This window comes from Syntrophales bacterium (assembly GCA_023229765.1).
In the GTDB taxonomy this organism is placed as follows: domain Bacteria; phylum Desulfobacterota; class Syntrophia; order Syntrophales; family UBA5619; genus DYTH01.
Genome location: JALNYO010000034.1, coordinates 1 through 43,178, shown reverse-complemented (window position 1 = coordinate 43,178; position 43,178 = coordinate 1). Strand labels below are relative to the sequence as shown.

The window sequence follows — 43,178 nt, the reverse complement described above, 5'->3', positions numbered from 1 at the left end:
GATTTTGAGGAACCATTTTCACAGGGACGCAGGCCCTTTACCTGGCCGAAACTCCCCGGTCTGAAGTAAACGGAAAAAGCACCTGGAGCGCCCAGTTTTTTCCGGGCGCTCCAGAAAAATTACAGAATTGAGGTTCCAGAATATGAAATTTTTGCTTCGTTTCTCCGGCGGAATAGATACCATAAGTCGAAAGGTGGGTGTCGTCTGCAGCTATCTGATTGTCCCGTTGACACTGGTGGTTGTCTATGAGGTGCTGTCCCGATTCTTCAATCACCCCACGATCTGGAGTTTTGAGCTGAGCAACTTCTTCTACGGGACTTATTTCATGCTCGTAGCAGCCTACGGCCTCCTCTACAAATCACACGTGGCAATCGATCTTGTTTCCAGTCATTTTAAGAAGAAAACACAGGCGGTGCTTTCGCTGATCTGCTATCTTTTCATGTACTTTCCCTTCATCGCCGTCTTTCTCTACTTTGGGGTTTCCTACGCGGCCAACTCCTGGCAGATGATGGAAAAATCATGGAGCATCTGGGGTCCACCCATCTACCCGTTCAAGACAGTTATCCCGATCACCGCCTTTATGCTTCTGCTTCAAGGTATTTCAGAGGTGATCAAGACTCTCGCAGTTCTTATTCCGGAAGGGGGGGAATCCCATGAGTCCTGAATTAGCCGCTATCGGTATGTTCGTCGCGCTGATTATCTTTTTTTTCATGGGACATCCCCTGGCATTTGTTCTGGGCGGAGTGGGCGTTCTGTTCGGTTTCTTTTTCATCGGTCCGCAGTTCTTCGGAATTTTCATGGAGCGCATCTACGGCACGATGGACAACTTTGTCCTGGTGGCGATCCCGCTGTTTATCCTGATGGGTAATTTTCTGACGATATCGGGCGTGGCTGATGGACTCTTCAAAGCCCTCCGCATCCTCCTCGGCCCTATCAGGGGTGGCGTAGGACTTGCGGTGATCGCCGTCTCCATCGTTTTCGCGGCCTGTACCGGGATTATCGGCGCATCGGTGGTCACAATGGGCCTTCTTGCCGGGCCGATGCTGATCCGCTACGGCTACCAGAAAGAGATATCCATGGGGATGATTGCCGCGGGCGGCAGTCTCGGCATTCTCATCCCTCCTTCCATCATGCTCGTCATGATGGCTGACCAGGCGGCTCTTTCCGCGGGGAAACTGCTCATGGCCGGGGTCATCCCGGGATTGACGCTCGGTGTCCTTTACATGATCTATATCGCCGTCCGCTGCTGGCTTAATCCGGAAATAGGGCCTCCCGTGCCGGCTGATGAGCTGGCGCTGATTCCAATGTATAAAAGAATCAGGGACACCGTTGTTTTTGCAGTCCCCCCGCTGATCCTGATCTTCCTGGTTCTCGGGACTATCTTCTTCGGGATCGCGACGCCGACGGAGGCGGCCGGTGTCGGGGCCTTTGCAGCGTTCATCATGGCCATGGCCTACGGGAAGCTCACCTGGCATAATTTTGCCGATACCCTCCACCAGACGGCCCGTACCGTAACTATGGTGATCATCATTATCGTCGGGGCAACCTGTTTCACCGGCGTCTTTCTGGGACTCGGCGGCGGCGCCGCCCTGGTCAACGCGATTCTGGGACTCGGCCTGGGAAAATGGGGAACCTACATCCTGATCATGATCATCTACGTCATCCTTGGGTGTTTTATCGACTGGATCGGAATCGTGATGATCACCTTCCCGATATTTTTGCCCGTGGCCCAGCATCTTGGGTTCGACATGCTCTGGTTCGTCTCCATGCTCGCGATCAATCTCCAGTTGTCGTTCCTGACGCCCCCCTTCGGCTACGCGCTGTTCTACCTCTCGGGTCTCGGCATTGAAGGAGTGCGGCTGAGCCATATCTACCGGGGGGTAATACCTTTTCTGATTCTCCAGGCAATCGGGGTGACAATCTGCACAATCTTTCCGGAAATAGTGGTCTGGCTGCCCAACATCATGCTCGGCAAATAGCGGGTGGAATAATTCATGAATGAAATGCAAATTCAGGCAATTGGAATTCTGGGAACCGGTACGATCGGGTCAAGCTGGGCGACCTTCTTCGCTGCACAGGGGATGAAGGTCCGCATGCACGATGTCGATCCGGTTATTGTGGAGCGGGGCATTGGCAAGGCTTACGAAAACCTGGAGGCGCTTGTCCGATACGGACTCCTGGAAAAGGAGCGCCTCGCCGCCATCCGGGGGAACATCGCCTCGGCAGAAGACATGGAGGCGTTCCTGGATGGGGTTGATTACGTTCAGGAGTCGGTGGCGGAGACCTACGAGGTTAAGGGAAAGGTGTATGCCGAAATGGACCGCATAGCCTCGCCGCGGACGATCCTCGCAAGCTCTTCGTCGGGGCTTCTGATGTCGGAAATCCAGAAACACGTCGCCCGTCCCGAACGCTGCCTTATCGCCCATCCCTTCAACCCGCCGCATTTGGTGCCGCTGGTCGAGCTCGTACCCGGCCAGGAAACTGATCCGGCCATCGTGGAGCGGGTCAAACGGTTTTTTGAGGAGCTGGGCAAGATCCCCGTTGTTCTGAAACTGGAGGTCCCGGGCCATATCGCAAATCGCCTGGCGGCGGCCCTCTGGCGGGAGGCGATCGATCTGGTCATCCGGGGCGTTGCCTCCGTGGAGGACGTGGACAAAGCCCTTTACGCCGGTCCCGGCATCCGCTGGGCGCTCATGGGACAGCACATGATCTACCATCTGGGCGGCGGCGATGGGGGATACGGCTATTTCATCGACCATATCGGCAAGGCGTTCGGGGCATACTGGCGGGAGATGGCCTCCTGGAGCGAGATATCGCCGGAATCGCGGGAGCGTCTCGTGGATGGGGTACAGGAATCGATGGGTGAAAGGAACGCAGCGGAGATCTCCCGCTGGCGGGATGAAAAGATCGTCGGCCTGCTAAAGGTGATCTACGGGAAACAGGAACCCAATCCCGGCAATGGGAAACCCGGAGTTGATCCTGCTTGACGAACCGGTAGAGGGACTGGCGCCGCTGGTCGTCCGGGATTTCGCGGAGAAGCTCCTCAAACTGAAGGAACTCGGGGTCACCATCCTCTTTTCCGAACAGAACATCCGTTTTTCCCTCGCCATTGCCGACCGCGCCTATGTCATAAACAAAGGCAGAATAGAATTCGAGGGAACTATCGACGCTCTAAGTGCAAATGAAGAGATAAAGCAGAAATATCTGATGATTTAAAAGTGGAAGAATTAAAGAGCCCCACTCCATTCCGGAGCGAGGCTCTTTAATTCCCATAATAATTCCAATAATCAGCGCGAGATCAACCGCGCAGAAACTTGTCTATGTCCGCCGCCGCCCGTTTGCCGGCGCCCATGGCGCTGATGACCGTGGCGGAGCCGGTGACCACGTCGCCGCCCGCCCAGACTCCCGCCTTCACCGTCTTGCCTGTGGACTCATCCGCCACGACAGTACCGTGTTTGGTCGTCTCCAGTCCAGCCGTGGTCTGGGCTATCAGGGGGTTGGGGGTAGTTCCCAGAGCCACTATCGCTACATCAACAGCAATTTTGAACTCGCTTCCTTCCTTAACCATCGGACGCCGTCTGCCGCTTGAGTCAGGCTCGCCGAGCTCCATCTGATAGCACTCCATCGCTACCAGGTTGTTGCTTTCATCGCCGATAAACTGCTTGGGGTTGGTGAGAAAACGGAAATCAATGCCCTCTTCCTGGGCATTTTCCACCTCTTCATGCCGCGCCGGCAGCTCCACCTCGGAGCGCCGATATATAATATAGACCTTCTCAGCGCCGAGCCTCAGGGCGCAACGGGCGCTGTCCATTGCCACGTTGCCGCCGCCAATAACGGCAACTCTTTTCCCGATTCTCACCGGGGTATCATACTCGGGGAAACGATACGCCTTCATGAGGTTCACCCTGGTCAGAAATTCGTTAGCCGAATAGATGCCGTTGAGGTTCTCGCCAGGACAATTCAGAAATATGGGCAAGCCTGCGCCGGTGCCCAGAAAAACAGCGGAATAGCCATTTTGCAAGAGCTCATCAACCGTGTTGAGTTTGCCGACAATGGAGTTTATCTTGATCTCAACCCCCAGTGATTTCACATACTCAACCTCACCCTGAACTATTGCCTTGGGCAGCCTGAACTCAGGAATGCCATACATCAGCACGCCGCCGGCTACATGCAGGGCTTCGAAGATTACGACCTCATGCCCCATTTTGGTTAAATCTGCCGCCGCCGTGAGACTGGCCGGGCCGGATCCGACCACTGCCACTTTCTTGCCGGTAGCCGTCGCCAGCTCTATCTTGCGCTCAACCGGCGCGATATTCTCCCGCTCCCAGTCGGCCACATATCGTTCCAGCCGCCCGATGGCGACAGGCGCTCCCTTTTTCCCCAGGGTGCATACTGCTTCACACTGCACCTCCTGGGGGCAGACCCGCCCGCAGATGCCGGGCAGGGCATTCTTGCCCTTCAGCGCCCGAACCGCCTCCGGCATGTTGTCCTCGGTAACAGCCTTGATAAACTCGGGGATATCGACCATAACGGGACATCCCTCCGTACAGGGGCGCTTGGCGCACTGAATGCAGCGGCCAGCTTCCTCTTTTGCCATCTCCCTTGTATATCCCAGGGCAACTTCGTTGAAATTTTTACCCCGCTTGATTGCATCCTGCCGGGGCATTTCCATCCGATTCAAATTCAGTTTGGCCATAATGCTCCCTCTATCTCCTCTCAGCTTATTTCTGTTCGCCGCACTGACAGCGCCACTGCTCCAGAGACTGTTTCTCCTCTGCCGTGTAAGTGCGCTGGCGCGCCGCCAGCAAATTCCAATCCACCTGGTGCCCGTCAAAATCAGGACCTTCCACACAGGCAAATTTGGTAACACCGCCCACTGCCACCCGACAACAGCCGCACATGCCGGTGCCGTCAACCATTATCGGATTCAGGCTGACAATAGTTTTAACGCCGAAAGGTTTGCTCGTCACCGCGCAGAACTTCATCATTATGCTGGGACCAATGGCAATTATCCGATCAATCTTTTCTCCGCCCTCCAGAAGTTCCTTCAGCGGTTCCGTCACCAGAGCCTTGCGGCCATACGAGCCATCATCGGTAGTCACTATCAGTTTGTCGCTGGCATCCCTTAGCCTGTCTTCCCAAAAAAGCAGGTTCTTGCTCCGGGCGCCCATGATCGTTATTACTTTATTGCCGGACTGCTTTAAGGCGCGGGCGATCGGCACAATCGGCGCCACGCCAACCCCGCCCGCCACACAGAGCACTGTGCCGAATTTCTCGACATGAGTGGGCACGCCCAGAGGACCAACAAAATCGGCGATATAATCGCCGGCCTTCATTCTTGCCAGGCGGTGGGTAGTGGTGCCAACTTCCATAAAGATGATGGTAACCGTGCCCTCTTGCGCATCCCAGTCAGCAAAAGTGAGTGGAATCCGCTCGCCCGTTTCATCAAGCCGGACGACTACAAATTGTCCGGCTTGCGCCTTTTTCGCTACTTCCGGCGCCTCAACCTTAAAAAGATGGATGCTGGGCACCAGTTGCTCAATGTGTAAAATCTTATACAAGCGTTCTTACCTCCTCAGTTTTTCTGGATTCCCGCGGCGGTCACATCCACCTTCTGACAGCGCACTGCACAAAACGCTTCGCTTCACCGCAGGTGAATTCTTGCTCAAAACCAAGTCCTACTTCCCTGAAATTTCCGATGCATTTCCCGACCGTGAGCTATTTCGTACAGGCAGGCCCATAGTTCCCTGAAGTTACGTTTTCAGCCGTCTCTACCCTGCTTCCGCCCACAATGTCCGCACCTCCTTAGCGGCGGGAGTTTATGGCGGCAGTTTATGCTTGTCAAGGAATATTTACATCTGAACAGTCAATTGCGCGCTCCCTACCCTTCTGCCTCCGGTTGTTACGACACATCCATCACGGAAACGATAACACCTTTTTCCGTCACAATTTTCTGCGCGGGGATGTCATAAGCATCGGCATTGACCGCGGGAACGATCTGGCAGGAAAAAACCATGCCGATCCTTGCGGCGCGGGGAACCTTTGGCAAAAAACGGTCATAGTAGCCGCCGCCATAACCAACTCTCCGTCCCTGACGATCGAAGGCAACCGCAGGGATGAGAACCACGTCGATCTCTTCGGGCGGCACGACAAGCGAGCAGGCCGCTTTTGGCTCCCGGATTCCGTAATGACCTGTTTCGAGGTCGCTGAAATCATTTATGACACACGGCGCCATCTCTCTGGTTTCCGGGCAGCAGAGCGGCGCAACAATCCGTTTTCCCTTTTCCCATCCCCAGGAGATCAGATCATCGGTCTGAACCTCGCTGCCAAAGTTCAGAAAAACCATGATGGTGGCAGCCTGGCGAATATCTTGCAACTCCGTCAGTCTGTTTGTTATCGCCGCGCTCTTAACCGCCCTTTCCTCGGGCGGCAGTGCGTTTCTGATTTTAAGAATCCTTTTGCGCAGCTCTTTTTTATCGGCAATATCGTCCATTTTTCCAATCCTGTCCCTTAAGCTCGCCGCCCTTCACCCGCGAAAGGCGTGGCGTCAACAATTATTCCGGCTATACTTTGCCACCCATTTGTGAACATTAATCTACGATTTATGAACATTAATCTGCGATTTGTGAACATTAATCTGCGATTTCCAGCATCAGCTTCGTCAAGTCGCGAATCTGGTCGCGCAGAGCCGCCGCCTTCTCGAATTCCAGCTCTTTTGCCGCCGTCTTCATCTCCTCCTTCAGCTTGCGAATCACAACGGAAATCTCCTTTTCCGACCCATAGGCCGCCGCCTCTTCCGAAACGGTCTCCACCGTAACATAATCTGACTCGTAAACGGAACCAAGAATGCGACGGATATCCGTCTTGATGCTTTCCGGGGTAATCCCGTGTTCCCGGTTGAATCTTTCCTGGATAATCCGCCGTCGCTTCGTTTCGTCAAGACATTTGCGGATCGAATTGGTTATCACCTCGGCATACATGATCACCACGCCGGCGACATTCCGGGCCGCCCGCCCACTTGTCTGCATCAGCGAACGCTCCGAACGGAGGAACCCTTCCTTGTCCGCATCGAGAATCGCCACCAGCGAAACCTCCGGGATGTCGAGCCCCTCTCTGAGCAGGTTCACTCCGACCAGGCAGTCAAATTCGCCGGTTCGCAGATCCCGGATGATCTCCACCCGCTCCAGCGTGTGGATGTCGGAGTGGAGGTACTTCACCCGCACGCCGAGCCCCTCGTAATATGAGGTCAGGTTCTCCGCCATCCGCTTGGTCAGCGTTGTGACCAGCACCCTTTCCCCCCGTTCGGCCCGCTTCCGGATCTCGGCAAGCAGATCGTCCACCTGCCCGGTGACCGGCCGGATGATGATCTCCGGGTCCATAAGACCGGTCGGCCGGATAATCTGCTCGACAACTCGCCCCGCTGATTTGTCGAGCTCATACACTGCCGGCGTCGCCGAGACGTAGATTCGCTGGTTGGCGAAGGCCTCGAACTCCTCGAAGCGCAGAGGCCGGTTGTCGAGGGCCGACGGCAGGCGAAACCCGTAGTTGACCAAAGTCTCCTTTCTCGCCCGGTCTCCCCGGTACATCCCGACAAGTTGCGGCAGCGTCGCGTGGCTTTCGTCGATAAAAATGAGCGCGTCTTTCGGCAGGTATTCCATCAGGGTCGGCGGGGGCTGGCCGGGTTTGCGTCCCGTCAGATGGCGGGAGTAGTTCTCGATGCCGGAGCAGTATCCCATCTCCTCCATCATTTCAATATCGAAGGAGGTGCGCTGCTCGATGCGCTGCGCCTCGAGCAGTTTTTCCTGCGTCTTCAATTCCGGAAGACGCACCCCCAGCTCCTCACGAATCGCCACTATCGCCCGCTTCAGGTTATCCTTCGTCGTCACATAATGGCTGCCGGGATAAACGGCAATTCTGCGCAATCGTTCCAGTTTTCTGCCCCGCAACGGATCGACGAGCGCAAGCGTCTCAACCGTGTCGCCGAAAAACTCGACGCGGATCGCCTTGTCCTCCTCGTATGGGGGAAAAATCTCGACGCTGTCTCCCCGGACCCGGAAGGTTCCCCGGTGGAAGTCGATATCGTTGCGTTCATACTGGATCTCGACAAGCCGGGCCAGCAGCTCGTCCCGCATGATCTCCATCCCCTCTTCGATCATTAAAAGCATTCCCTGGTACGCCTCGGGGGAGCCGATGCCGTAGATGCACGAGACGCTGGCGACAATAATGACATCCCGCCGTTCCAGCAGAATGTGCGTCGCCGCATGCCGAAGCTTGTCGATCTCGTCGTTAATCGCCGAGTCCTTCTCGATGTAGGTGTCCGTGCTGGGGATGTAGGCCTCCGGCTGGTAGTAATCGTAATAACTGACGAAATAGCCGACGGCGTTTTCCGGGAAGAGCGACTTGAACTCGCCGTAGAGCTGGGCGGCCAGGGTCTTGTTATGGGCGATAACCAGGGCGGGGCGATTAACCGCGGCGATCACATTGGCCATCGTGAACGTCTTCCCGGAACCGGTGACTCCGAGCAGAACCTGGTGCGGGGCGCCCTTCTCCAAACCGGCAACCAGTCCCGCAATCGCCTGCGGCTGATCCCCCTGCGGCTTGAATTCGCTGACAAGCTTAAAGCTCTCCATCCTTCCTCCACGGCGGCGCATCCTGTCATAATTTATGCGGGACCGCAAGGAAAAGGGCTCGAACTGGCACTTGCATGCAGAATAAATTACCCTTCCATTGCCGCATGCCGCTTGATTTTTTGAGTGATTATGAATAGGATACCTTCAGGTAATTTTGATAGAGGCATTTTTCTGCTTTGGTTCTAATAACTGGATGACCTGTTTCACATGATCGCCGAGGAAAAAACTAAAATACGAACCAATCCCGTTGCCCGAACCACCGATCTCTTGAAGAAGGTTTTTACCAGGTAGAAACGTAACGCCCCCCTTACCCCCGGAGAAAGGGGCGGCCCTGAAAAGCTGGCCGTTTGCGGCGAAAGTGGAGATGCGCATGACCAAGTGGAAGAAAATCACGCTGCTCGCCATCGGAGCCTTGGCCGCTTTGTTAATCTTCATGGCCGCCGCCCTGCCGGTTTTAATCAAAAACAAGGCCGTCGAGCTCCTGCGGGAGGCGACCGGACGCAACGTGCGGATAGAAAGGGTCTCTCTAAACCCCTTGACCCTCACTGCCGCTGTACGAGGTTTTGCCGTTGAAGAAAAGGGCGGCGGCCCCTTCCTATCCGTCGGCGCCCTTCGCATCTCGGTCAGCCCGACCTCCATTTACCGGCGCACCCTGGTGCTTTCCGAGGTATTTATCGAATCCCCGTCGCTCCGGATCATTCGTACAGGCGCTAACAGCTTCAATTTTTCAGAAATCGTGGAGCGCCAGAAAAAAGAGGAAAACCCGAAATCAGCCGGAGTTTTTCCCTTCGTTCTGAATCGCTTCCAACTGACGGGCGGATCACTGGTTCTGGATGACCGCATCGTCGCGGGCGGGCGGAAGCACAGCATCCACAACCTGGAAATTGCCCTCCCCTGGCTCAGCAGCATTCCGGCCGAGGCAGACAGGGAGGCTGTCCCCCGCATCTCCGCTCTCGTCAACGGCGCACCCCTTGTCGTCACGGCCAAGGTCAAACTCTTCAGCAAGGACCTGGAAAGTTCCGTCCACATCGCCCTTCAGCAGTTCAGCCTGCCGGAGCTTCTGGCTTATGTCCCGCAGGCGCCGCCGGTCGAACTGGCCTCGGGCAAACTGACCATCGATGCGGATATCCTTTACCGGCAAGCTGCCGACCGCAACCCGGAACTCAGCGTCAAAGGCCTCGCCCGCCTTGACGCCCTTGACCTTAACCTGAAAACGGGGCAGCCGCTGCTCAAGCTCCCCTCGCTGGAGATCAAAACGTCCCGTCTTGAGCCCTTTGCCGGCCTGTTTGACGTCGAGGCGATCACGCTTACCGGAATGGAGCTGTTCGTAAGCCGCGACCGGCGGGGCGAATGGATGTTCGCACGTCTGCTCAACCCCGAGCCGGAAAAAGCGGCAACCGTGTCGGCAGGAAAACACTCGCTAAAAGACCGGGTCCCGCCGCCGCCCGTTTCCGCCAGGGCGCCTTCCGTTGTTCCAACGCGGACGGTCACGGGCAGTGACGGCAAGGCTCAATCACCCTCCGTCTTCATCGCTTCACTGGCGCTCCAAAACGGCCGTATCCATTTCCGTGACGAGCTTCCCCAGGGTGGATTCAAGGCCTCCGTGGAGGAGCTCGCACTGGCCCTGAAAAACGTTGGCAATCGCCCTGAACAAATCGGACAATACGACCTCTCGCTGCTGGTGGACCGGCAGATTCGCTTAGCCACCCAGGGCAGTTTCACCATCGTCGAGCCGGCCGCCAAGGCCTCCGTCCAGTTGACGGGACTCCCACTGCAAAAAGGGTGGCCCTATCTGGCCGGTTATCTGACGGCGCCGCTTAAAGGGGTGGTTGACCTGTCAGGCGAGGTCGCCTTCAGCGGAAAAAACGGGCTGACAGCCGAAAAGGGCAGTCTCACCGTCAAGGATTTCTCCGCAAGGTACGGAAAAGGCGAGGGGATAGACATGGCGCGTCTGGCGGTGACTGGCGCAAGTTTCAGCCAGAAAACCAACCGTCTGGCGATCGACCAGCTTCGGCTCTCCCAGGGAAATGTCTCCCTCTCCCTCGAGGCCGACGGGAAGCTCTCCACCCAATCGCTGCTGCTTTCGCAGGCAACAAAACAACCGGCGAAAGCGACCGTCGCGGCGCCTGCAAGACAGACAGCTCCGGCAAAACAGACAGCAGCCAAACCCATCGAATATCAAATAAAGCGCATCGAACTCGACCGCTTCAATATCGCCGTTACCGACAAGACCCACCCGAAAAAACCACGTTTCACGTTGCGCGACACAACGCTTTCTCTATCAGACCTGAGCGGCCCCACGCCGAAGCCAGCCCAATTCCGTTTTGCTTCGCTCTTCGGAAAGGAAACTCCCATCCAGGCAGGGGGCGCTCTCACCCCGTCTCCCTTTAGTTACCGGGGAGATCTGCGGATCGGCCGCCTGCCGATTCGCGATTTTGAGGCCTATTACCCCGGGAACCTGAACTTCCTGATCCTCGGCGGCCTGTTGGATGCGACCCTGAATCTGGACGTCGCACTGAAAGACGGGGCGGCGACGGGGAGCTTCAAGGGGAAAGCCGGTCTCAGCTCCTTTCACATGGTCGATGCCGTCGAAGAGGAAGATTTGCTGAAGTGGAAGCGGCTGCAACTCGACGGGATCGACGGGGATATCAAGCCGCTTCGTCTGGAAATCGGTGAGGTTTCGCTCAATGAGGTCTATTCACGCATCATCATCCGCAAAGACGGAACCCTCAACCTGCAGAACCTGACCCGGAAAGAGGAAAAGGAGGGTGGAGCGGCCAAACCAGGGTCAAGCCCCGCAACGGCGACTGAAGCTCAGAAGGCCTCTCCTTCGACTGTGCCCGATTCCCCCGCCGAAGCCGGCCCAAAGGCGCCACCAGCCGTCCGCATCGGCAATGTCACGATCCTTGACGGGACCATCGCGTTTACCGACAAGCACCTCTCCAACGATTTTGAAACGACCTTTTACAATCTGGGCGGGCGGATCAGCGGCCTTTCGTCCGAGGCCTCGCTTTTGGCCGACGTTGACCTGCGCGGCAATCTGGAAAACCGCTCCCCAATGACGATCACCGGCAAGATCAACCCCCTGCGAGAGGATCTCTTCGTTGACCTCAAGCTCTCGTTCACGGACATCGACCTGTCGCCGCTGAGTCCCTACGCCGAAACCTATCTTGGATATATCCTCAAACAGGGAAAGCTCTTTCTCGACCTTAAGTACCATATCGAAAACAAAAAACTTCTCTCCGAGAACAAAATCATGGTCGATCAGTTCACCTTTGGCGACCCGGTAAAAAGCGACAAGGCCACGAGCCTGCCCGTCAAGCTCGGGATAGCCCTTCTGAAGGACCGGCACGGAGAGATCCACCTGGATGTCCCGGTTATGGGACAGATCGATGATCCTCAATTCAATATCTGGGACATCGTCTTCCAGGTCATCAAAAATCTGCTTGTGAAGGCCGTCACCGCCCCCTTCTCGCTGCTCTCCTCCCTCTTCGGCGGAGGCAGCGATCTCAGCGTGGTCGGATTCTCGCCCGGAACCCCTTTCCTGCAACCGGCAGAGGAGCAGAAGCTCGCATCGCTGGCCAAGGGACTTGGCGAACGCCCGGGGCTCAAAATGTCGCTTTCGGCATACGTGGATCGGGAGAAGGACGCCGAAACCTATCGGAACGAGCTGCTCAACCGCAAGATAAAGCGGGAAAAAATCCTGGCACTGGCCCGGGACAGACAGAGCACGGCGACAGAAGACGCAGAGGCGCCTCCGCTTTCCCCGGAGGAGTACTCGATCTACCTGAGGGCGGTTTATGCAAAGGAAAAGTTCCCCAAACCGCGCAATGCCCTCGGCCTGGAGATCAAGTTGCCGGATGCTGAAATGGTCAAGCTGATTCTCGCCAATACCAAGGTCGAAAAAGACGAATTGGAAAATTTGGCGCGCGAACGGGCAGAGGCCGTGATGCGCTTTCTGATCCAACAGGGCAAGATTCCGGCCGAACGCATCTTTCAGAAGAAAGACGACATCTTCAAGCCGCCCGAAAAAAACGACACGCCCCAAAGCCGGGTAGAGCTCAATGCGATAACTCCTTGACACGAGAAAGTTTTTAATATAGAGCCCATTGCAAAACTCCCAACGCTGTCATTCCCGCCCCCGCCTACGCGGGGGTAAACTCTGGGCGGGAAAACGAAGTTTAATGTTCATAATCCAGTTTTTAACTATTTGCAATCATGGATGCCCGACAAAAGCATTGTGTACATTAAGCTCCGCTTTCGGGCATGACACGGAGTTTTGCAATTGGCTCAAATGAGAAAAACCTTATGAAAATCGCAAATTCGCTTTACAAATCGTCGGAAATCCTTCTTCTCCGCCTGGTCGAAGCTTGCCCCGACGCCATAATCGGCGTAAACAATAAAGGGGTCGTCATCATCTTCAACCCGGCAGCCGCCGCCATGACCAGCCATGCCGTTGAAGACGTCCTCGGCAAACTGCATATAACCGAATTATACGAGGATATCAAAAATGCAAAGGCGGTAAAAGCAGCTATCTACTCGAAAAAATTCGGGGGAAAAAACCGGCTGATTGGATATGAAACCGAAATAGTCGACAGCGCGGGCAACCACATACCGATCAGGCTTTCCGCTGCCCTGCTTATTGAGAACGGCGAGGAAGTGGGCAGCGTCGGTTTTTTTCACGATCTGACCAGCAAGAAAAAACTCGAAGAAAAGTTGAGAACCCTTTCAATTACCGACGGGCTGACCGGCCTTTACAATCAGCGCCATTTTTACACATCCCTGTCCTTTGAGTTGTCACGGGCCATACGCCACAAACGTGATTTGAGCGTTATCGGCTTTGACCTCGACAAATTCAAGCAATGCAACGACAGTTTTGGTCATCTTGAAGGGGACAACGTCCTGCGCCTGGTTGGGGATATCCTCCATGCAACTACGAGACAGTCTGATCTTTCCTTCCGGTACGGTGGAGACGAGTTTTTTGTCCTGCTGCCGGAAACGAACAGTGAACAGGCCTTAACAGTGGCTGAGAAGATACGCAGTGCCTTCAACGAACGCTGGCCCTTTGATTTCAAGGAGGGAAATGCAGGAAACTTTCGCGTTACACTGAGCATGGGGATGATTCAGCGCACAAACGAAACAGACCCCCTTGAATTAATTAATAAAGTTGATATGCTGCTCTACGCAGCAAAAAAATCTGGAGGGAACAGTGTTTTGGCTCATCCGAAAAAAATAATGACGTCCGGCTAAGAATCCAAAATTTCCTTGACAAAAAAGCACCCGCTTATTAGCGTTCGAGGCTAACCTTCAGGGCGACATCCCCTGACGAAAAAGGGATGACTTTAATCTCTTTACCCTTTGTGGATAGGCGAAAAGCATGAACACCACTCATTATTTCATGAAGCTTATAATTACTCCCCTGAGGCAATTGCAAAACCATTTGTCATTCCCGAAAGCGAAGCTTAATGTTCATAATGTCTCTATCGGGAAAGCGAAGCTTAATGTTCATAATATGGTTTTTCAAGCAGTTAGAACCAGATTCCCGCTCAGAATCGTTACGGGAATGACAAGAATGGTGAGTTTTGCAATTACCTCCCCTTATTATCATTCTTTCTTTCACCATTCCCTTCAGAAGCAGCAAGCGGAGGCTTATCAATGCAAATAATTCCCGACCTTAAATACTCACTTTTCGTTTTCTTGGCCGGAGCGGCGCTTTTCCTGGTGTTTGTTCTCTGCAACTTTACAATAAAGAGAAAAGTCCGGGCCAAAACTGCTGAAATGGAAATCTCCTATAATAAGTTAAAAAAAAGTGAAGAGAATTACCGTGAACTGGTGGAAAATTCCAACAGCGTTATTCTCCGTTTTGATACCCTGGGAAATATCAACTATTTTAATGAATTCGCCGAGAAATTTTTCGGATGGCGCAAAGAGGAGATCCTCGGTAAAAAAGTTGTCGACACGATTGTGCCGAAGACGGAATCGACCGGGCGTGACCTCGAAAAAATGATCGCCGAAATTATCGCCGATCCGGATCGCTTTGTCAACAACGCCAATGAAAACATGCGCAAGAATGGCGAACGGATCTGGATAATTTGGACCAACAAACCGGTTTACGATAAGGACGGAAAACTGACCGGTATTATGTCGATTGGCAATGACATAACCGCACAAAAACGCGCGCAGGAGTCCTGCCTGGAAACGGAGGCTCGCTTCCGCGCCTTGAGTGAAAGTTCGCCGGATATTGTTTACACGATGGACCGCAGCGGCTCAATCACTTATGTAAATCCTGCGTGGAAACTGCTCTTGGGGCATGAAAAGGAAGAGGTGCTGGGGCATTATTTTATTGACTTTGCCAAAAAGGAAGACCGGGGAATTTATAAAAAATTATTCAAGAATATCCGTGACGAAGGAAAAGCGGTGAACAATTTTATCGGCGGTCTGCTCACTAAGGACGGAGAAGAACGGACATTCAATATGTACGGCGCCTTCATCGAGGATTCCCAAGGCCGTCCCCTGGGCATCGTCAGTTCCCTGAAAGACTTTACCGAGTACCAGAAGATGGAGAAAAAATTAAACAACTCCCAGCGGCTGGAGTCCATAGGAACCCTGGCGGGAGGGATCGCCCATGATTTCAACAACCTGCTGATGGGAATTCTGGGATACACCTCGCTTATGCTGCTCAAAACGAACGATTCCGACCCCAACTACCAGCGTCTGCGTCATATAGAGGAACAGGTGGACCGAGGCGCCAATTTGACAAAACAGCTTCTGGGCTTTGCCCGCGAAGGACGATATGAGCAGAAACCATCCGACATGAACAAAATAATCGCCAAGACCTCCGAGCTGTTCGGCAGAACCAAAAAAGAGATTTCCATTGATTTGCTCCTCGAACCCGATCTTCTGGATACAGAGGTTGACCCGGGGCAGATGGAACAAATGCTGATGAATCTTTATGTAAATGCGGGGCAGGCCATGCCCGACGGGGGAACCCTCAACCTAATGACCAATAGCATTATTCTGGATGAAGGCAAGGCAAAGGCCAATGAAATAGAACCGGGAGCTTATATCAGATTATCGATAAAAGATTCCGGAGTCGGGATGGATAAAAAGACCATTGAACGGATATTCGATCCCTTTTTTACAACAAAAACGAGAGGCAGAGGGACGGGACTGGGGCTGGCAACCGTTTACGGGATCGTCAAGGGACATCGGGGAATGATTGAGGTAACCAGTGAGTCTGGCCACGGAACGGCCTTCAGCATATATCTGCCGGCAATCCAGAAAGAAGGCGCCGGCACGACCGAAGCAGCGAAAAAAGGGCCAGGGGTAGGGGAAACTATTCTTTTGGTCGACGATGAAAAGACCGTTTTGGAAACAACAAAAGAACTTATCTCCCTGCTTGGCTACCGCGTCTATCCAGTCGGCAGCGGCCAGGAGGCTCTCGCTACATTTTTAGAAAAACGGGGAGAGATCGACTTGGTTGTACTGGATATGATCATGCCGGGAATATCGGGCAGCGTAACCTTTGACCGCCTGCGGGAAATCGACCCCGAAGTCCGCGTTCTGCTGTCAAGCGGCTACAGCATCGACGGGCAGGCAAGGGATATCATGGATAGGGGCTGCAAAGGTTTTATCCAGAAACCATTCAGGATGGAAGAACTCTCCCGGAAGCTCAGGGCGGCCCTGGATGAGTAACGCAAGCAGCCTCAAAGAAATTTCATGAAACGGGAGAAGGGCGTTTTTTATTGCAACACCCTGGCCCCGGATCTGCGACATTTACTATGAAACGACCACCTCAATCAACCGTTCGCGGGTTAACTAACAGCCGAATTGATGCCGTTGTCCGTTTCAGGACTTCCACAGCCCATGAATATTGCAATACTCCCGCGCCGTCACGGCTGCCGCGGAAAGATTGAACACCGCGGAGGGCGCGTCGCCGGGCTTTAAAAACTGCCGATAGGCCTTACCGTCGGCAATCAGCTCGATCCACTGGATATAGTGTTTCTCCTCCATCGGATGGAGCGTCGAACCCACGGTTACCTTGTACCCCCCCTCGATCTTCTCAATCAGCGGAACATGTTTTTCCTTCGTGGAATCGGCGGTGTTTTCCGTCTGCAGCTCCATCGGCTGACCGCAGCAGATCAAGACGCCGGCGGCGCCGTGCAGCACCTCAACAATGTTTCCACAAATTTTACACTTGTAAACCTCAAGCTGTTTTGCCATTGCATTTCTCCTTTCTTTAAAGGTTTAGAAGAATCAGCCCGCGAGCTGCTCCCCGATTGCCTTGCCATAGTCATGGCAGGATTTGAGCCCCTCCTGCGTCCCCACGATATGTTCCAGCATATTGAAGGAACCAAGATTCGTAACCTTCATCTTGTAAACAAACTCCATCGTGTCGAAAATCATCTTCGGGGCATCGCCGCTGTGGGTGTAGGAACCGAAGGCGCCGCCAACTTTCCCCTGCAGCCCCGCCTTCTGGGCAAGAAACAAAAAGGTTTCGAAATTATGGGGCATTGTTCGATGGTACGTCGGGCAGCCGAAGATATAGGCGTCGTATCCGGCTAAATCTTTTTCATTTTTGATTTCGGAAACCTTTTTGAGCTCGGCTTCGTTGCCGGAAATTCTGACCCCCTCGGCAATATGCTCGGCCATCTGTTCGGTCTTTCCTGTTCTGCTGTAATACACAATAAGAGCTTTTTTCATCCTTTCACCTCCGTATGATTTTAATTTTTTTTAATATACTATTTTTTCCGCCGCGCCGTCAACACTTACGAAAAACCTGTGAGCGCCGATAACGCACACCATACATAAACTGAAACCCAAGAATATGGAGGTAATTGCAAAATTCCCCATTTTTGTCATTCCCGCAACGATTCTGAGCGGGAAAACGAAGTTTAATGTTCATAATCTGGTTCTAACTGCTTGAAAAACCATATTATGAACATTAAGCTTCGCTTTCGGGAATGACAAATGGTTTTGCAATTGCCTCTATGGTAAAAGATTATCCCCTAAAAAGGAGCGGCAACAACAACCAGTTCCCATGTTGAGGACTTCTCTCTCCTCCTTGGACATTTAGCATCACGGATATAATCTATTGACAGGCAGAAAATTTTTTTCTATAGAGCCGCAGTAACTCCAGCGGATAATATTCCAATAAATAAAATTTTATCCATATTATACCGTCTGGCGGGAAGCGGTTCTGCTGAGAGTTAACTTAAGTTAGCCCGAAGGCAGTCTAAATGCGCAATAGCCGGGGATAGTAATGGCATACTCGGATGTGCAGTAAGGGATTAGCGTTCCTTATAAAGCGGCCCACGAGGTGAAAATATGACGGTGCTTCTCAAAATATCCGGGCTGATCGATGGCTTGAGCAGACGAATCGGTCAGGTTATTATCTGGTTTATTCTGGCCTCGGTGCTTTTAAGCACCGGCAATGCTCTGGCGCGCAAACTTTTCAGAATTGGCTCCAACGCGTTTACCGAAATGCAGTGGTACCTTTACGGAGCCGTCTTCCTGCTGGGCGCCGGCTACGCCTTCCTCAAAAATGCCCACGTCCGGATCGATTTTGTTTCCTCTCATCTCTCCCCCCGAGCGCGCTCAGTAATTGACATCCTGGGCATCATCCTTTTTCTGGCGCCTCTGTGCTTACTTTTGATTGGCCTTTCCTGGCCGCTGTTTGTCAATGCCCTGCAAAGCGGAGAAATGTCGCAAAGCGCCGGCGGACTTATCCGCTGGCCGGTTTATCTGCTGTTGCCGATCGGCATTTCACTGCTGCTGTTGCAGAGCTTTTCGGAACTGGTAAAGCGGATCGCTTTTTTGAAAGGGATGATTCCTGATCCGCTCTCCCATAAGATCGAGAACGAGGATTGCGCTGAAACACACTCTGATCCCAGTCGATCGGAGGTATGCTGAGATGGAATTCATCGCCAATAACTTCGTCCCTCTGCTTTTCGTCGGCCTTTTCTGCTTTTTGTTAACCGGGTTCCCGGTCGCCTTCAGCCTTGCGGCCACCGGCCTTACCTTCGGGTTCATCGGGATACAGGCAGGGATGTTCCATAATTCCCTGTTCCAGGCGCTGCCGCTCAGAATCTTCGGGATCGTCCAGAATGAAACCATGCTGGCGATTCCCTTTTTTACCTTTATGGGTCTCATCCTCGAGAGAAGCGGCATGGCCGAGGACCTGCTGGAAACGGTCGGCCAGTTGTTCGGCCCTCTGCGGGGCGGCCTCGCCATAGCGACGATCTTTGTCGGCGCCCTACTGGCTGCGACCACCGGCGTGATGGCGGCGGCTGTCATCTCGATGGGGCTGATCTCGCTGCCGATTATGCTCCGCTATGGCTACAACAACAGCGTCACCGCCGGGGTCATCACCGCCTCTGGCACACTGGCGCAGATCATTCCACCCTCCCTGGTCTTGATCGTCATGGCCGATCAACTGGGATGTTCCGTCGGCGATATGTACGCCGGCGCGATGGTTCCGGGCTTGCTTCTGGTGGCACTGTTCATGCTTTTTATCATTATCCTTGCCATCGTCCGGCCAAGGTGGGTGCCAGCTCTGCCGAAAGAGGCGCGCATCTATAGGGAAGAAAACGGCGCCAGCGGTTACATATCCCTGCTGGTTGTCCTCGGCATCGCGATTGCCGCGGCGTTTGTCTGGAGCTACTTTCACGATTCCATAATCAATCCGCTTATCGGCCGCACAGACAAGGCGCCTTCCGACGAAATCATCACCCTTTCCGTGACTGTGGCCTCGTTAGTGGCATTTGTGATGGCAATAGCCAATAAACTCCTCCGCCTCCATCTGCTGTCCAAACTTTCTGAGCGCGTCGTTTTTGCGCTGCTCCCTCCGCTGGTGCTGATCTTTCTGGTCCTCGGCACCATTTTCATCGGCGTCGCCACCCCGACTGAAGGGGGGGCTATGGGAGCTTCCGGCGCCATGATCATGGCCTTCTCCCGGCGAAAGCTTAATTTTGCACTTTTCAAGCAGGCCCTTGAAAACACAACTATTCTTTCCTGCTTTGTCATGTTTATCCTGATCGGGGCGACGGTGTTCAGCTTTACCTTCAATGCGGCGGACGGCCACCTCTGGGTTGAACATATCTTTGCCCAACTTCCGGGCGGAAGGCTGAGTTTTCTGATCGCAGTGAACATCCTGGTCTTTATACTGGGCTGTTTCATCGATTTTTTCGAGATCGCGTTCATCGTCATCCCGCTTCTGGTCGGGGTGGCCACCAAACTGGACATCAACCTGGTATGGTTCGGCGTCCTGATCGGGATGAACCTGCAAACCTCCTTCCTGTCGCCCCCGTTCGGCTTTGCCCTTTTCTACCTCCGCAGCGTTGCCCCGCGCAACGATTATATCGACCGGATAACGGGCAAGACGGTTAAGGCCATGACAACGCCCCAGATTTACAAGGGCTCCGTTTTATTCATCGCCCTGCAGGTGATTATGGTGATCGTGGTGTTATCCTTTCCGCAGCTCGTAACCGGCGGGCTCGACAAGAATAAGGCGGTGAATCTCGACAGCATAAAGCTCGAAGCCGAGCAGGGGGAATACGGGGAAGAGCAAAGCGCCGCAACGCTGGAGGCCCCCTCGCCGGAACAGGCGGACGGCCAGGAAACATCCCTGGCGCCGGAGAGCGGCGCCGGCGGACAGAAGGAAGAGGAGGATCCTATGGCAGCGGTCATGCGCGCGCTGGAAAAGGACAAGGGCAAAAAATAATGCCCTCCGCGACAAGGCCTCTATCAGAACCTGCATAGCCCTTCGGCGATATCGAAAAACCCGCCCTTCCCAAAGCTCGCTTGCGGAAGGACGGGTTTTTATTGTTCCAGAGAAAACAGCAGATTTTCCTAAAGCTTCTGCGCATGCATAAAATTGTCGAACCCGGCTTCGGCAAACCTGAACCACATATTCTCGTCCGCCCGGAACTTGCTGTAGTCTTCGTAAATCTTCTTCCAGCGAGGGTTCTTCGCGGAGAGCTCTCCATAGAGCGCCATCGACTCCTTGAACGCGGCATCCATGATGTCCTTGGGGAAACGGTGCAGCTTGGCGCCGCCTGCCACCAACTGCTTCAGGGCTGTCGGATTCTTGACATCGTAACCGGCCTGGAATTTGATTTGCGAACGCGCCGAGGCGGCCTCGATCATCGCCTTATACTCCGCCGGAAGCGCCTCGAATGCCTTTATATTGATGTACAGGTCAGCCTGCGTGCTCCCCTCCCACCAGCCGGGATAGTAGTAATGAGGCGCAACCTTGTACAGACCAAGCTTCAGGTCGTCATAGGGGCCGATCCACTCGACGGCGTCGATGGCGCCCTTCTCCAGCGAGGTGTAAATCTCGCCGGCGGGCAGGCTCACCGTCACCATCCCGAGCCGCTGCATGACCGTTCCGGCAATGCCGGCGGTTCTCATCTTCAAGCCCTTAACATCACTTAACGATTTCAACTCCTTACGATACCACCCGCCCATCTGCGCCCCGGTATTGCCCATCGGGAAGTTGATGATATTATAATTATGATAGAATTCGCGCATGAGCTTCAGGCCGTTGCCCTCGAACATCCAGGCGGTCATCTGCCTTGAATTCAGACCAAAGGGGATGGCGCTGCCGATCGCGAATACCTCATCCTTGCCGAAGAAATAGTAAGCGGCTGTGAAGCAGCACTCCACCGTTCCGTTCTGCACGCCGTCAACAACGCCAAAGGCGGGGAGAAGTTCTCCGGCGGGGTGCACAGATATGGTAAACTTGCCGCCGGACATCTCGCCGATAATCTTGGCAAACTCCTCGACCGGATTGTAGATGGTGTCAAGCGATCTTGGAAAACTCATCGCCAGACGCCAGCGAATGGCTGACTGGGCATGAACAAAGGGGGCCGCAACCCCCATTCCGGCGGCAATGCCGGCGCCAGCCACCATGCCCGCTCCCGCTTTCTTTAAAAACGAACGTCTCCCTTCAGCCATCTTCTTTTCTTTCTTCATCGCTTACCCTCCTCGTTATCAATTTTTGCAGGTGGTTACCGTGGATCTTTCCAAAACGAAAAGCCGCTGCATTTTATTGCCCTCTTCCCAAAAGTCAACAAGCAATACCATTATCCCAAGTTCTGCCCACCGGGAAACGGGTTTGCTGCTCCCGGCAGATTCAGGCGCCCTTGATAAGCTCTATTCCTTTGTTGAAAGCCTTGAGATTCATTTCGAATATTCCCTGCGGAAAACGCTCTTGCAAAATGGGCAGCAGGGCCTGTCTCCCTACAGGCAACACCTCCGCCCCCATCAGGGCGCCCAGCAGGATGATATTCGTATAGATCGGATCGCCCATCTTCAACGCCTCTTCGGTGGCATTTACAAACATTGCCTTTGCGGAAAGTTTGCGGATCGCCTGCTTAACCTCATCCAGATCGGGATAGGGAATGCCGCCGGAGGGATGCACCGGCCGGGGATTCACGATCGCAACCACGTCCGGGTTCCCGAATTCTCCCAAAGCCCTGAGGGTCTCGACCGGCTCCATGCCGAGAATGACATCGGCCTTCCCCCGGAGTGTGACGGAACTGTAAGAGGTCTCTTGGGAAATCTTGATATGACTGGTCACCGATCCCCCCCGCTGACTCACGCCGAAGGTATCGGCAACACTAACCATAAACCCTTCGCGGACAAGCGCCAAGCCAATAAACGCGGACAAAAGCACGTTACCCTGGCCGCCAACCCCTGCCACAATCAGGTTAAATGGTTCTTTTGACAATGTTCCGGCAGCCATGCTCAGTTCACCTCCTCTTTTTTTATCGCGCCCGCAGGGCAGACATCAGCGCAGAGCCCGCAACCGACACAGATCGCCTCATCTATCACGGCCTTTCTCGCCCCGCTGTCCCACATCAGGCCGGGGCAGCCGAAAATCCTGGTGCAGAGCCGGTCGCATCCGCAGGAATCGCCGAGACACTTCTCCTGATCCACGAACACGCGATATTTATCGGGAATCTTCCGTTTTGCCTTGAGCAACTGACACATATGCCGCATGATGACGACCCGGGGTCCCTCCCCTTCCTTCTTCATCATCTCCAGGATTGCCCTCGTGGCCTCCCCTAGTGCAAAGGGGTCACAGACCCTCACCTCGGCGCCAACCGACCTGCACAGCTCCTCCATATCGACAACCGGGGCCGTTTCGCCCGTTGCCCGCAATCCCGTGCCGGGATGAGGCTGAAATCCCGTCATCGCGGTCGCGCTGTTGTCGAGGATAAGGAGTGTAAAATTAGCCTTGTTATAGACGCCGCTTACCAGGGCGGGCAGCACCGCATGATAGAACGTCGAATCGCCGCTCACTGCAAGCACGGGCTGGGTAAACCCAAACCGCTGCATGTTGCCGAATCCGTTTGCCAGCCCGGTTCCGGAACCCATTGCGTGCATTGTCCGCGCCTGGTAGAAACCGGGAGCGGCAAAGGACATTGAGTAACAACCTATATCCCCGCAGACGAACCCGTTTCGCCCGTCCAGGGCAATGGCGTTTTTTACCGCCCAGAAAGTCGCCCGGTGGGGGCAGCCCGCACACATGTTGATGGGGCGATTCGGAACTAGTTTCATCGCCTCTGCGGCGTTTTTTTGATAGTCGGGATCGCCCAATTGCGGAGGCAACCCCAGAATATCAGTCAGCGCTGCAATGACCAGGTCGGTGCTCTGTTCGTTGCAGGGGGCAAGATGGCCGGAGCGCTTGCCGAAAAAGGTGAGTCCGCCCATTTCCGGAAGCCTGCTGGCCGCAAATTCCATCACGCTCTGCTCGATGAAAGGGTCCGTCTCCTCGACAAACAGCACTTTTCTTGTGGAGCCAAGCCATTTAGCCGCCAGTTTCTCCGGAAGAGGCCAGATCGTCCCCAATTTCAGCAACCCGACCCGCTTCTCGATCTTCAGGACATTCAGCGCCTCGGCGCTGTACGATGTGCAGACACCCGAGGCAATAATCAGCAGTTCCGGATTTTCCGGCCCGCTGTACCGATTAAACGGGGATTCCTCAAAAATGCCGCGGGCTTTTTCGAGTTTTTCGTGCAGATTCCGGTGCGCCACGGGGGAGGGCCCCGCAGTGAACTTGCTTTTAGTCGGATTGTACATATCCCAGGTATCGGGAAAGTAGGCTTTTTTCTGAATTTTAGGAGGTAACTCGCCCAGCGCGACATTGCCTCGCGTGTAGCAAAGCCGTGTCACTCCCCTCAGGAAAACAGGCAGCTTGAGCCTTTCGGAAAGTTCATAGGCCCACTTCAGCATCTCCTTTGCTTCCTGGGCGCTTTGGGCCTCCAGCAGAGGATTGTCGAGCCATTTGGCAACTATTCGCGAATCCTGTTCGTTGCTGCTCGTCATGCCGCCCGGATCATCGGCGACAAAGATCACCATTCCGCCATCCCCACTCCCGGTCATGTTCAGATTGACGATAAAATCTGCCGCAATGTTCAAACCGTTCTGCTTCATGACTGCAAGCGAACGTATCCCCGCAAGCGATGCGGCAGCGGCCACTTCCGTCGCCACCTTTTCGTTCGCAGACCACTCGACGTGAATATCCCTCTCCCCGGCCGCGCCGGCAATCGTCGGCAATATTTCCGAGGTGGGACTTCCCGGATAGGCGGCGGCAACCCCGATCCCCGCCTCGATCGCCCCTCTGGCGATCGCTTCGTTGCCCATCAGCAGAACAACGGCCCCCGGATTATCAGTCGCAATACTGGCCATCGACTCACCCTCCTTAGTTTCGTAATGACAGCTCCCGCATGTCAGCCTTCCAGCAAACTGTCGGCGAACCCTTCCGCAAGACCGGAGATATAAAGAAGATCATGACGGTCGCCGCTTTTTTCGGCAAGCTTTTTGAAGGCCGCCTTTTTCCGGTTGAGCGCCGCCGTCGTCAGTTGCGACAATCTCCACTCCGGAAGGGACTGGATTTCGACAAGTCCTGCGTCCCTCGCCCGCGCCACAAGCCCGGCGCCCTTTTCAGTGCGAATGACAATGGTGTTCCATCCCGGAAACTTGGAACCGGCGGAACCAACCGAGATATCGGAAAATTCCGCTGTCATGTCCCAGCAGTACTGACAAGCGGGATTGATGGCGGCTCTGATCTCGTCAAGCGCAACGGATTTCCTCCCCTCCTGCGTATATACGTCGAAACTTGTGTGAGGACTGTGGGGAATGTCGAATTTAACGATTTGCGCCGGGTTGCAGATTTCCTTGAGAAGGGGGCGAAAATAATCTGAACGGAGCGACCATCCGCAAAAGAGCCCCACGGTTAATTGAATGCGGGCGGGATTTCCGCCATTTACCGGCAAACTCGCCTTCATTTTGGCCAGCGCTTCGACCTGGCAGCCAACCCCGACTGCCGCAAGCCTGTCGACGTTATCGGCGGGAATCTTTCTGAATGCCTCGATGGCAAATCCCGCCTCGTAGCTCGATCCGGCGCATTGCAGCAATTCGTCGCGCGAGCGCGCGATAAAGCCGTGCGGCACCTTCTCTTCATCCATTCTTGTGCACACCACGGCATCGATCATTCCCTCCGCAAGGGCGAAGGCCAGAAGCGCCGTCACGCATCCTCCGTCCTGCGCCTTGTTGCTGGTCCGGTTATCGGCCGACCGCGCCATCGCTATCGTCAACGCATGACCAGTCTCGGCGATGCTGAAAGGAACCCCGAAAACCTTGTCGCTGACTGCGTTCATGTCGGTGCTGGTGCGGGGACAGTGTCTGTAGCAATCGCCTTCTTCGATTGTGCACCGATCCAGGACAACAACCCTCCCCTCGCACACAACGATATAGGGACAACCGGTAACGCACGCGCCGCATCCCGTGCAAAGACCCGCATCAATTACATCTTCAAGAAGATTCTTCGATCCTCCTTTCGCACTGGACATCCCTCAACCCCCTTCTGCAATTATCCTGATCAATGCCGAACTGATCGCGGCAAAGAAATAAATATCATACGGGAAATAGTAACAAAGATTTGTCCTGAAAAAAAGCCCCGTTGAGACTGCGCGGGGCTTTTTTTCTCTACTGAGCCAATTGCAAAACTCCCAACGCTGTCATTCCCGCGACGCTTCTGGGCGGGAATCCAGTTTTTAACTATTTGAAATCATGGATGCCCGACAAAAGCATTCGGGCATGACACGGAGTTTTGCAATTGCCTCTACTGAATGCTAATCTTACAACTTCTGCGCATGCATGAAAGTGTCGAAACCGGCCTCGGCGAACCGGAACCACATGTTCGAGTCCGACCGGAACTTGCTGTAGTCTTCGTAAACCTTCTTCCAGCGAGGATTCTTGGCGGAAAGCTCGCTATAGAGTGCCATCGACTCCTTGAATGCGGCATCCATGATATCCTTCGAGAAACGGTGCAGCTTGGCGCCTCCGGCCACCAATTGCTTCAAGGCCACCGGATTCTTGACGTCGTATATGGACTGCATCTTCACGTGCGAACGCGCCGCGGCCGCCTCGACCATCGCCTTGTACTCCGCCGGAAGCGCCTCGAATGCCTTCGCATTCACATAAAGATCAGTCGCCGCGCCGCCTTCCCACCAGCCGGGATAGTAATAATTCGGCGCCACCTTGTAAAAACCGAGTTTCAGGTCGTCATACGGCCCGACGAACTCGACGGCGTCGATGGTGCCCTTTTCCAGAGATGTGTAAATCTCGCCTGCCGGCATGCTCACAGTCACCATCCCCAGCCGCTGCATAACGGTGCCGGCGATTCCGGCGGTTCTCATCTTCAACCCTTTTAAATCCTTTAACGATTTAACTTCCTTGCGATACCATCCGCCCATCTGCGCCCCGGTATTGCCCATCGGGAAGTTGATGATATTGTAGCCTTTGTAGAATTCGCGCATCAGATTCAGGCCATTTCCCTCGTGCATCCAGGCGGTCATCTGGCGGGAGTTCAGGCCAAAGGGAATCGCGGTGCCGATCGCAAAGGTCTCATCCTTGCCGAAAAAATAGTAAGGCGCTGTGTGGCAGCACTCCACCGTCCCGTTCTGCACGCCGTCAACCACGCCAAATGCGGGAAGCAGCTCCCCGGCCTGATGGGCGGTTATCGTAAACTTCCCGCCGGACATCTCTCCGACAATCTTGGCAAACTCCTCGGACGGGCTGAAGAGGGCGTCCAGCGACTTCGGAAAGCTGGACGCAAGGCGCCAGCGAATTGTTGTCTGCGCATGAGCAAACGGCGCCCCCACCCCTATGCCTGCGGCGATTCCCGCTCCTGCGGCGATTCCCGCCCCTGCCTTCTTTAAAAACGAACGTCTTCCCTGAACAATCTTCTTTTCTTGCTCCATTTCTGCTCCTCCTCAATTTATGTTTGATGGTCGATTTGTTATGCCGTGGCTCACTTACCACAGCAAAAGAATGCGCGCATTGTATGTCCCGGTTGTGGAAAGTCAAGCAAAAATTTTCTTTTTTTGAACGTCTCTGATATTTTCCTTGACTTTTTATTTTTCGTGACGTATTCACCGCGCCGGAAGCGGGAATTTATGTCAATTGCTCCGCTATATAAATGTGCTAAAGTGCATGTGAATTATAACCCGCGCTCTGGCGCGGGTTTTTTCGTTTTGGGAAAACTAAACTTATAAAAGGAGACAAAAATGCAGATCACATCGGAAAGCATCAAGATTGGACATCCGGATATCGTTGCGGATACGATCGCCGCGCACGTCATCGCCACCATCCTTGACCAGGAGAAAAAGCTCGGGATGGACATCAACAATATGCCCCACTGCGGCATCGAGGTCTTCCTCGGCAAAGGGCTTTGCGTCGTCGGCGGGGAGGTCAGCACCAGGGCCTGGATTGACCTTGACAAGATTGTTCGGGAAACCGTTCTCAGCATCGGATACAACGATATCGCCGTCGGCCTGAACGGCAACTCCATTGGCGTTCTGAACGCCATTATTCCTCAGTCCCCGGACATCAACATGGGCACCCGCGCCGATTCAGGTAAATACAAGGAGATCGGGGCGGGCGATCAGGGAATCATGTACGGATTTGCCTGTGACGAAACGCCGGAGCTGCTCCCGCTTCCTTATGTCCTTGCCACAAAAATGATGAGAGCCTTTGAAGACTGCGGCGATCCCATCTTTGCCCCGGACGGCAAGGGGCAGGTCTCGGTAGAATATAACGACAAAACAGGCAAGCCCGTTCGCCTGGCTAAGGTGCTCATGTCAAATGCCATTGACTATCGCTTTGTGAAAGGCAAAAGAGAACTGGTGGAAAAAAAGGCCCGCAAGCTCGCCTTTGACGTCCTGAAAGGTTACGTGGATAAGAATACTGAATTCATGTTCAATCCCACCGGCGAATGGCAGGCGATAAACTCCTGCAGCGCGGCAGACTCCGGGATAACCGGCAGGAAGCTTGTCGTCCAGGCGTATGGCGGATATCCGGGCGCCCAGCTCGGAGGCGGCGCGGTTGTCAATAAAACGCCGGAAAAAGTGGACTGCTCGGCCGCCTTCGGCGCCCGTCATGTCGCCAAAAACATCGTCGCCGCGGGGCTTGCCACAAAATGCTCCGTCCAGCTCTCCTATGCCATCGGCGTCGCCCAGCCTTTTTCCGTTTACATCGACAGCTTCGGGACGGCTAAAACAGGCGACCGAAAGCTTGAGGAATTAGTGGCCAAGCTGTTTGACCTCACCCCGGCAGGGATGATCGGGCGTTTTGATCTTCTCAACAGCGAAACCTACCGCCGGATCCCGAAGACGCTCTTCATGGATAACTATCCGTGGGAGAAAGCCGACATGGTAAAGAAACTGCAGAAGGAAGCCCGCGGGAAATAGCCAGCACAGGCGAAAAGGCACTGAAAAGCTTCAGCAGGCGACGTCCAGGTTAATGCAGTGGGCAAGACAAACGTTGTCGGCGCACGCCGACAGCAAGCCTTTTTCTATGCGGTGGTGACAGAGGTTGCACTTCAGCGCAACTCCGGATGTTTCGTCATAGGCGATGGCGTTGTAAGGGCAAACCGCGACGCAGGAGCAGCAGCCGGTGCATTTGTCCTGGTACAGAATAACGATGCCGTCTTCCCGCTTCCCGATCGCCGTCTCCGGGCAGGCGGCAACGCAAGGCGGCTCTTCACAATGGCGGCAACGGTTCACCCGGAAGACGAAGTGCCACTCGCCGTTGACCTGTCTCGGCCCGTCTTCCGATATGCGGAGAAGCTTTACACCGTCGGGAACCTGATTCTCCTGCTTGCAGGCCACCTCGCAGGTCTTGCATCCCCAGCACTTCTCCTCGGTAATTTCCAGGTTCATCGGCCTTTCCTTTCGTCCTCGGGATAGATCCGGCAGAGCAGGCTGCGGATATGGTTTGCCCCCATGGCCGGGTCGCAGCTTGCGAAGGCATCGTCGGTCAGGATATTGACGTTGGACTCTTCCCAGCCGTGCCACGGGTCACTTTTTTCCGGAAACCACCAGGCATGCTGGGCGGCGATTACATCGGGGGCAATCCCGTAAGTAAGCTTGGCGGCCCGCTGCCGGATCTTGCCCCGGAGCGACTCGATGATGACCCAGTCGCCATCGCTGATTCCCTCTTTTGCCGCCGCGTCCGGATGGATCTCCACCGCTGGTAGTCGGCTTCATACCATAATTATCGAGAAAACGCCCATCAATCATTCACACCGGATCCGCGACAAATCTGCATGCCATATGGCAGGCAGACATTAGATTGATCGAAGCTTATGAAGCATCCACAGAAAACGCGATTCAATACTTTTTCAAGGCACTGAAATAGTTATTTATTCTTAAATCCAGGTTTTCTTTTTTCTAAAAAGGCCTTCATGCCTTCTTTCTGGTCATAAGTGGAAAAGCAGCGGGCAAAATAGGACTCATCCAAATCCAGGCCGGCTGACAGGCTCAAATCGGCGCCCGTATTAAAGCATTTCTTGATATAAGCCAAGGTCACTCCGCTCTTGCTAATCAATTTATTCGCCAAGGCTTTCGCTTCATTCATAAGTTTATCCTGAGGAACAACGTTATTAATAAAACCGATTTTAAGGGCGGTTTCAGCATCAATTATGTCCCCGGTGTAGACTATTTCTTTAGCTTTGGTCATGCCGATTAACCTTGTAAGCCTTTGTATAGATCCGCCGCCAGGAACAATTCCCAGGTTTATTTCCAATTGCCCGAATTTGGCATTTTCAGAGGCAATTCTTAGATCACAGCAAAGGGCTACTTCATTTCCACCTCCAAAGGCATAACCGTTAATGGCAGCGATAACCGGTTTATTGATATTATAAATTTTATCTAAAGCCATTCTTCCATTTACAATAAAATTTTCTATGGTTACGCTATCTTGATCGGACATTTCCAGAATATCAGCACCAGCGATGAAGGCTTTATCCCCGCTGCCGGTTAGGATAATGACCCTTACCTCCGGGTCTTTCTCAATGTGGACGAACATTTGGTATAGCTCAGAAAGAACCTCGCTATTAAGAGCATTTAGACATTCAGGACGATTGACGGTAACTACTGCGATCCCATTTTCTTTAGTCAAGAGAAGATACTTGTAATCCAAAATTCACCCTCCTGTAATTTATTTGTCAATTTTATCTCTATGCGCCAGTAATCACGCCTATGCCTGGAGCAGGAGCAGCGGGCTGGTTGCCAACGCTATTTCTTCATCATCGCCACCCCCAGGTCGAAGGCCTTGAGGTTGTCGTCCATCTTCTCCGCGGGGAGGATGCGTGAGAGGATCTCCTTGAAGTCGTCGCGGCCGACAGGGAGGTCATCCACGGTCGACAAGGCGCCGATCATGATGATATTCCCCAGTATCGAATTGCCTAATTTGACCGCCTCATCGGTAGCGTCGATAAACCAGACGCGGCTCGACAGCTTTTTCAGCGTCTCCCTGATTTCATCGAACGTCGGATAGGAGAGGTTTCCGGCTATGACGCCTGCGGGATAGATGGCGCGGGTGTTCGTGAGCACCTTCACCGCGGGATTGCCGTATCCGGCCAACACTCGTATCGCTTCGATCGGTTCAAGCGTTACCACCACGTCGGCCTTCCCTTTTGGCATCTGGGGGCTCCAGCTCGACAGGGAGGATACCCTGATATGGCTCATGACCGAGCCCCCCCGCTGCGAGGCGCCGAAGGTTTCTCCGATAGTGATGTTGTACCCTTTATGCACCAGAATATTTGACAACATACGGGAGGCCATGACGTTCCCCTGGCCGCCTACACCGGCGATTATGATATTGTAAGGATCCTTGAATAATCGTTTCACAGTCATTGCCTATGCCGCCTCCTCCCGTTTGATTGCGCCCTGCGGGCATATATCGGCACAGACGCCGCACCCTGTACAGATGACTTCATCAATCTCCGCCTTCTGCTTCGCCTCGTTCCAGATGAGGCCGGGACATCCGAATATTCGGGTGCAGAAGCGCCCGCAGCCGCATTTCTCTCCCCAACAGAGGTCTTGATCAACATAAACAGTATAATCTTTTTTGTGTTTCCTCTGGGGACTGAGGGCGCAGGCCTTACGCATGATCAGTACCTTGACGCCGCTTGCATCCTCAATCAGTTCATTCAATGTTTCCCGGGTATTCTCCAGTTCAAAGGGATCTCTGATCTCGACCCGTGCACCAATAGCCTCGCATATCCTGGCGATATCGATCGGGGGGACCGCCTCGCCGAGAACGTTGCAGTCCAGGCCCGGGTGGGGTTGGAAGCCAGTCATCGCCGTACCGTTGTTGTCCAACACTACCAAGGTTAGATTGGACCTATTATGGACAGCATTGACAAGAGCGGGAATCACTGAATGATAGAAGGTCGAGTCCCCGCATACCGCCAGGATGGGCTGGTTCATTCCAAATTGTCCCAGTTTCCCGAATCCGCTGGCGATACCTGTCCCGGAACCCATGGAGTGCAGTGTTTTGATGGAGCGAAATCCCGTGGCACCGATGCCCATGGAATAGCACCCGATGTCCCCGCAGACAAAGCCTTTTCGGCCGTCCATCTCAAGGGCGTTATGAATGCTGAAGAAAGAAGCCCGGTGCGGACAACCGGGACAGAAGACCTGCTCCCGCACCGGCGCGCTGGAAACGACGGAACTCTGCGCCGCCCGCGTGTATTCGTCCGGGACGGAGTTATAGTCGATTCCCATGACGGTCTTCAGTGCCGCGATGACCAGATCGGGATTCAGCTCTTCCGTCATTGGAATGGTCCCATCGTTCTTTCCGTAGAAAGTTTTTATCCCGATCTCGGCTGCCTTTTCGGCGGCCAGGATCTTCAAATTTTCCTCAAGAAAGGGGAGTACCTCTTCCACCACCATTACCCGATCCGTCCGCGAGAGGTGCTTTGCCATCAGCCTCGGCGGCAGGGGCCAGGTCGTCCCTATCTTCAGAAGACCGACACGATCCTCCACGCCGAGAACGGCGATCGCCTCCTTGCTGTAGAGATAGCAGGCGCTGCTCGTGACGAGCAGGAGATCCGGGTTTTCGGCACCCTCATAGGTATTGAAGGGACTGTCCTCGAATATCTCTTGCGCTTTTTTGATCTTTTCCTGCTGCTGCTGATGTTTCCAAGCTACGGGGACGCTGATGACTATTCCAGCGTCGGGATCGAGGATGAGACCGTCGAACTTGAATTCGGCTATCCTTTTTTTATCGGTGAGTTTGCCGAAGGTTATATTCCCGCTGGCGTGGGACATACGGGTCACACTCCTGACGACTACGATCTGTTTGAGTTCTTCCGAAAGTTCGAAGGCCCACCTGGTCATGTCCTTCGCCTCCTGAAACGTGCCCGGTTCCAGAAGCGGGATCTCCATAAGCCGCGCGAAGTATCGGGATTCACCTTCGTTGACGCTGGAGAGAGCGCCCGGATCGTCGCAGGCAACCAAGACAAATCCCCCCCTGGTTCCTGAACCAGCAAGATGGAGCAGAAAATCGGATGCCACATTTACGCCGTTCTGTTTCATGGCGCACAATGACCGCAGCTTGGAGAAGGACGCCGCCGCCGCCACCTCGAGGGCCACCTTCTCGTTGACAGACCACTCGACGTAAAGATTGCGCTCCCGGGCTACCGTGGAGAGGCTTTCGATGATCTCCGATGAGGGAGTTCCCGGATACCCGCTGGCAACATTGACGCCCGCCTCCAGGGCGCCCCGGACGATTGCTTCGTTTCCCATAACCAGGTATGAAGCGCCTTCTTTCGTATCAGTCAGATAAGACATCGCACCCTCCCGTAGCTTGTGCAGCCAGCCGTTCAAGGACTTGGGGATTCATCCTCATGTAGGCTTTCACGTCACCCTTCGTATTGATCATACCTTCACTTTGTGCCTTGGCGAGGCCGCGCCGCTTCTTGTTCCCAGCCGCCCAGGTCAGGTGCTCAAGGTTTTCCTCCGGTATCTCCGCAAGGATTAGATATCCCTCCTTTTCGGCCTCCTCGACGACCTTTCTCCCCCGCTCCGTTCTGACAAGCAAGGTGTTCATATCGGGTCTGCCTTCCATTACCCCCACGGAGAGATCGGAAAACTCGGAAGTCATATCAATGCAGTAGGAGCAGCCGTTGGGAACGAGCTTGCGGATTTCGTTCAATGGTATCTCCAGTTTATTCCCGTTATTCACGAAAACCTCCATAATCTCAGAGGGAGGGGGGGGGATATCAATCTTTCTAATCCGGCTGATCTCGGTTTGCTCAGCGAGGAATGGTTCAAAGAGCCGGTAATCTATTGCCCATGTACAGAACAGCCCGACAACGAGCCCGAAGGAATCAACAAAGTTTTCGATATTAAAGGGATTCGAACGCATCAGAGCCGTAGCCAGCACCTGGCAAGGAGTCCCAACGAGGCCGATATTTTTGTATCCATTCCTCAGCGCCTGGTTGACCATCGAGAGGGTTGGCGCCGCTGTATATTTTGAGGTGCTGCAGGCAAGTGCATCCTCTGGAGCAGTGACAAAACGGGGAACAGGCAGAAGTCCCTTCCTCTCTGTCAGGACCGCTCCGTCAATATATCCTTTTTCAAGGGCGAAATAGATGAGGGCCGATACAGTCCCGCCCGCCTGCGAGGCTATACCTTTCAGCCGGTCACCAGCATACGCCGCGGTGATCGTTTGATAGGGGCCGAGAGGACTTCCGTCATACGGTTTGCCGAAGAATCGCTGGGAAAGTCCGTCGAAATCAACACCTATCTTGGGGCAGTAGGCAAAACATTTCCCCTCATCAATAGCGCAGGTAAAGAGCGCCGTTGTTTTGCCCCTGTATGATCTGAAATAAGGACACAGATTCATACAAGCTCCGCACCCCGTGCAGAGATGTGCTTCGAGGACATATTTTTGAAGTTCCTCCGGTCCCCTTTTGAGCACTTTCTTCTCCATACGATTCGACCTCCCCCGGTTTTTTACAATAATACCAGATACTGGGTGCACACGAAGACTTAATTGCGTCAGTTAACGACAGTATATTTTAGCTTCCAGAAGGATGCGGTTTGTCCCCATAAAAACATACAATATCTGATTTGTCATGCACAGAGGGGCAACAGTTTCGTACTGGGAGTTCGGCATATTTTCCAATCGTTTATTTCATTAAATATTGTAACTACTCAGGTAGCCCCACCATGGAGCCACAATTGACTGATGAGTAGCTTAAAAAACGCCTTGACAGGCGACCGATGCCGATTTCTTGCCAGTATAATCGCTGTTAACCAAGACACCCCCCTTTGTCAATACATTTCTATAAGATCAATCCTTTACCCCCCAGCGGGCCATCCATTTGTTTTTCACCTCCGTATTGACCGTGTAAACGGGAAATTCACCCCGGAGGGCCTGGACCACCTGCGTCATCGGTCTTCGATACAGGTCCGCCTCTGAAGTCAGGGAATACCAAGCGCTATGTCCGGTCAAAATCACATTCCCCATACCCAAGAGCGGATTATCCTGAGCGATTGGCTCATCGGTCGTAACATCTATGCCGGCGCCGGCAATGAGATTTTTCTGCAGAGCCCGGATCAAGGCCGGCTGGTCCATGCATCCCCCCCGCGCAGTGTTGATAAAGTAAGCGGTGGGCTTCATCTTCCCGAATTGTTCGTAGCCGAACATGTTTTTAGTCTCGACGTTCAGAGGGGTATGAATGCTGATAAAATCAGACTTCTTAAGCAGGGTGTCGAAATCCACAGGCGTAACTCCCCTACTTTCCATGACCGGACCGAGCACATAGGGATCATGGGCAATAACGCGCATTCCCAATCCCCTGGCCTTCATTGCCGTCACTGTCCCGATCTTGCCGAAACCCACAATGCCCACCGTTTGCTCCCTCATCCTGAACATGGGCCGCGCAATTTCATCGAGGGCCTTTTTGTCCACCGTAAAGACCACACGCCGTTCCCTGACTGCCCGGTCAATCTGAAGCAACTTGTGCCCAAGGGACAGGATCATTCCTATTGCGAGCCCGGAAACTTCGTCCAGGCAGTAGTCGGGAACATTGGTCACAGCTATCCCCTGCTCGGTTGCCGCTTCCAGATCAGTTTTGTCATAACCAATGCCGATGCCGGCGATGACCCTGCACTTAGGCAGGGCGCCCATCAGGCGACGATTAAAGGGCTGGACGGAAACCACGCCAATCAGCGCATCCGCGTCCCGGCATTGAGCGACGATCTCCTCTTCCTGCATCCACACCCCGTTGATTAAGGTCGCACCTAACGGAAAACCCAGTTCATCCCCGAAATCCTCCCCCGGCACATTGAATACATTAACAACCTTGAATCCCATAACCTTGCTCCTTATGAATAAATATTCATCCCGTCTTGAAATGGGTGCCTTGTTGCGGCTGAACTTAGTATTATTACTCCGGCAACAATATATGTCAAAGTCGTCATTCCGGCGAAAGCCGGAATCCAGAATTAATTTGACTGGATACCGGATCAGGTCCGGCATGACAGTTTATCTGTTTGATTGCCGGAGTAATAATTACAAATTAACATAAGCAATTTATCTCGGATGCAATGCGTAATTCCATTCCCCATGAAATTCTTCCCTTTGGAGGGCTAATGTTTTTGTTTCCTGATCCGTGATTTTAATTCCTTTTGCGTATTCATTGACGTCAACTGCTGTTTGGATTTTCAGCCCCTTTTTTGTTTTCGTCGCCCCAATCCCGGATGGCCACTTGAAATTGTTACCCATAAATTTGTCGCACACCCTGGACAAACTGCCGGCTTGCCAAAATCCTGCTCATCCTGTAAATCCTGCCAGAAAACGACCTGAGCAGTTACTAAATATTTTGGTAGAATTAATGATTATCATAGGATAGAAATCCAATGACCTCTTCTAAAAATAATTCTGGGGCGGTTTCCATAGCTGCGTGCCCCTGTCTATGCATCGTTGCAATTCTGCTGTTAGGAACAGATATTTTTAGAGCTTCGATCGCATCCTTAAAGGATGAAGGACTGTCACCACCCAGAAGAAGCAGCGTATGTGTCTCCATGTGGGAAAACCTTTGAGGGGCAAGAACATAAGCTTTTGCACATGCCTCTTCACGGGGAATAGTGTGAGCTGTGGCTACCCTAAAAGACCAATTGGGGAGTAATCTCAGGATATCTATTTCTTTTTGCGGGATTCTGACGATCTCTTGCAAAAAAAGCAGCAAGGCTTCTTCACGTTTTCCAACATGCAGACATGCCTTCATTCTGCTTATAATACTGGCAGAAATATTCTTTTTTAGATCAATAGGTATTGGAGGTTCATATAAAATCAGCTTCCGAATGTTGGACGTTCTGAGGGAAGCCTCCAAAGAACATATCGCACCATAGGAATGTCCCAGTAAGTTCACTGGAGCCGGAATTGAATCTACAACGGCAACCACATCTTCGTATTCGCGCTCTATGGCATAGGCCCTGACATCACCGCTCTGCCCGCGGCCTCTGCGATCTACAGCGTAAACTGTGAAATATTTTTTCAGAGCAGGAAGGAGCGATTTCCAACGAGAATGATCAGCGGCTGCGCCGTGTACCAGTACTAACGGAGGCCCTTCACCGCGACGCTCATAGGCGATTTGTGTGCCATCTTTCGACGTTACATATTCCATATCGGGTCTGATATCCAAGATGGAACCATATGTCAAGCCAACTTTTTCCGAAAAATTAAGTTACTCACGGGGCGCATTGTTTATACTCACCACCACCAAAAGCGGCGTATAAAAAATTTTCTTGACAAAGTTTTTTTATAGTGATAGCCGATCAACCATCTATCGGATATACTAACCGTTCAGTATAAAAAACGAGAAAATCAATGCCCTCAAAAAACGTTGGCAATGGGAGTACGCAAGAAAAAATTCTTCAGGAGTCGATGAGATTATTTTTAGAAAAGGGCTATCATGGCACTTCTATCGATGATATCACTCGAGCCGCGGGATTAACTAAAGGAGCTCTTTATTGGCATTTCAAAAACAAGGAAGAACTTCTTAAAAGGATTGTAGAAGAATTCGAAAAGCGTTTCTTGAATAATCTGATTCTTGCTGTCGGGGAAGTGAAGGGGGGTGTGCTTGACAAGTTTGAAAAGTATATTCGTTTTAATTCAGCGTTTGCTTACTACAATCGAGAACTTTGTGTTTCATTCGAAACATTGGCAGCAGAACTCGTTGGCGCCCATGACAGAATAGAACCTGAATTTAGGCGAATTTATCAATTCAATCTTAACTCAGAAGGAGGGAAAACAGATGAAAAAGCTATATCCGCTCAAGATCGACGCATATGCTCACATCGTACCACCCAAGTACAAGGAGCTTCTCGGGAAAATAGCTCCCGATGAGGTTGCCTATAAGATTGATCCCATTACCACTCTTTACGACCTGGATTACAGATTCCGGATAATGGACAAGTACGAAGGGTTGGTGCAGGTATTGACCATGGCCTGGCCGTCCGTTGAAGAGGTTGCGGACTCGCAGAGAGCCATAGACCTGGCAAAGGCTGCGAATGATTCGATGGCTGAACTGGTTCTCAAATACCCCGATAGGTTCGTCGCTGCCATTGCCTCTCTGCCCATGAACGATATGGACGCCGCCCTGAAAGAGGCGGACAGGGCAATAAACGACCTTCGGTTCAGGGGCATCCAGATTTATACCCCAATCAAGGATAAACCTCTCGACTCTCCGGAATTCATGCCCCTTTACGAAAAAATGTCGCAGTACAACCTGCCGATCGTGATCCACCCGATGAGGGCCCCTGACTACCCGGATTACAGGACTGAAACCGCATCAAAGTACAAGGTGTTCAGCACCTTCGGGTGGCCCTATGAGACGACTGTAGCCATGACCCGGATCGTCTTCAGCGGCATACTGGAAAAATACCCCAACCTGAAGCTTTTGACCCATCACGGCGGTGGCATGGTTCCTTTTTTTGCAGAAAGAATCAAGCAGTTCTTTGACATTGGAGAGATGCGCAGAGGGGAAAAGTACGTCCACGGGCTTACGAAGGCCCCTATCGACTATTACAAGATGTTCTACGCTGACACGGCGCTCTATGGCAACACCTCGGCGTTGATGTGCGCTCACACCTTCTTTGGTCCGGACCGCATACTCTTCGGCATCGATATGCCTCTTGGCGATACGGAGCTTGGTAACCGGAATTACCGGCAAACCATAAACGCCATAGAAGAGATGGACATCAGTGACGAGGACAGGCAGAAAATATATGTAGACAACGCCAGGATACTTTACCGTTTGCCGATCTGAGACAAGACTTTAGCTCAGATGATACAGGAGGGCGGATCGGCATAGTTGTTCTTGACACTTCATTGACCGGCTACCAAAAGTTTACTGACTACATTAAAAAGGAGGCAGTACAATGAGAAGTAAAATATGCGCATTGATAGTTGTAATTATTTCAATCCTCTTCTTTTCGACGCAACCTGCAGCAGCCCAGTCATATCCGACCCGCCCGCTGGAGATCGTCTCCCCCTACACACCGGGTAGTTCTTTCGACATTGTGGCGAGAGTGATTGCAGAGACAGGATCAAAATATTTCGGCCAGCCTATGGTGGTGGTCAACAAGCCAGGTGCAGGCGGCAGCCTTGCCGCCGGCGATGTAATCAGCTCCAGGCCTGACGGCTACAAAGTCCTCGAATCGGCACAAGTCTTTTTTGCAACCACTATCAAGACTCAAAAGGTACCATTTGATGCAGATGACGTGGTCCCTCTGGCCAACTTCGTCGAAATGAGGCTCGGCATGGCGGTGAAAGGGGACTCTCCATACAAAACCTTTGACGATCTGATCAACTATGCGAAGAAGAACCCCGGCCAGTTGAAATGGTCCCATACCGGCCGGGGCATCACCCTTCATATGAGCGCCATGCTCATCTTTAAAAGAGCAGGAGTAACGACCATCGACGTACCCTACAAGGGCACGCCCGAGGCCCTTGCAGCCCTTCTGGGCGGTCATGTGGACGCGGGCAGCCTTGTCCTCGGTGCCGTGTCGGACCAGGTAAAGGCCGGTAAAGTTAGGTTCCTCATGTTCTATACGGATAAGAGATTCAAAGACTACCCTAACGTCCCCACGGCGCTGGAACTGGGCTATCCTGACGCAGTGCTGCCTACCTACATCGGCCTCTATGTCCACAAAAATACACCGGAGAATATCAAAAAGAAGTTGGCCGATGTCTGCAAGAAGATTTACGATGACCCGGAGTTCAAGAAAGGTATTGAAAGGCTCGGTGAAGAACCAAAATTCGGTGGGCCTGAATTTATCAAGGCCGCTATAAAGAAACAGGAGGAGATAGGGATACCTATCTTAAAAGAAATAGGCCTGTACGTGGGCAAGTGAGGCAGATGATGGACTCTTCGGAAATTCTGAGGCGCCGCCTATGACTGTGCGTGACATAACAAGCGGTATTTTCTGGCTCCTTGTCTCGATCTTCGTCTGCCTCGAAGCTATTCGGCTCGACATCGGCACGCTCCACGTTCCGGGTCCGGGCTTCGTCGTGCTCCTCGCCGGGGCAGTTCTCGCTCTATTCTCAATCCTTCTTATTCTCGGAACATTTTTGAAGCGAAAAAGAAGTCTGCCCGCCGCCGAAACAGAAGGCGTGAAGAATGGGCGGGGCTGGATCAAGGTCGTTCTGGTCCTATGCGCGATTTTTGCCTATCTCGCAATTCTGCCGAAGATAGGCTTCTTCATTGCGACCTTCGGTCTCATGACGTTCATGTACCGCATGCTCGGACGAGCAAATCTCTGGCTTCAAAGCATCGTCGGTTTTGTAACGGTGGCACTGGCCTACCTCGTTTTCTCCATCTGGTTACATATCCCCGTACCGAAGGGAATATTCGGCTTTTGAGAAAGGTTGAGTGAATGGATACGATCCATAGTCTGATGTACGGGTTTTCTATAGGGCTTCAGCCTGAGAATCTTCTCTTCTGCTTCATCGGAGTATTGATCGGAACCCTGGTGGGAGTACTTCCGGGTATCGGGCCGATAGGCGCCATATCGCTTCTCCTGCCTGTCACCTTCCGGATGAGCCCGTTGTCGGCCATCATCATGCTCGCCGGTATCTATTACGGCGCCATGTACGGGGGGTCGACCACTTCCATCCTGGTGAGAATACCCGGTGAAGCGGCTTCCGTCGTCACCTGTCTTGATGGGTACCAGATGGCAAAGAAAGGGCGTGCCGGCGCTGCCCTGGGCATAGCTGCTTTCGGCTCCTTCATCGCGGGAACGCTTGGGCTCGTGGGGCTTATGCTTTTTGCCGAACCTCTGGCACGGTTTGCACTGAAGTTCGGGCCGCCCGAGTATTTTGCAGTGCTCTTTCTCGGTCTTACCCTTGTGACATTCCTCTCCGGCGGCTCTGTAATAAAGGCGATCATGATGGGTGCCTTCGGGTTCATACTAAGTTGCGTGGGCCTCGATTCAATTCAGGCATCTCCCAGGATGACCTTCAACGTTCTCTATCTCTGGGACGGCATCGATCTGGTCTCTTTGGCCGTGGGCCTCTTCGGCATCTCCGAGGTGCTGATAAACATAGAGGGGAGCGCCAAGCCCGAACTTCTTGAGATGAAGATGAAGCTGGGGAGCTTCTTCCCCACGCTTGCCGACTGGATAAAGGCGAAGGGGGCTATTCTGAGGGGTTCCGTGCTCGGATTTTTCCTCGGTGTCCTGCCGGGCGGAGGGGGCGTTGTCGCCTCCTTTCTCTCCTACGGGATAGAAAAACGGCTGTCGAAAGAACCGGAACAGTTTGGAAAGGGCGCCATCGAAGGAGTTGCGGGCCCGGAATCGGCCAATAATGCGGCCACTGCCGGCGCCTTTGTCCCGCTCTTGACCCTTGGAATCCCCGCGAATGCAGTGATGGCGCTCCTTTACGGCGCCCTGGTGCTTCACGGAATACGACCCGGCCCTTTCCTCATTCCACAGCATCCCGACCTTTTCTGGGGTGTCATCAGCAGCATGTATATCGGCAACGTTATGCTCCTGGTGCTCAACCTTCCCCTCATACCCATGTGGGTGCAGATACTGAAGATCCCGTACCGTATATTTTTCCCGTTGATCCTGCTCTTCTGCCTCATGGGCTCTTACAGCGTTAACAACCGGACCTTCGACATGTTTCTCATGACGTTATTCGGGATTATCGGCTATCTCTTCAGGAAATTCGAGTACGAGAGTGCGCCCCTGCTCCTCGCCTTTGTACTCGGCCCCATGGTGGAGGCGAACCTCCGCCAGTCTCTCCTGATTTCAAAGGGGAGTTTTCTCATCTTCTTTACCAGGCCCATCGCCGCCGTCACGCTCACACTGGCTTTGATACTTCTCGCCACATCTTTTGTTCCCTATTTGAAAGGAAAAAATAGGTGATGAATGATGCGTTTAGTGGACATCAAGGTTGATGTACAATACAAAGAGAGAGACGACTGATACGCCAAACTCAAGATATCGTTCTTGTCAAGCGGCAACTGGTTTAAAGTTTGGATCATACTTTTTCCCGGATTTCAGGACTCCGAAGATAACATGAACCAGTTTCCGCATAATCGTGCAGACAATCACTTTCCCGTTTTTACCTTTATCTTTTAGGCGGTTATAAAAGGCAATCATCACAGGATTGCACTGAATCGACACCAATGCCGGCATGTAAAGAGCTTTCCCGAGCCGTGCATGTCCGATTTTGCATAATCTGGGTTTGCCTTTAACAGATGACTCTGAGAGCGTTTCCTTCGGTGCGAGCCCGATGAACGCCACCAGTTCACTAACATGGTTGAACTTTTCCAGATCATCTAATTCAGCCAGGATGTGAGGAATAGTTACTTTCCCAATAGCCGGAATAGAATCCAGCAGATCCTTTTTCCGTTTAAGATTTTGATCTTTCCCTATAAGATCAGCAATTTGCTTTCTGATCTTTTCGATCTCTTGATCCAAATAAGCGATATGTTCTTTGATCAAAAGAGAGACCGATTCATGTGCGGTGCTGATCCGATTTTTCTCCTGGCTTCGCATGTCGATCAGGCTATCAACCCGCCTGACTAAAGCTCTCAGGGATCGGATCTCCGGTGAAGGCGGAATCCATGCGCCTGGTTTCATCGCCAGACAGAATCGGGCAATCAAGGCGGCATCAAGTTTATCTGTCTTGGTGCGGAGCAGTTCGCTCTGAGCAAATCCTTTGATCCTGGCGGGGTTGACAATGCTGACCCTGTGGCCCGCATCATGAAGATGGATCGCCAGCTCCTCTCCATAGTTGCCCGTGGCTTCCAAGCAGGCATGGACTTCTTGAACCCCCCTGTTTCTCAAGCCAGAGCCTCAACATCTCAAAACCTTCTGCCGAATTCTTGCAGGCCTTATGTTTTGTCTTCCCATCTGAAAGAAGTGCGGCATCCAACTTCTGTTTCGCGATGTCTATCCCAAGAACCGATACTGACATAGAAATACCCTCCTTCTAAAATATATCACCCTCGATAAAAAAGCTTCGTTCTAAGCGCTGGTCTCTCTCACAATCATAGTCATGGCTTTAACTACGGCGTTTCGAACTTGGATGGACAAACAAGAAAAACTTGATAAGCAGGGACAAGAAACCGGCATTCGAAAATTCCGAGACAGGATTCGCCAGGAAAACGGCAATAAGTTCATTGTGTTCGAAGGAGGATATTACGCCATCTTCGACGCTTACGAAATCCCCATTCTTTGCGGCCGCAGGGTTCTCATGCCCAGAGGTGTGCCGGAAATAATCGAGAAAAAAGACATCTTGAAAAAATACGGCATCCTGCTGGAATAGTTTCCGCAGTCTAAGCTAATCGAATCATCTCCCCCGCCTTACTTTATGAATTTCCACATCCGCCTGTGGTTGTCCGCATTATTTCAAGAAAAAATCTGTTCGACATGCATAAACAGCTACTCCATTGCCGCATCTTACAAATCCCGTACAGCACTTATGTCGTTGATCAATTTTTATGAGCTTCCAGGGCTACCGGGCAAGCTTTAAAGGCAGTTCTGTTCAAGAATGCAAATTTACGTGGTGGGCTATATCAAATATCCAGTTGTCTAAATTTGTTCTTGACAAAGTTTTTTTATAGTGATAGCCGATCAACCATCTATCGGATATACTAACCGTTCAGTATAAAAAACGAGAAAATCAATGCCCTCAAAAAACGTTGGCAATGGGAGTACGCAAGAAAAA

General features: G+C 53.0%; 36 protein-coding genes and 1 pseudogene. 16 read left to right on the top strand and 21 right to left on the bottom strand.

Translation table 11 applies throughout. The annotated features are described in order from the left end of the window. Nucleotides 1–142 precede the first annotated feature (142 nt). Genes M0P74_14480 through M0P74_14465 form a run of 4 tightly spaced genes read left to right on the top strand, consistent with a single transcriptional unit; the run spans nt 143 to nt 3,216 of the window. On the top strand, nt 143–664 hold the full coding sequence (locus M0P74_14480; protein MCK9364790.1) for a TRAP transporter small permease subunit: 522 nt from the start codon (nt 143–145) through the stop codon (nt 662–664). Further along, nucleotides 654–1,979, top strand: a complete 1,326-nt coding sequence (locus M0P74_14475) for a TRAP transporter large permease subunit (protein ID MCK9364789.1) — start codon at nt 654–656, stop codon at nt 1,977–1,979. Before M0P74_14480 ends, M0P74_14475 begins: the two co-directional genes overlap by 11 nt. Before the next feature lie 15 nt (nt 1,980–1,994). Then, a complete protein-coding gene (locus M0P74_14470; protein MCK9364788.1) occupies nt 1,995–2,987 on the top strand; it encodes a 3-hydroxyacyl-CoA dehydrogenase NAD-binding domain-containing protein in 993 nt (330 codons plus the stop codon). After that, nucleotides 2,959–3,216: a hypothetical protein gene (locus M0P74_14465; GenBank protein MCK9364787.1), complete on the top strand. Its 258-nt coding sequence runs from the start codon at nt 2,959–2,961 to the stop codon at nt 3,214–3,216. Before M0P74_14470 ends, M0P74_14465 begins: the two co-directional genes overlap by 29 nt. Nucleotides 3,217–3,298: 82 nt before the next feature. On the opposite strand, the gene gltA is transcribed toward M0P74_14465, so the two are convergent. From gltA to M0P74_14440, 5 genes are all read right to left on the bottom strand, one after another. Beyond that, a complete protein-coding gene (gltA, locus tag M0P74_14460) occupies nt 3,299–4,597 on the bottom strand; it encodes an NADPH-dependent glutamate synthase (protein ID MCK9364786.1) in 1,299 nt (432 codons plus the stop codon). Between the two features lie 124 nt (nt 4,598–4,721). Continuing rightward, nucleotides 4,722–5,561, bottom strand: a complete 840-nt coding sequence (locus M0P74_14455; GenBank protein MCK9364785.1) for a sulfide/dihydroorotate dehydrogenase-like FAD/NAD-binding protein — start codon at nt 5,559–5,561, stop codon at nt 4,722–4,724. 341 nt (nt 5,562–5,902) lie between these two features. Beyond that, nucleotides 5,903–6,493, bottom strand: coding sequence for a 5-formyltetrahydrofolate cyclo-ligase (locus tag M0P74_14450; protein ID MCK9364784.1), 591 nt, complete (start codon nt 6,491–6,493; stop codon nt 5,903–5,905). Between the two features lie 139 nt (nt 6,494–6,632). Further along, nucleotides 6,633–8,630, bottom strand: coding sequence for an excinuclease ABC subunit UvrB (gene uvrB / locus M0P74_14445; GenBank protein ID MCK9364783.1), 1,998 nt, complete (start codon nt 8,628–8,630; stop codon nt 6,633–6,635). 144 nt (nt 8,631–8,774) lie between these two features. After that, nucleotides 8,775–9,065, bottom strand: a complete 291-nt coding sequence (locus tag M0P74_14440; GenBank protein ID MCK9364782.1) for a hypothetical protein — start codon at nt 9,063–9,065, stop codon at nt 8,775–8,777. On the opposite strand from M0P74_14440, the gene M0P74_14435 reads away from it, so the two are divergent. The 3 genes from M0P74_14435 (at nt 9,052) to M0P74_14425 (ending at nt 16,325) form a co-directional block, all read left to right on the top strand. Continuing rightward, a complete protein-coding gene (locus tag M0P74_14435) occupies nt 9,052–12,711 on the top strand; it encodes a DUF748 domain-containing protein (protein ID MCK9364781.1) in 3,660 nt (1,219 codons plus the stop codon). The genes M0P74_14440 and M0P74_14435 overlap by 14 nt on opposite strands. 227 nt (nt 12,712–12,938) lie before the next feature. Continuing rightward, entirely contained in the window at nt 12,939–13,880 is a 942-nt protein-coding gene (locus M0P74_14430) for a sensor domain-containing diguanylate cyclase (protein MCK9364780.1), read from the top strand. Between the two features lie 405 nt (nt 13,881–14,285). Further along, complete coding sequence (locus tag M0P74_14425) at nt 14,286–16,325, top strand: PAS domain S-box protein (GenBank protein ID MCK9364779.1); 2,040 nt, start codon at nt 14,286–14,288, stop codon at nt 16,323–16,325. 153 nt (nt 16,326–16,478) lie between these two features. On the opposite strand, the gene M0P74_14420 is transcribed toward M0P74_14425, so the two are convergent. Together M0P74_14420 and M0P74_14415 are read right to left on the bottom strand one after the other, a co-directional pair. Next, complete coding sequence (locus M0P74_14420) at nt 16,479–16,853, bottom strand: desulfoferrodoxin (GenBank protein MCK9364778.1); 375 nt, start codon at nt 16,851–16,853, stop codon at nt 16,479–16,481. A gap of 33 nt (nt 16,854–16,886) precedes the next feature. Further along, a complete protein-coding gene (locus tag M0P74_14415) occupies nt 16,887–17,333 on the bottom strand; it encodes a flavodoxin domain-containing protein (GenBank protein MCK9364777.1) in 447 nt (148 codons plus the stop codon). A 624-nt stretch (nt 17,334–17,957) separates the two neighbouring features. On the opposite strand from M0P74_14415, the gene M0P74_14410 reads away from it, so the two are divergent. Beyond that, nucleotides 17,958–18,542: a TRAP transporter small permease subunit gene (locus M0P74_14410; GenBank protein ID MCK9364776.1), complete on the top strand. Its 585-nt coding sequence runs from the start codon at nt 17,958–17,960 to the stop codon at nt 18,540–18,542. Nucleotide 18,543: 1 nt separating this feature from the next. Next, entirely contained in the window at nt 18,544–20,352 is a 1,809-nt protein-coding gene (locus M0P74_14405; protein MCK9364775.1) for a TRAP transporter large permease subunit, read from the top strand. A 128-nt stretch (nt 20,353–20,480) separates the two neighbouring features. Here M0P74_14405 and dctP (M0P74_14400) read toward each other — a convergent pair whose 3' ends face one another. The 5 genes from dctP (M0P74_14400) to dctP (M0P74_14380) form a co-directional block, all read right to left on the bottom strand. Further along, nucleotides 20,481–21,605 (bottom strand): TRAP transporter substrate-binding protein DctP, encoded by a 1,125-nt coding sequence (gene dctP / locus M0P74_14400; protein ID MCK9364774.1) that lies wholly within the window; start codon nt 21,603–21,605, stop codon nt 20,481–20,483. A 160-nt stretch (nt 21,606–21,765) separates the two neighbouring features. Further along, nucleotides 21,766–22,377 carry an indolepyruvate oxidoreductase subunit beta gene (locus tag M0P74_14395; GenBank protein MCK9364773.1) on the bottom strand — a complete coding sequence of 204 codons (612 nt, stop codon included), beginning with the start codon at nt 22,375–22,377 and terminating at the stop codon, nt 21,766–21,768. A 2-nt stretch (nt 22,378–22,379) separates the two neighbouring features. Beyond that, complete coding sequence (locus M0P74_14390) at nt 22,380–24,326, bottom strand: indolepyruvate ferredoxin oxidoreductase subunit alpha (GenBank protein ID MCK9364772.1); 1,947 nt, start codon at nt 24,324–24,326, stop codon at nt 22,380–22,382. A 41-nt stretch (nt 24,327–24,367) separates the two neighbouring features. After that, nucleotides 24,368–25,489 carry a Coenzyme F420 hydrogenase/dehydrogenase, beta subunit C-terminal domain gene (locus M0P74_14385; GenBank protein MCK9364771.1) on the bottom strand — a complete coding sequence of 374 codons (1,122 nt, stop codon included), beginning with the start codon at nt 25,487–25,489 and terminating at the stop codon, nt 24,368–24,370. A 288-nt stretch (nt 25,490–25,777) separates the two neighbouring features. After that, nucleotides 25,778–26,902, bottom strand: coding sequence for a TRAP transporter substrate-binding protein DctP (gene dctP, locus M0P74_14380; GenBank protein ID MCK9364770.1), 1,125 nt, complete (start codon nt 26,900–26,902; stop codon nt 25,778–25,780). A 306-nt stretch (nt 26,903–27,208) separates the two neighbouring features. Here dctP (M0P74_14380) and metK point away from each other — a divergent pair, with 306 nt between their 5' ends. Then, a complete protein-coding gene (metK, locus tag M0P74_14375; protein ID MCK9364769.1) occupies nt 27,209–28,390 on the top strand; it encodes a methionine adenosyltransferase in 1,182 nt (393 codons plus the stop codon). A 30-nt stretch (nt 28,391–28,420) separates the two neighbouring features. On the opposite strand, the gene M0P74_14370 is transcribed toward metK, so the two are convergent. From M0P74_14370 to M0P74_14335, 8 genes are all read right to left on the bottom strand, one after another. Next, nucleotides 28,421–28,861, bottom strand: a complete 441-nt coding sequence (locus M0P74_14370; GenBank protein MCK9364768.1) for a 4Fe-4S binding protein — start codon at nt 28,859–28,861, stop codon at nt 28,421–28,423. Beyond that, nucleotides 28,858–29,169 carry a hypothetical protein gene (locus M0P74_14365; protein ID MCK9364767.1) on the bottom strand — a complete coding sequence of 104 codons (312 nt, stop codon included), beginning with the start codon at nt 29,167–29,169 and terminating at the stop codon, nt 28,858–28,860. Before M0P74_14365 ends, M0P74_14370 begins: the two co-directional genes overlap by 4 nt. Before the next feature lie 170 nt (nt 29,170–29,339). After that, entirely contained in the window at nt 29,340–30,122 is a 783-nt protein-coding gene (locus tag M0P74_14360) for an enoyl-CoA hydratase-related protein (GenBank protein ID MCK9364766.1), read from the bottom strand. Between the two features lie 95 nt (nt 30,123–30,217). Beyond that, entirely contained in the window at nt 30,218–30,838 is a 621-nt protein-coding gene (locus tag M0P74_14355; GenBank protein MCK9364765.1) for an indolepyruvate oxidoreductase subunit beta, read from the bottom strand. A 3-nt stretch (nt 30,839–30,841) separates the two neighbouring features. Next, nucleotides 30,842–32,779 carry a thiamine pyrophosphate-dependent enzyme gene (locus M0P74_14350; protein ID MCK9364764.1) on the bottom strand — a complete coding sequence of 646 codons (1,938 nt, stop codon included), beginning with the start codon at nt 32,777–32,779 and terminating at the stop codon, nt 30,842–30,844. Further along, on the bottom strand, nt 32,763–33,923 hold the full coding sequence (locus M0P74_14345) for a Coenzyme F420 hydrogenase/dehydrogenase, beta subunit C-terminal domain (protein MCK9364763.1): 1,161 nt from the start codon (nt 33,921–33,923) through the stop codon (nt 32,763–32,765). Before M0P74_14345 ends, M0P74_14350 begins: the two co-directional genes overlap by 17 nt. A 363-nt stretch (nt 33,924–34,286) precedes the next feature. Further along, nucleotides 34,287–35,312 (bottom strand): C-terminal binding protein, encoded by a 1,026-nt coding sequence (locus M0P74_14340; GenBank protein ID MCK9364762.1) that lies wholly within the window; start codon nt 35,310–35,312, stop codon nt 34,287–34,289. Nucleotides 35,313–35,829: 517 nt separating this feature from the next. Next, the gene (locus tag M0P74_14335) at nt 35,830–36,624 is read right to left on the bottom strand and encodes an alpha/beta hydrolase (protein ID MCK9364761.1); all 795 of its coding nucleotides are present in this window, start codon (nt 36,622–36,624) and stop codon (nt 35,830–35,832) included. Nucleotides 36,625–36,890: 266 nt separating this feature from the next. On the opposite strand from M0P74_14335, the pseudogene M0P74_14330 reads away from it, so the two are divergent. The 5 genes and pseudogenes from M0P74_14330 to M0P74_14310 all read left to right on the top strand — a co-directional run bounded on the left by M0P74_14330 (nt 36,891) and on the right by M0P74_14310 (nt 41,368). Beyond that, a pseudogene (locus M0P74_14330) lies at nt 36,891–36,989 on the top strand (TetR/AcrR family transcriptional regulator). 265 nt (nt 36,990–37,254) lie between these two features. Further along, nucleotides 37,255–38,268: an amidohydrolase gene (locus tag M0P74_14325; protein MCK9364760.1), complete on the top strand. Its 1,014-nt coding sequence runs from the start codon at nt 37,255–37,257 to the stop codon at nt 38,266–38,268. 112 nt (nt 38,269–38,380) lie between these two features. Further along, entirely contained in the window at nt 38,381–39,355 is a 975-nt protein-coding gene (locus tag M0P74_14320) for a tripartite tricarboxylate transporter substrate binding protein (GenBank protein MCK9364759.1), read from the top strand. A gap of 40 nt (nt 39,356–39,395) precedes the next feature. After that, the gene (locus M0P74_14315) at nt 39,396–39,863 is read left to right on the top strand and encodes a tripartite tricarboxylate transporter TctB family protein (protein ID MCK9364758.1); all 468 of its coding nucleotides are present in this window, start codon (nt 39,396–39,398) and stop codon (nt 39,861–39,863) included. A 14-nt stretch (nt 39,864–39,877) separates the two neighbouring features. Further along, entirely contained in the window at nt 39,878–41,368 is a 1,491-nt protein-coding gene (locus M0P74_14310; GenBank protein ID MCK9364757.1) for a tripartite tricarboxylate transporter permease, read from the top strand. Nucleotides 41,369–41,455: 87 nt separating this feature from the next. Here the strand turns inward: M0P74_14310 and M0P74_14305 are convergent, their stop codons facing one another. Next, nucleotides 41,456–42,259, bottom strand: a complete 804-nt coding sequence (locus tag M0P74_14305) for an IS110 family transposase (protein ID MCK9364756.1) — start codon at nt 42,257–42,259, stop codon at nt 41,456–41,458. Nucleotides 42,260–42,536: 277 nt separating this feature from the next. Here M0P74_14305 and M0P74_14300 point away from each other — a divergent pair, with 277 nt between their 5' ends. Beyond that, on the top strand, nt 42,537–42,776 hold the full coding sequence (locus tag M0P74_14300) for a hypothetical protein (GenBank protein ID MCK9364755.1): 240 nt from the start codon (nt 42,537–42,539) through the stop codon (nt 42,774–42,776). The last annotated feature ends 402 nt before the right edge of the window (nt 42,777–43,178 follow it).

Excerpts from the sequence above, each read along its gene's own strand:
- M0P74_14480 (MCK9364790.1), top strand. The coding sequence starts at position 143 with ATGAAATTTTTGCTTCGTTTCTCCGGCGGAATAGATACCATAAGTCGA.
- M0P74_14475 (MCK9364789.1), top strand. The coding sequence starts at position 654 with ATGAGTCCTGAATTAGCCGCTATCGGTATGTTCGTCGCGCTGATTATC.
- M0P74_14470 (MCK9364788.1), top strand. The coding sequence starts at position 1,995 with ATGAATGAAATGCAAATTCAGGCAATTGGAATTCTGGGAACCGGTACG.
- M0P74_14465 (MCK9364787.1), top strand. The coding sequence starts at position 2,959 with ATGGGAAACCCGGAGTTGATCCTGCTTGACGAACCGGTAGAGGGACTG.
- gltA (MCK9364786.1), bottom strand. The coding sequence starts at position 4,597 with ATGGCAAAAGAGGAAGCTGGCCGCTGCATTCAGTGCGCCAAGCGCCCC.
- M0P74_14450 (MCK9364784.1), bottom strand. The coding sequence starts at position 6,493 with ATGGACGATATTGCCGATAAAAAAGAGCTGCGCAAAAGGATTCTTAAA.
- uvrB (MCK9364783.1), bottom strand. The coding sequence starts at position 8,630 with ATGGAGAGCTTTAAGCTTGTCAGCGAATTCAAGCCGCAGGGGGATCAG.
- M0P74_14440 (MCK9364782.1), bottom strand. The coding sequence starts at position 9,065 with ATGAAGATTAACAAAGCGGCCAAGGCTCCGATGGCGAGCAGCGTGATT.
- M0P74_14430 (MCK9364780.1), top strand. The coding sequence starts at position 12,939 with ATGAAAATCGCAAATTCGCTTTACAAATCGTCGGAAATCCTTCTTCTC.
- M0P74_14425 (MCK9364779.1), top strand. The coding sequence starts at position 14,286 with ATGCAAATAATTCCCGACCTTAAATACTCACTTTTCGTTTTCTTGGCC.
- M0P74_14420 (MCK9364778.1), bottom strand. The coding sequence starts at position 16,853 with ATGGCAAAACAGCTTGAGGTTTACAAGTGTAAAATTTGTGGAAACATT.
- M0P74_14415 (MCK9364777.1), bottom strand. The coding sequence starts at position 17,333 with ATGAAAAAAGCTCTTATTGTGTATTACAGCAGAACAGGAAAGACCGAA.
- M0P74_14410 (MCK9364776.1), top strand. The coding sequence starts at position 17,958 with ATGACGGTGCTTCTCAAAATATCCGGGCTGATCGATGGCTTGAGCAGA.
- M0P74_14405 (MCK9364775.1), top strand. The coding sequence starts at position 18,544 with ATGGAATTCATCGCCAATAACTTCGTCCCTCTGCTTTTCGTCGGCCTT.
- dctP (MCK9364774.1), bottom strand. The coding sequence starts at position 21,605 with ATGAAGAAAGAAAAGAAGATGGCTGAAGGGAGACGTTCGTTTTTAAAG.
- M0P74_14395 (MCK9364773.1), bottom strand. The coding sequence starts at position 22,377 with ATGGCTGCCGGAACATTGTCAAAAGAACCATTTAACCTGATTGTGGCA.
- M0P74_14390 (MCK9364772.1), bottom strand. The coding sequence starts at position 24,326 with ATGGCCAGTATTGCGACTGATAATCCGGGGGCCGTTGTTCTGCTGATG.
- M0P74_14385 (MCK9364771.1), bottom strand. The coding sequence starts at position 25,489 with ATGTCCAGTGCGAAAGGAGGATCGAAGAATCTTCTTGAAGATGTAATT.
- dctP (MCK9364770.1), bottom strand. The coding sequence starts at position 26,902 with ATGGAGCAAGAAAAGAAGATTGTTCAGGGAAGACGTTCGTTTTTAAAG.
- metK (MCK9364769.1), top strand. The coding sequence starts at position 27,209 with ATGCAGATCACATCGGAAAGCATCAAGATTGGACATCCGGATATCGTT.
- M0P74_14370 (MCK9364768.1), bottom strand. The coding sequence starts at position 28,861 with ATGAACCTGGAAATTACCGAGGAGAAGTGCTGGGGATGCAAGACCTGC.
- M0P74_14355 (MCK9364765.1), bottom strand. The coding sequence starts at position 30,838 with ATGACTGTGAAACGATTATTCAAGGATCCTTACAATATCATAATCGCC.
- M0P74_14350 (MCK9364764.1), bottom strand. The coding sequence starts at position 32,779 with ATGTCTTATCTGACTGATACGAAAGAAGGCGCTTCATACCTGGTTATG.
- M0P74_14345 (MCK9364763.1), bottom strand. The coding sequence starts at position 33,923 with ATGGAGAAGAAAGTGCTCAAAAGGGGACCGGAGGAACTTCAAAAATAT.
- M0P74_14340 (MCK9364762.1), bottom strand. The coding sequence starts at position 35,312 with ATGGGATTCAAGGTTGTTAATGTATTCAATGTGCCGGGGGAGGATTTC.
- M0P74_14335 (MCK9364761.1), bottom strand. The coding sequence starts at position 36,624 with ATGGAATATGTAACGTCGAAAGATGGCACACAAATCGCCTATGAGCGT.
- M0P74_14325 (MCK9364760.1), top strand. The coding sequence starts at position 37,255 with ATGAAAAAGCTATATCCGCTCAAGATCGACGCATATGCTCACATCGTA.
- M0P74_14320 (MCK9364759.1), top strand. The coding sequence starts at position 38,381 with ATGAGAAGTAAAATATGCGCATTGATAGTTGTAATTATTTCAATCCTC.
- M0P74_14315 (MCK9364758.1), top strand. The coding sequence starts at position 39,396 with ATGACTGTGCGTGACATAACAAGCGGTATTTTCTGGCTCCTTGTCTCG.
- M0P74_14310 (MCK9364757.1), top strand. The coding sequence starts at position 39,878 with ATGGATACGATCCATAGTCTGATGTACGGGTTTTCTATAGGGCTTCAG.
- M0P74_14300 (MCK9364755.1), top strand. The coding sequence starts at position 42,537 with ATGGACAAACAAGAAAAACTTGATAAGCAGGGACAAGAAACCGGCATT.